Origin of the sequence: Psychrobacillus sp. PGGUH221 (assembly GCF_042055255.1) — a bacterium.
Taxonomy (GTDB): domain Bacteria; phylum Bacillota; class Bacilli; order Bacillales_A; family Planococcaceae; genus Psychrobacillus.
Window position 1 is genome coordinate 461,372 of the sequence record NZ_JAQMHQ010000001.1, and the last position, 57,671, is coordinate 519,042.

The following is a 57,671-nucleotide window of genomic DNA, read 5'->3' on the forward strand; positions in this document are numbered from 1 at the left end:
ATGTTTTTCCTCCTGAAGTAAAAGTATCAATCGCATCAGGCATATATAAACCTAGTAGTGGCAGTCGCTCAATGACTGTTTTTCCATCACGCTTACCATCGAGTTCATTTCCAGTAACAGAATGATCTTTCACTCCAAGTCCTTTCACGTGAAGAATTTTTCCTTCTACTAAGTCTACTGTTGCAATTGCATTATTCTCTTGCATCGAAATATAAGCAAGTTTACTATCTTCAGATACCGTCACATATTCCGGCTCTAACTGTTGCATAGTCGTTCCTTTTGAACTAACTCGCACCTTGTCATCTAGTTGTACGCCTTGGAAAGATAACGTATTTGCCTTAAAATTATCTGCTGTCATCGTCACATCTATTATGGAAACCGTTCCTTCTGGATCCACTTTATAATCTGTACTTGGCTCTCCTTCATTCGCAACAATCGCTTTCGATCCATCAGGTGTGAAAGTCACCATGTCAGGTAAAGAACCAACTTGCACTTTTTTTAAATATTTACCAGCTTTAGTAATAAAAACGATGTACCCTGGATCGGTTTTCGGATTAGCCACAGCTGAAATCGCAACTAAATCTTTCGTAGGATGTGCTGCAATGCTTGTAATATCATCTACATTCTTAATTCCAAAATCTTTTAAAAGAATACGCTTTTCTAATTTTAACTCTGTATACTTTTCTGACTTGAGTGATTTAAAAGAAAGAATATCAATGCCTGATTTTGCACCATTCGTTACGAAAGCCTTTTTCGAGGTTTCATCATAAGCTAGGATTTCCGTACCACCTATTCCAGATTCACTATCATATTGACCAATCTGCGAAATCTTTAAATTATCTGCTCGGTACTCAAAATAAGGACTTTGATCTTTCGCTAATACATTATAAGACTGACTTCCTGCCAATAAAATACTTGCTGCCGTAACTCCAGTAATTAACTTTGTTTTAAAGTTCAACATTCATTCCCCCTAAATAAAATTTTCTATTAGAGATTCATTGTAACCACCTACTATTAACCTAGCGTTAATAAATTGTGTTATTTCTGTATGTCAAAACAATTTCTGGTGCCAGGCACCCGTAATATACCTGTAATACTAGATAACAAAAAGTCTTGAACTTGGTAAGCACATGAAAAAACGCACTTTCATCATAGGATCTCTATGACAATAGTGCGTTCTTGTTCGCTATTTTTTTAATGCCAGAAAAATATATATCTACTAGAACCTTTGCAAGATCCTCTGGGGTACTACGACCAGTTAATATCTCATGGAGAGTTAACCTTTCAATAGATCCTACAAGGCTCTCTGCTACTATGTTCATCGGATAATCTTGAGAAAAATATCCCAGTTTTTTTTCTGCTTCCAAATTTTCCGTCACATGTTTAACCATATTCATTTTCAACTCCCTGGCTGACTCAGCTTCATAAAAACCAATTTGGGTCAACAAAGGATTTTCTGAGAAAAAGGTAAACATTTTGATTAATCCGGACTGTATTTCTTTTTTTAATGAACTATCTTCTATGTTTTCCTCTAAGAGGCTTTCTGATGTTAATATTCTAAGCTGTTTTTGAAAGGATTCTGTAATTTCCTGAAAAATAGCTTCTTTACTTTTAAAATACAAATAAAAAGTAGGCTGTGTGACTTTTGCTTTTTTTACAATTTCACTTATTTTCGTATCATGGTAACCATACTCAGCAAACTGTTCAATTGCTATATCAAGGAGTAGGCGTTTAGTCACTGCCCCATCAGAATCTACTTTTCGACCTCTTGCCATACAAAAACACCTCGACTTACATCTCTTTTTCACATTCTCATCATTTAAGTATATAAGACTCTTACGAAATCGTAAATTCTTTTAATACAATAATTTACGAAATTCGAATTAGTTTTGAATTGTTAAGATATTGTTACTGGTGCCAGGCACCAGTAACAAATTTGTAATAGTTCCTCACTTCCAGATATATTGAAGAAAAGCTCTGGCATTTTATTGACCAGAGCTTTTTCATTTTTGCTTTATTTATTTATATCAGGTCGATCATTTGTTGGTGGAAGATCGTCATAAGGATACAAATCATCGGTAGATGGAATATTATACCCCGTATCTCCAGGCTCCACTCCGTTGTTGTTTGAATTTCCAATCCCGCTATCATTTACTGGATTGACTTCATCTACATGTGGTCTTGTTCCTTTTAGACTCTTTTCAGCCTGTGTACGTCCTTTGAAATTCTCTTTGAATGATTCTTTCATTGTTTCTTTTTGAACTTTATAATTTTCCTTCGTTACTTCAGCGTTTTCTAAACTTCTTTCCATTTTACTTAAGTATCGAGCAGCATGCTCTTTTCCGCCGAGGCCAAAAGCTAGACCAAATGCCAACGCAACGCCACCTAATATTAAGATAAACGCTGAGTTAATAATAGAAGCAGCAATTCCTAATTGATCTAAAGCCATGAAGAATGCAAATGCTAAGATAGCATATTTTGCAACATAGCGTAAGAAATGCGGTGTTCCTGATGCATGTTTCATTAAACTTCCAACAAGTTTTTCAACTAAGTTCGCTAACCAAAATCCTACCGCTAAAATTATAATTGCAGCAATAACGGATGGTAAATAAGCGAAAATGCCAGTAGCTAAAACAACCATAAAGTCTAGCTCTAATAACTGAAGTGCTTCCACAACAAACAATAAGATTATCACTACTTGAACGATTGTTCCAAGCAATGCTGCAAATGAAGGAGCAGCTCCCGATGTCGAATTGAATCCCATTTTACCAAAGATTGAATTTACGCCAAGTTTTTCAAGCAATGAAACGACAATATCCTTTACCCATCTTGCGGCTACAATACCTACTAAGACTAGTAATATTGCAATCGCAATTTTAGGAAGCATTGCCATAATGTCGTTTAACATAGCAACTGCCGGTTCTGAAATTCCGTCTATATCTAAAATATCCAATGCAGAAATAGTAACAGGAATCATAATTAAAACAAATGCAATAATTCCTACAACTTTTGAAACGCTCGTCCCTTCAAAGAATGATGAAAGCTTCAGCTTATGAGCTAAACGATCGGCACCTGCAGATTGTAAAAACTTCTCTATTAAATTACTAACAAGTTTCGCAACAAACCAACCAATCGCAAAAATGATAGCAGCAGATATTAACTTAGGAATAAAGTTAAAAAAACTAGCAACCATTCCTTCAAAAGGTCCGCTTAATCCATCTATTCCAAGAGCACTTAATACAGCAGGAATAAATAGCAAGAAAATTAGATAGTATGCAACATTAGCTGCTGTATCTGTCCATTTTGCTTGGTCTTCCTCTTTCGCTTTTACTCCCGTCTTTTCAACATACTTGTTTAAATTAAGCTTGTTGCCAGCAGCTTGAATAACTTTTTTCACGACTGTTGCTAACACCCAAGCAAATAATAAAATCAATCCAGCTTTCAAAATATTCAAGAAAGCTCCTGTTAAACCTGAATACATCGAAACAAATGGTGTCGCTATAGAATTCAAGTTCAAAATATTAAAGAACAAAACAAATGCTAACAATAAAACGATAATAAAAACTACTTTACTTATTACCTTTTCAACTGTCCACTTGGATTTTGTATTACCGAGTTTTTCATTGACATGAAACTTTCGCAATACTTTATATGTCACATTTTCTAAAAATTTTGCTATAAAAAAACCAATTAGTAATACCAATAAAGCTAATAAAAGCTCAGGTAAAAATGAAAGAGTACTTCTCCAATAAAAATCATCGTCAAATCTCATATAACCTGTCATCTCCTTTTTTATACATCATTCATAATTCATCACAATATTTAGCTACCCTTGTAAATTATTGTTTAAACTTCGGAAAAAAAGGCTAAACACGATGTAATAAATAAAAGGGAGTGTAAACAAGATGGATAATATTCAAGGAAAAGTACAGGAAGAAATTAATAATGCTAACCCTGAAAAGAAAGAAGAAATCTTATCAAGTTTTTCAACCTTTAAATCTTATTTAGGAGACAAAGTGGCAAAAGGAGAAAGCCTTGGTCTTAGTGAAGAACAATTAGCAAAGACAGCCGAAATGGTTGCGAATTACTTAGCCAACAATGAAGAACCAAGAAATAGAGAAGAGAATCTATTAAAAGAATTATGGAAATCTGGAAATCAAGAACAACAACACGGACTAGCTCATATGCTAGTGAATATGGTAAAACAATAATAAAAAATCCAGTCCCTCCTTAAAATGTACCCTTTATAAAGGACATTTATAAAAAAGTCTTTAAGCAATTTGAAGAAGATGCTGTCTGTATTTTGCAGGTGGCATCTTTTTCAAATTCCATTGTCCGCGGTAATGGTTATAGTATGTCATATAACTCTTTACTTCTTGTTTTACCTCTTCTAACGTTTCACAGTTCTTTATACCCGTCTCATCCTTAAAATGTCCAAAAAAGGATTCTTGGGGCGCATTATCCCAACAGTTGCCACGACGTGACATCGACTGACTTAATCCCATCTTCTTCACAAGTTTTTGAAACCGGGGATTCGTATAATGGAATCCTTGATCCGAATGGATAAGGGCACCTTCAGCTATAAATGTATGGTTGCGTTTTAATTTATGTAATGTATTTAGGGCAATGTCTAGCGTAATTTTATCTGATACTTCATAAGCCAGAATTTCATTTGTTTCCGCATCTTTAATCGTAGATAAATAAGCACGTTTACCTTGTTTATACGTTAGATAAGTGATATCTGTTAATAATACTTTACCAGCCACACCTTGTTTAAATTGACGTTGGAGAAGGTTTGGACAAGTACGGTGTTCTTTCGTTGCTTTTGCCATTCGACTATATGGATTAGCTTTTCGAAACGGACAAACAATATCAAATTTCTTCATAATCCGGCGAATTCGTTTAAGGTTGTATGTAATACCATATTGATTTTCCAAAGTCATTTTAATTTGACGAGCACCTTTTTTACGATGGCGGAAATGAAACGCTTTTAAAATGATTGCCTTTACTTCTTCATCTCCTTGATCACGTGCTACACGGTTTTGATTTGCTTTTTCAGCAAAGTAATTGTAATAACCTGAACGTGACACGCCGACTACTTTACAAAGATACTTGACCATTTGCTTTAATTTGTATTTTTTAATAGTTTGATAAATTAGTAGGAATTTCTGTTCCGTTACGAGTTCTATTTTCTCTTCAACATCTGCCTTTCGAGTAGATCGAGCTTTTTTAAGAGTTCATTTTCTGCTTGTAATAATCTATTTTTCGCTTCTAATCGAGCATACTTTTCCTCTAAACTTAATTCACGCTCTGAGGGGCGCCCTGGATTCTCTTTTCGTGTATCTACTAGTCCATTTATTCCTTTTTCTCTATAAGTATTACGCCAACGCTTACCAGAGGAAATCACGCGATCTAAGCCAATTAACTCTATATCCAAACCAGCGGTTTCAAAAATTTCACGAGTGCCTTTTCCTTTTTCATTCTCTGCAATAAAATGTCTTTTAAATTCATCTGTATATGTGATTCCCTTCTCACTAACAGACGCTACATAAGGGTTACGAGCAAGTTGTTTTTGTTCTGCTTTACTTAAGAATCTTTTTGTCATTTTCGTCATCCCCAACACGTTTTTCTTTATTATAAATAAAAGTACCCCATAGAATAGACTTTTTTTAAGTGTCTATCCTATAGGGTACATTTTAAAGAGAGACTGGATTTTTTATTGTCCATTTTTGATACTATCAATTGCATGTTTCACGCTACCGTATGTATGAAAGGAAGTAAAGTCTATACCTCCATGGACAACAGCCATTGATATTTGAGGACACATTCCAGTTAACATTAAATTAATTCCAAGTAAATCTAGTACGTTATGAATAACAAAAATATTCTGAGCAACTTCCTTATCAATTGTAAGAATTCCTGAAAAATCGATAATTAAATGCTCGACGTCTAAACTTGGAATGGTAGGCACAACATGATTTAATAAATGCTGTACCCTCGGGTAATCCAACACTCCAATTAAAGGTAATACGGCAATTCCTTTTTGAATTGGAACAATAGGTGCGGACAGTTTATTTATTTCTTTTTGTCGCTCATGCATTAAATCATCTCGGTATGTCTCATAAGCTAAAAGAGTTTCGGTTAGACTAACATCCATTAAATAACAAATCCGATTATTGATCATCGCCACTTCTTTAGTTGCCAATCCATGATCAATGGATATTTGAGTAATATAGTCTAAATACAATAAACGATTTTTAGCATAAGGCTTAATAAGTGTTGAAAAACGACCAAAAGCAGCTGCTTGTTGTTCTCCTGAGTTTTTACTCCACTTAATTAACTCCTCAGCTGCCTTTTCATCGGTCTCTTTAAAAGATTTTGCTAATAACACTAAAAACTCAACATTTTGTTGTATAGACTGTTCCAGCAGCTCATCTGATATTTCAAATTCGACATTTTTAAGCGCCATATCCGTAATTTCACGAATAATCTTCTCCGCATTATCAATTAAGTATTGTTCTACCTTCAATATGGCTTCCATACTCCTACACTTCCCTAAATAGTTTCCACTGCTTTTGTTAATTCTTTGCTAGTAATTTTGCGATGAGAAGCATGCCAAACCGCTTTCCCATCCCGAATCAAAAATGCTTGAGGAGATTCATGACGAATACCCAAATCACTTTCAATTCCGTTCGACACTTCTCTACTTTCAATCACTTTTACTAAATAAGTATCAATCGGTGAATCAAAAGAATTGAACTCTCCATATGCAAATGCACTTATTGGACAAGTCGTGCTATGCTTAAAAAGCAGAAATGGCTTTTCATTGGAATTCTGCAAAAGCTCCTCCCATTCATTTACCGAAACAACCTCTTTATAAGTCGACATCAAACTCATCCTCCTAAAAAAATTATATTATATTCCCCACTATATATCCTATTATAACGCATTAAGACAAAAACACTCATACAAATCTTACTTACTAAAATTCTACATCGGTTATTTCAAACTTATATTTCCACAATATTTTCTGCTTATTTTCAAGGTTTGTTTCTTCTTTTTTTCTTCTTTGTTTTTCTTTTTTTCTTCTTTTTTTCTTCATTGTTTTTCTATGTTTTTCTTTGTTTCTGGTGCCAGGCACCCGTAACACTTTTGTAACATTGGCTTTTGTCATGATCATACTGTTTATATTCAATTAATATTGGATATTTATTAGTAAGGGCTTTTAAAGTTCTGAGAGGAGAGTTTATTTATCAGATGAAGAAATACTCTTTAACAACAACGACATTTTTGACGGCGACACTTTTACTTGGAGCTTGTGGAACGAACAATAATGAGGAAAGAGTGGAAGAAAAAACACCTAAAGGTACAGTATCCAACCCGCAACAAGATGAAACTGTAAATCAATTACAGACCGATGAGAATTCTCAAAAAGAAATAAGCTTTCAATATTTTAATTTAAATATAGGCACGACTGAAAACGAAAATATTATACATGCAGAAGTTGATATGAAAGATTCGAAAGCAGATGCCATATATAAAAATATACTTGCTTCTACAGATTTAAAAGGTGATGCTGCTTATGCATTGTTAGAGCCTATTTTTGTAGAATTGGAGCTAACAAAAGACATGAGAGAGGAAGAAGTAATCGACCGCGTCACAGAACAATTTGGAATAAACGAATTCACCAATTTTGAATTAGAAATTGAATTTAAAGATGGAGACAATAAAAAGTACTCAAAATCAGTAGAATAACTAAGAATACAAAAAGAGCATGAATCCGTAAAGTTAGGATCATGCTCTTTCTTTGTGACAAAGTGGTTACTGGTGCCAGGCACCCGTAATAATACTGCAACAAAAAACCTCACAATCCTATGACTTATGAGGTCCTTACTTATCGACGTATTCCTTTTCGCTCATCACGTTCATTTTCAAGTTTTGCACAAAGTAATCCATAAGCTGTTCCTAACAGCGCACCGGCTGCAACTTCAACAGGTTGATGCCCAAGTAGTTCATTCAATTCCTCTTCACGTTGAATGTATTCGAAACTTGGAAAGTTCCCCGATAAAGTTGCTATATTATCTTCCAAATCATTTACCAACTGTGCAATTTCTCCGGTATGTCTTCTTATACCTTGTGCATCGTACATTACGATAACACCGAACACAACTGCAAGAGCAGTTTCCGTATGGCGTGTTCCTTTATTCGCAGCAACATAAGCAGCTAGTGCGGATACCCCTGCAGAGTGAGAACTTGGCATTCCACCTGTCGTTAATGCTTGCTTCAAATCCCATTTACCAGTTAGTTTTTTGTGTGTTAATATCTTTAATCCTTGCGCAATTCCTATCGCGGATAACGCAGTAATTATTCCTTTATTCATTTTCGTCATGAGTTACCTCCAACATTGATCGTGATAATATGTATTTTCTTCATTACGATACCCTATTAAGTAAAAAATAATCGAAAAAAGACAAAAAAGATTTTATCCTTTTAATATAACTGGTGAAAATACGTAGTCCCCTTTTTCTACTGTCTTACCTATTTCAATCGGGACCCTCTCTGAAAAAATCGGACCATCCACAACGATCGTATGAAACTCTCCATTTTCTCCACACGAATCAATACCGGCTGCTTCCAACTCTTCCACAATTTCTTTCGTAAAGCGCGATCCGACGAAGTTTGCAGGCATCATCTTCGTATTTACTACCACAATATAAGCCTCGAAGTTAGCATCCAACAATTCTTCCACAATCGATTTACGGGGCTCCTGCCATAAAGGATGTACAGCAACTATATCTGATTTTGCACACGTTTTCTGCACCCATTCCAAATGCCCTTCTAAATCAATGTCACCGAATACTCCATGTGTAATTCCTTCGGATCGACATTCATCCATTGCCTCGATAAAGCGTTCCTCATACGAATTCCAACTCGCCCCTTTTATTAACAAAGGCACACCTAGACGGTCTGCCTGGGCTTGTACTACCTCAGAAGGCAGCGCATGCGATTTAGAAATTTCTCCATCCTCTTCAAACATCGTTAATATCTTTTTCGGAACCATCCCACTTGTTAATGCCCGATAAAAAGCCATCGCAGAATCCTTCCCACCACTCCAAGAAGAAACAAAAGTAACATTTTTCATGTTAATCTCCACCTTTTTTGAATAAATAAGATTCCAACTTCTGAATAATAACCCAACAGATAACGTATAATTCAACACCTATTTCCGCATAATAAAACTGTGGAAATACTTGGCTAAATATGGAAGGAAGAATATAAAGAACTATGAATCAAAAGAATATGTATTATACAAACAATACACTAATCAGAGCGTCCATCTATTTATTAGTATTAGCCATACTTGATTCTATTTTCACCGACTACGGCATTAGAAACAACCATATATCAGAAGCAAATCCACTAATGAAACTCTTATACGATACTAGTATTATTGGATTTTATTTCATAAAAATTTCTCTTCCACTTCTATTAATATACATTATGACTAAAGTGCAACCCAAAAGATATATCCAACTTTTATTAGTCGTAGCTCTTCTCATCTATAGTGGTGTCTTATTCCAACATTTTTTCTGGATATCCCTGCTTGTTTAAATATTACAGAGTTGTTACTGGTGCCAGGCACCAGTAACAACTCTGTAACAGTAATTACTTTCTTTTCTTCGCTTTTCGTTCTTCTTGTTCCCAGCGTTTTAATGAAGGGAAAGGATCATACGCCCATTCAATTCGGCCGTTGAACTTGTAAATACCATAATGTAAATGGGGTGGAAATTTTCCAGACGTCCATTTTTTCCCGTATCCGGTACTTCCAACGTATCCAATTACAGTGCCGGGTTCGAGGATATCGCCTTCCTTAATCCCTTTATTATAATTAGCTAAATGGGCATAATAATGATAGTTGTTGTGCATATCACGAATACCAATTCTCCACCCACCATAATCATTCCAGCCCATCGTTTCCACCATTCCATACGTAGTTGATTTAACTGGAACGCCATGAGATGCAAACAGGTCGGTGCCTTCATGCATTCTTCGACCGCCCCAACCTCGCCTATCCCCCCATGTACTTCGATAGCTATAATTATATTGAAGCGCCAAAGGGAAGGCATTTTTATCTAAATTGATTGTTTCAAACTCTTCATAAATTTTCGCAATTGTAAGAATTTGTCTAACGATTTCATCCTTATGATAATAATCCTTTAATGCTCGTTTAAAATCTTTTTCCGATGGCCCATATTCGCTTAAATGTTCAGACATTGTATACATCACATCATCGTCATTTTTACGATCCGCATACCCGTCTTTATTGCCATCCGCCCCATTTCCTTCAAATAAAACAATAGAGGTCATGTCAATATCGTCTTTTTGAGGATTGAGTATACCTGTCCAATAATTATCCGAAAACTGAATAGCCACAATGCCATCTCGTTCAGGAATATCGTTCCGAACTTGTTGAATGTTTCGTTCATATTGATCGACTGCTGCTAAATAGTACCATGGCAACGTTAAACTCGAGTACTTTATATAGTAATCCATGCGCATTTCTAATATTTGCTCTCGTGTCGGCTCTTCAGCAGCCATAGCAACGGAGGAATTAAGAAAGAAAAATGCACATAAGGAGCTCATGAGAGTAATCAAACGCCACATTTGCAAAAAAACCTCCTTTTTTAATACTCCATCTAGCTTCCCCAATTTGAAAACATTCATGACTAAAAAATATTTCCTTTCCTACAATTAAATAATTATTAACTTTGCGAGCATAATAAAAACGACTGCTCCAAAACAGTCGTTTTTATCGAGAGTTATTTAACACATGCTTCTATAAACGCTCTAAAAATAGAAGCGGATGTCATGTCATTTTTCAATAATAAACATTCAGGATGCCATTGGACCCCAAGGACAAACTGGTGACTTTTACTTTCAAATGCTTCTACAATCCCATCACTTGAAACAGCACTAACCTCAAAACCAGTTGGGACCATGCGGTTTGCCTGATGATGGAAGCTATTTACTTTAAACTCTTCCGATTGTGTAATTTCATGTAATAAGGAATTCTTAGTCACTTGCACATAATGAGAAGCATGCCAACGAGGTGCTTTTTGATTATGCTGCAAAAGCTTACTCTCCGTTTGCGAATAAATATCTTGATACATATCTCCACCAACTGCAATATTTAAAATTTGAGCACCACGGCAAATCCCAAATATCGGCTTATCTAGAGCAAGCATTTTTTCAATAATTGCTATTTCAAAAGTATCTCTTTCCGGAGTGATACTTCCAAGACCTTCAAAAGGCTCTTCCCCAAACAAAGTCGGGTCAATATCTCCTCCTCCCGTCAAAAGTAAACCATCCAACTTTTCAACAATGGAATCAATCCCGTCTCCGATTAGATTCGGTAAAACAAACGGAACTCCACCAAAAGCAACAACCGCTTCAATATTGTCCATAGAAACAGTAAGAGCTTCCTCTTTCAAACTAGAAGAAACACCAATAATCGGTTTCACAAAAATCCCCCTATGCCATTTTTCTCTCATTCACTTAACCCATCGCCCGTTATATGACAGTAGTATTTCTGGTGCCAGGCACCCGTAATAATATTGTCATAATCATTTATCCGTTTGTTTCTCCCATAATGTCATTGGATTTCTAAATTCTTCTGGAAGTGTCATATGTTCCATTACAAAAGTGCGTTCTTTTTCTGTTTTCTGCAAATCCTCATAAATGATTGCTGATTTACCAAGCCCCACAGCTTTAGCCTCTTCAAGCGTTGCACAATAATATGCTTTATCTAAGCCTGCAAAGCTCATTGCTGCAAAACACATAGGACAAGGCATACCACTTGCATACATTGTATATCCAGACAAATCATTTGTTTGTAACTGCTCTTGGGCACGGCGAATTGCAAGTAACTCTGCGTGTCCGCTCACATCATGATTGATATGTAATTCATTTACACCTTCGCTTATTATTTCTCCATCTTTCACAAGTACGGCTCCAAATGGCTGTCCACCGTTTTCCACGTTCTCAACCGCAAGCTCCACTGCTCTCTTCATAAACTGATCCATCCGATTGTCTCCCCCCTTTTGAAGCAATTTTAGCACAATTTAAGGCGCATATGGTATTTAATAAAAAATGGAGATATAACCCCAATATATGGAGTTTCTTTACTAATAATGAAGACCATTTACTCTTAAGCACATGTTAAATCCTAGAAATTCGGTATCCCAAAGCCATAATAAAAAGCCAAGAACTAAACGAATTCTAAAAGATTCGCCGTTCTTGGCTTAGTAATTTATATTATTCTGCGTTACGCATTTCGTCTAATACACGATTTACACGTTTTTCTAACATTTTCATGCCGCTTCCGCCTGCTTGAAAATGACGAAGTTGTCCATCTTTGTCGAAGACGTAATAAGCTGGAACGTATTGATTTTCAAACGTGTCTGTAAGCTTCATTTCGCTATCAACAAAAATAGGTTGTGTAATATTGTGTTCTGCCGCTACTTTTTTAATTTCATCCAAATCCACGTCTTTTTCAGAACGAGGCATGTGTACAGCAACAACGTTTAGTTCGCCTTTATATTGATCACGAAATTCGTTTACATTCGGCATTGCTTCCTTACATAATCCACAACTAATTGACCAGAAGTGAACCAAAGTTGGCTTTTCACCGACTAATTCGCTAGTGGAGACTTCTCCATTTAACCATGTAGTAGCACCTGTAAGTTCAGGCATTGGTGTACGTAATTTCATTTACAGTTCCTCCGTTACATAATTAGTCAAATTCTCCTTTAGGCATCTAAGCTCAGGTACTGTATTGTTCTTGCAAAATACAAAATCTGTGACACCCACCGGAGGCTTTAATCTTTATCAGTAATTACAACTACTTAATAAGATTAAAGTGTTTTTTGACCTGGACGCCAGTTTGCTGGGCAAAGACCGCCAGTTTGAAGAGCTTGTAATACACGAAGTGTTTCATCTACGTCACGGCCAATGTTGTTGTGATTTACTACTTGATATTGAAGTTCACCTTCTGGGTTGATGATGAATAGACCACGAAGTGCTACTCCTTCTTCTTCAATTAGTACGCCATATTCACGAGCAACTTGATGGTTGGGATCTGCTGCAAGTGGATATTTTAAATCACCTAAACCGTTGTCTTCACGAGCTGTGTTGATCCAAGCTAAATGCGTGTGAATTGTATCTGTTGAAACTCCGATAACTTCTGCATCTAAATCTTGGAATTCATCGTAACGATCTGACATTGCTGTAATTTCAGTTGGACAAACAAAAGTAAAGTCCATTGGATAAAAGAATAATACTGTCCATTTATCTTCTTTCATAATCTCTTCTAAGTTTACTTTTCCAAAAGATTTGTCCGCCATTACTGCATCCATTGTAAATTTTGGTGCTTGTTTACCTACCATACGTTCTGCCATGTAAATCCCTCCAAAGTGTTATTTATATAAATTTACTCACGCATTAAAGGATAGCAAAATATCCCTTCCAAATCAATTTTTCGCACTCACAATTTGTCGAAACAAATAATTATTTGTCTTCTATGTGACTATTTATAAAGAGGAAAAATGTTATTCCAACAGTATTTCCTGGGGAATAACATTTTAATTTGTCACAAAATGAAGTTATTAAAAACTACTTAAAAATCGAAATTAATTAAACAAGTGAACCACCATTTTTACTATAATTCACAATTCCTTCTGCACTTCTATAAGCAAGTGCAGCTACGGTTCCTGTAGGATTATAACCACCATTATGAGGAAAGTTTCCTGCCCCGACTACGAATAAATTCTCTGCGTCCCAATGTTGTAGATACGAATTCACTACACTATCCTCTGGGCTACTTCCCATAATTGTTCCACCTGTATTATGAGTAGTTTGGTAACCTACAATATCGTAGTCCGTAATAGGTTTTTTAATATCTACCGTTTTTGCACCCATTTCCTTCATAATATTGGAGCATACATCAGATAAATGTTTATGCAGAGCACGATCTTGATCCGTAAAATTATAGGTCATTTGAAGAAGAGGTACGCCATAAGCATCCTTATAAGTACTATCCAATGAAAGGTAGTTCTCTTTATGAGGCATGGATGCACCCTGTCCCCCAATTCCTAATGTACGTGTGTAATTATAGATAGAATTCTTTTTAAATTCTGCTCCCCATGTTGGTGTATCACTTTGTATCGGGTTTGTTTCAATCGGTCTATATCCCGTTTGCGTGATGGAGATACTACCGCCATGTATAAAGTCTAAATCACTATGGTCAAAGTTGTCCCCGTTGAAATCATCGATTGTCATACCAAGTGCACCTGCACCCATGAAAACATTCATCTGTTCTTCAAAATAACCAGTTGCTCCAGGTAGTATTTGGTAGCAATAGTTTTTCCCAAGTGTTCCTTTTCCTGTATCAGGATTATATTGTTCTCCTATATTAGAAACCATAAGAAGTTTCGCGTTATTCATAACATAACTAGCCAACACAACTACTTCTGCTTCTTGAATAAATTCTTCCCCAGATAGAGTATCAATATATTTAACACCAGTTACTTTATTTCCATTTTTCATAACTTCTACTACATTTGCATGAAATCTCTCTTCAAAATTACCAGTTTTTCTAGCAGTCGGAATAACCGTTATTTCAGGTGACGTCTTAGCACCATACTCACATCCGAATCTTTCACAGAAACCACAATATTGACATGCATTAATAACTTCGCCATCTGGATTGGTATAAGCTTCAGACAAATTTGCAGATGGTAACATAAAAGGAGTATATCCTAGTTTTTTAGTTGCCCCTTCAAACTTTTTCAATATAGGTGTTTTCTTCATAGGTGGAGTTGGGAACTGTTGAGCTCTTTTTCCCCAGAAAGGATTTGTATCTTCTCCGGAAATTCCAGCTGTTTGTTCATATTTATAAAAATAAGGCTCTAAATCGTCATAGGTAACTCCCCAATCTTGCAGGAGATAATCTTTAGACAATTTATTTGGACCATATTTTTGATCTGTCATTGTTTTAATTTGGAAATCATAAGGATAAAATCTCCATGTATGGCCATTCCAGTGCGTTCCAGAACCTCCTAGTCCTTCACCAAGTAAAAAAGAACTTAATTGACGCATTGGCAATGCAGGCATTTTTCGGTTATTCCGAATGGTGATAGTTTCTTTGGATAAGTCTTGCATCAATTCATAGCGAAGGGCATATCGATATTCATCATGAATTCTCAGGTAGTCTTCAGTCCCTCGTGATCGGCCCCTCTCTAAACCAATAACTTTTAATCCGGCTTTAGCACATTCAGCAGCAATGATACCACCAGTCCATCCTAAGCCAACTACAATTACATCTACTTTTGGTAACGTCTTAGCCATAAATAGTACCCCTCTTCTCTCCTACATTTCGCCAAGTGACATTGGCTCAATTTTTTGGAATTTATCACTTTCAATTAATTGAATATAAGCCATCTGATGCCCAGGGAATTGTTTCATTCTCCAACCCTCCATGTTATTATTTCCACCGTACATAGGATCTGCATAAGCACCTTCCAAGGTAGCAGATCTTAGCAAACGAAAGAAAAACGCTGAAGTTGTTCCAGCCATAGGGATTTCATCATTTTGAAAAGCAGTTAAAATTTCATCCATTTGCTCGCCTTCTAAACTAGAAAACCCATTGTCGAATCTTTTATTCGCCTCAGTTTCTAACAATGTAATTCCTTGCCTAAAAATTGCACCTCGTGTTAAACGACTTTGATACCCTTGCGTAGCCGCTCCCACTGCAAATGGGCCGTGCATATATTCCCTTGAATTACTTCCATACTGCCCTGCTAATTGATTGTCAATAAAATAAGGTACACCTAACTCAATGGCCCCTGGTCCTAAATCATCTTTAGGAAAAATACGCTCCGTCGCATTAGACAGCACCTGGAAATCACGAGTATTTTGAAAGAATTGCATTCCTCGCGGTGTTGCCATTACATGATTTTCCTTGCCTGCATTGGAAACATCCTGGTCATTCTTATCCATATTAAAGCCAACTAATCCACCAATGAGCCCCCCACCGATTAAAGCCCCAGTAGCAACACCTGTCGTTTTTAAAAAGTCTCTTCTTGTAATGTTTTTCTTTCCTTCTGACATACTCATAGTCTCCTTAAAAATAATGATTTGGAATTTTTCTTCTATACCAAAGCATTGACAATTCTAACCAAACTCAATCATCCAAGCTAAATTTTTCTTATCTTTTTCTTATCTTTTTCTTATCTTTTTCTTTCTACGCGTAAGAATGAATAGTTACATGGTTGTTACTGGTGCCTGGCACCAGTAACAACCATGTAACAAACAGTAGAAAAAACTCGAATATCTCCATCAAAATTCCCATAGAATAGTAAATCTGCTGTGTTTGGGAGGAAGCTAATGGGATATTACGTGAGAGTGGAAAAAGGTGTGAATGTTTTTGTGGAGGATGTTAACCCGACAGCAAGAAAAACAATTGTGTTCATCCACGGCTGGCCCGCAAATCATCTAATGTTTGAATATCAGTTCAATCAGTTGCCCGCTATGGGGTATCGGTGCATTGGAATCGACTTGAGGGGGTTCGGTAAATCGAGCAAACCATGGGAAAGTTATTCGTACGATCGTATGGCGAATGATATTCGTATCATAATTGATACTTTAGGTTTAGAGGATATCACGCTAGCGGGGCATTCGATGGGAGGTGCCATTTCGATACGATATATGGCTCTTCACGGTGGACATAAAGTGGCAAAGCTTGCTCTTATTGGAGCAGCTGCACCTGTTTTCACAAGACGACTTGATTACCCGTATGGAATATCTGCTGAAGAAGTAAATAAATTAATAGAAGAAACTTACACAGATCGACCGAAAATGTTAAGTGGCTTTGGAGATATCTTTTTTGCCCGTTATTTGACAAAAGACTTTATCGACTGGTTCCATGGACTTGGATTAATGGCAGCCGGATACTCAACCGCAAAATGTTTAGTTTCTCTTCGAGATGAAGACCTACGCAATGATTTATCTTTCATAAAAGTTCCTACCGCCATCTTGCACGGTAAACAAGATAAAGTGTGCCCTTTCGTTTTAGGGGAATTATTGCATCAAGAAATTACCAACTCTATTTTGATTCCTTTTGAATATAGCGGGCACGGATTATTTTATTGCGAGGTTGAGAAGTTTAATCAGGAGTTAACGCGGTTTATTGGATAAAGTTTATAGATCTTATATAACAAAATATTTTCTACTTATTCTGATATGATAAAAAGCATCCCAAAACAATTTAAATGTTTTGAGATGCTTTTCTTAATGCTATATTCATTTTATTACATTGGTGGAGGAATCGGAATCGTTCTAACTGGCACATTAATAGAATCAAACTCAAAAGCCGTTTCGATACTTTCATTATTCGAATAAGCAATAATAGACAAGGCAAAAATTATTATGAGTAAAATAGATTTCTTCATATACTTCATTCCCCTTTAACAATAAATTGTACCGCCTTTTCAAACTTATTTTCTCTTTTATAATAATCAGCTAGCAAATTTGAAAAATGTTCATGTGCGCCTCTTAACTCCACAAGTTTAGCTATATGAGGAATAACCTTTTCTTCCAGAAAGGCCATAGCATCGTTTTCTTTATTGTTTAATAATTTTAAATAAAAAAGTGAGAATAAACGAATATGTATTACCCTCATTTTTGTAGCTTCTTCTTTTAATAATTCAAAGCTGTCTTTGGATTCTTCCCAAAGCTCTAAAGCGTACTCTGTATAAGCAACATTATATAAACAAAATAGATAGCTTTCGTTTTCTTTTGGCATTAAGGAAATACTTTTCTTAAAATAAGCAAGCGCAATAGGAAGATTATCCATTGCCTCATGAAGATTTCCTATATTATTATATATCCGAGGCAGAAGATCCAACTGATTGAACATTTCTGCATTTCTAATTAAATGACTATACATTTCAAGAGCCTCATCATAAAGTTTAGCTTGAGAATAATTAATTGCTAACATCATAAGTACATGAAGAATTCTCTTAAAATTATATTGTTCATTATATGCTTGCAAAGATTTTTTTCCGTAATGGATTGCTTGACTATGCTGATTTAAATGTCCCTTAACAAAACTTAAATGATAGCAAAACTCACCTTCCAATGATCCTAATCTGTGGTCCCTTTGTACTAGGAAAGATAGTAGTACATCACTTTCAAAGTATTTTCCTCTTAATATTAAAAGTAACCCCTCAAAATATGAGAGTAAAAACTGCTCTTGTTGGGAAAAATTCTGCTTCTGTGTCTGCAACCACTTTAACTGTTCCTCTCCCTTATTATAATCGCTAATAAATATATAATATCTTAATCTATACAGTTCATACATATAAGCATGGTCCGTAAAAACAATGATATCTTCATAGTTTTCTAATTGATTAAATGCTTCTGTAATTTTGTCTTTCTCATAAAACTGAATATGATCTAAAAACTCTTTAAGCAAATGTCGAATATTCTGCTCGCTTTTTTCAACATCCTGCAAGTTAATCTCCAAGCGTTCTAGCAACAATCGTAGCGTTTCTTTGTTTGCATCCTTCGCATTATTCTCTATTTTACTGAGATGAGGAATTGAACAAATCCCCATCGCTAGCTCCCTCTGCGTTATTCCCTTTTTCGTTCGGTGATACTTAATCAATGAGCCAATTTGCACAATCTCAACTCCTAAACTTTCAGTCTACTATCATTATATAATAATCGAAATTTTCCCAATAAACAAAAGGTATATTATGTGATAGTTTAAAAGTGTACTAAAAAACAAACCGAAAAGGAGTCAAGAAGAATGAGAAAAGTGAAAATGCTCGTACTAAGTGCACTAATTGTAGGGACTTTATCTGCACCAATTCAAGTCGCAGGCGCTACACCACCTAGTGAAGACAAAAACTCCTCGGAAACATTCCGCGTTTACGTGGAAGCAAACAACAAAACAACGAAATCTACTTTAAAAGGACAGTATGAAGCACGCTGGGAATTGACAGAGAACGGATTCTCTACAGATATGAACCAAAAACAATTTGAAGCATTGCAAAAGAATAAAAATGTGACGGTAACGAAGGTGGATATCGTAACATTGAATACGGATGTACGTGCATCCGAATTTGAAGCACTTGCAGGAGAATACCCAACGCAACAAGTACCATGGGGCATTAAAGCAATTTACAATAATAGCAATCTTACTACCACTTCAGGTGGACAAGGTATCAATATTGCAGTTCTAGACTCGGGAGTAAACACTAGCCATTATGACTTAGTTAACACAGTTGAACAATGTAAAGACTTTACAGGTTCTACCCCTTTAGTAAATGGTAGCTGTACTGATGGAAATGGTCACGGTACCCATGTAGCTGGTACTGCATTAGCAGATGGTGGTAGTGACAAAGCAGGTATTTATGGAGTAGCTCCTGAAGCTGACCTATGGGCATACAAGGTCCTTGGAGCAAATGGTTCTGGTTATTCCGATGATATCGCTGCGGCTATTCAACACACAGCAGATCAAGCAGTGGCAACAGGTACAAAAACTGTTATCAATATGTCTCTGGGCTCTTCAGTAAGCAATAGCTTAATTACTAACGCTGTAAACTATGCATACGGCAAAGGCGTGCTTATCGTTGCGGCAGCTGGAAATTCTGGACCAGCTCAAGGCTCCATTGGTTATCCAGGTGCACTTGTAAATGCAATAGCAGTTGCGGCACTTGAAAATCGTCAGCAAAACGGAACATACCGTGTAGCAGACTTTTCATCTCGTGGATACAGTTCTACTGATGGTGACTATGTCATCCAACAAGGTGATATTGAAATCTCTTCACCAGGGGCTTCCATTTATTCTACTTGGAATAATGGTGGCTATAACACAATTAGTGGTACATCTATGGCAACTCCTCACGTTGCTGGGCTAGCTGCTAAAGTTTGGGCTCAAAATCCAACTTGGTCCAACACACAACTTCGTACAAATCTACAAAACCGTGCAAAAGCAGTTGATATTAAAGGTGGAATCGGCGCAACAACTGGCGATGATTACGCTTCCGGTTTTGGGTTTGCTCGTGTGCAATAAAAGATTTACTTAAATAACCCCCCCTCCCTCCACTAAACCAAGTGGAGGGTTAATTATTTTACCGCCTTCATTAAATCCTCTACTAATTTAGGTAAATATTCTTTCAACTCTCTAAATTCAAATCTTAATTCTTTTGCCTTTTCATTGCTTATTAACCAAGTCTCTGAAATATTGTATGGGGAAATATTATCTTCATTATCAGTAGAAATTATTTTCGCAGAAGCTTTCGCCTTTTCTTCTATTATATAAATCATCTCTTGTAGTTTAACGCTCCCATTGGAAGTTGCATTTATCGGCCCATTGAAATCAGAAAGACCGATCCAAGCTAGAAATTGTCCAGCTTCCTCTTCCGATATAAAATCCATTGCAGCTTCTAAATTCACCAAATGGATTTCCTCTTGATTGACTACTTTTTCCACATAGAATTTAAGTCGTTCCGTATAATCATTCACACCAATAACTATTGGAAATCTAACAGCGACGACGGGGAAAGGAGCCTTTTGAAATAACACAGCTTCCGCCTGGCGTTTTCCTTCATTATAAGTAAAGTCTTCTTTAGGACCAATTACAATAGGATGCTCGGTTGGAATAAAATCCTCTTCTACATATCCAGTTTCTGCATTCCCTACGTCATATACAGATTTAGAAGAAGTAAAAACATATTTCTTCGTATTATCCTTGAAAACTTCTATAGCAGCCAATGCCTCCTGTGAGGAATAACAGATTTGGTCAAAAACTATGTCCCAAGTCTCTTTATCTAGAAGTTGTTTAAATTCCTTCAGGTTCAATCGATCCACAATGATTCTATTCACTCTATTTGAAAATGAATCTTCTGTTTTCCCTCTTGTCGCTATCGTAACCTCAAACCCTTTTTCTAATAATGCTTCTACTAAATGCACTCCAAAAAATCGTGTGCCTCCTAAAACTAAAGCCTTTTTCAAACTTTTCATCCCCTTATCGTATTCTACTATCAATTATATTATACTAATTTGCTTGGTATTACTTTAAACTAAATTGGTCTCGGTTATCTCTAAATTAGTCTCGCTGTCTACCATTTTAATCTTGATTATTACATTTTTGGTCTCAGTTTCAATGTAATTAGTATCGAAGTCACAATATATGTAAATTAATTTCCTGATTTAATTAGATTCTTCCCCCTTGTATTTTCAATTCTATTAAATTATTTTATAAACTAATCATTTAGACTAGCTCTCTTTTTAAATAAACCATAAGTTACTGTATGCCAACTTTGGTAAATCTATTAAAATCTTTCACAACCCATGAACTACCAAAAAGAGCTGTTCCCAGAGTCGATCCGCTAACCGACTCTGGGACAGCCCCTTTTTTATTGCTAGGATCGCTTCCATCTTACCTATGATTTTCTTATGACAACAGATTATGTTACAGGATTGTTACTGGTGCCTGGCACCAGTAACAATCCTTTTATTAAAAGGTGAAATTAAAATAGTTCTGAATACAATTTACGTTCCCATTCATCCACACGATAGAAGTGTTTGTTCCACTCTTCCTCTTTTACTTTGATAAACTCTTGCCAGATCGGTCGTCCAATTCTATCTGCCAATACAGTATCCTTAGACAGATGGTCTAGAGCTTCTTTCAAATTACGCGGAATCCATTCAATGCCTAGCGCTTCAAGTTCCTGGTCGGATAAAGTTCCGGCATCTTTCTCTAATGGAGCACCTGGATCCATTCTTTGTTGAATCCCATGTAAACCTGCAGCGATAAGTGCGGCAGATAATAGGTATGGGTTACATGTGCCATCTGCTCCACGGTATTCAAATCTTCTCTCTCTTCGTGGTTCTAAAACACGAACGAGAACAGAGCGATTTCCAGCACCATAGCATACATGTGCAGGCGCCCATGATCCTGGAACCATACGTTTATAGGAATTCATCGTCGGTGCCCCAATAGCAGCTAACGATTTCCCATGATGCAAAATTCCTCCCATGAAATGATACGCTTTTTCTGAAAGTGCTAATCCTCTTTCGTCATTCAAATCCTTGAATAAATTCTTTGCTCCATCAAACAGACTAATATGTATATGTAGTCCGCTCCCCGCTAAATCGTTAAATGGCTTAGGAGCAAGGGTCCCGACCATACCCATATCTCTTGCCAAATGTTTAAACAATTGCTTAAACGTAACCTGATCATCTGTTGCTTTTAAACACTCGTCATATTTCAAGTTAATTTCCACTTGTCCCGGTCCAAATTCACTAGACATTTGTTCCGTTTCCACTCCCATTTTGGCCATTGTTTCAATAAATTTTTGTGTAAACTCTTCTTGAATATCTAAACCGTCGGAAGAAAAACATGCACTGCTATCAGCAGGGACTAAACTTCCATTTTCTTCTTTTAATAAGTACGCTTCTTGCTCATACACCATAAACAATTTTCCGCCTAATACTTCCTCAGCTTCTTTTAATAATTTTTTCAGAACTCCTCGAGGGCAACCTTCCCATGGATTTCCGTTTTCATCTACTAGATCACAAAACATTCTTGCTGTTTTTCGGCGGTGTGGTAAAACGACGAACGTATCAGGGTCAGGTATTGCAAAAAAGTCGCCATCATTCGGTCCATACAAAGGATTTGGAACATACGTATCAAACATAGTAAAGTCCATGATCGCTGCACTAAAATTCACACCATCTTCCATGGCACTTTTAACGCTTGCTTTATTTATCGTGCGAGCTCTTGTTACGCCAGTATAGTCTAAAAACTCAATGCGAATATATTCAATGCCTTCTTTTTCAATTCTATCAAGTACTTCTTCTCTAGTTGTCACTTTATTCATCACTCCATAAACCAATTTTTCATCTAATATTCTTTAATAATTTTATAGCAAAATTAACATAAAGATTTACCCCTGTAGCTAAAACCTTATCGTCAAAGTGAAATTTAGGATGGTGTAGATCATAGGAAATTTCATCTTCTTTTTTAATTCCTAAACGAAAATACAAACTTGGAACAGACTCAGAGAAATAACCAAAATCATCTGCTCCCATGGAAGGATCTTTTAATTCAAATACATTTTCAACCCCAAGTAATTGGGTTGCCAATTCTTCAAACTCTTTTGTGATAAAACGATCATTTTCAATCGGTGGTGCACCAAAAATAAAATTCACTTCCACTTTTGCATTCCACTGAGCTTCAGCAACTTTACATACTTTCTCTATTTCAGTTCTTAGCTTTTTTCTTACATCTGGTTGTAATGCTCGCACAGTACCTTCTAAAACCACTGTATCTGCTACAACATTACTTGCTTCTCCACCACTTATTTTCCCAACATGTATAACCATAGGTTGTACGGGATTAAAGCTTTTGGCAGTAATAGTCTGGAGATTTTGGATCAATTGGGCAGAAATCGCAATTGCATCCACTGCTTGATGAGGTCTAGCACTATGACCTCCTTGCCCCTTGATAATGATTTTAAAATCATCACAAGAAGCAGTAATACTTCCTTCTTTTATTCCAACTGCTCCAAAAGGAATATACGGCCAAACATGTAATCCTACTACGGCTTCAATAGTAGGATTTGCCAATACTCCTTTTTCAATTAGAGCTAAAGCTGCTCCATCGGCCTCTTCTCCTGGTTGGAAAATACATCGGACCGTGCCATTTAGAAGCTCCTTATGCTTATCCAATTCATAAACTGCTCCTAGTAAAATGGCTGTATGACCGTCATGACCGCAAGCATGCATAATATGATTTTTTTTTGAAATAAAATCTACATCTGATTCTTCGTTAATTGGCAATGCATCAATATCTGCTCTTAACCCAATTGCAGGACCATCACTTAATCCGACAATATCGACATAAATGCCTGTCTCCCCAATTGTTTGATAAGAAATTCCCCAGTCATCTAGCACACTACGAATATATTCCGAGGTTTCAAACTCTTGAAAAGACAATTCTGGATATTGATGCAAATGTCTACGTATTTTAATAATTTCATCACTTATATCAGTTAAAATTGGTTGATTCATTTGAAACTTCCTTTTCTTTCTTATCTTTAAAGGCATTTTTATTAAAAATAATAAATAAAACAAATAATATAGTTAACCAGATTCCACCTCGAACAAGTGTCATCAATGAATTGATGAAAGAACCGTATAGAATCGCCACTATACTTATAAATCCTAGTACAGGAAACAATGGAAATAACGGTTGCTTCCAAGATAATTTACTAATCTCTTCTTTACATTTAATTCGATAAATTACCCCTGCAATCAGTGCAAGCGACCAAGAGAATAACCAAGCAATAACTAACTGATTGGATAACTCAATATAAATAAAGTCTGGATTAATTTGACCTATTAATATTAATACAATAGTAGCTGCCCATATCACAATAATCGCATTGACTGGTGTATAAGTTTTAGGATGAATAGTACCCAAAAATTTTGGAAGCATTCCTTCTCGAGCCTGTTGATAGAAAATACGAGACGTTGCATAAATTGTTCCCATTAAAATAGTTGTTGCAGCAGCAATCCATGCAGCCGTATTCATAATGAATGCACCTGCAACTCCAAATACTTTTCCAGCAGCTATAGTAAATGGAGAACTATCAATTGTCACTTGGTTCCATGGGATGATACCTTGAAGGACAAAATGCGCAAACGAATAGATTGCAATAAAAGTTACACTAGACCAAATTAACCCTCTTGGTAAATCTCTTTCTGGATTAATAGCTTCGGCACCAGCTGTCACTAGCGTCAATGCTCCCAAATAAGCATATGTTCCAAGTGGAATTGCTCCAAAGAATCCTTCTAAACCATGCGGCATAAAAGGAGTAAAATTGTTAAAATCAACATCTTTTAAACCAAGAATTGCGAAAATAACCATTACGCCTACTAATGCAAGAACTAGATATAGCTGAGTACGAGCCGCTATCACTGTACCTAACATATTAATACCAGCAAAAATAGTAATAAATAAAATCGCAAAGAAAGCTGGCCACCACTCACCTGTTAAACTTGGGAAATACCACATAGTTATTTTCCCTAAAGCAAGACCGACACTTCCCCCAGCAATAATCCATCCAATAGCAAACGTAATTCCTGCTAAAAAGCCCCATGATTTTCCCATAAACCTCTCAACCCACATCGACATGGCACCTGCATTTGGCATAGCTACTGCCATTTCAGTTAATGCAATAATAAGAAATAGCTGAGATAAACCTGCTAGCATATAAGATACAATAGAACTTGGTCCTGCAATTGCAATACCTTGCCCCATCAATAAAAAGATTCCATCACCGACAACTGCTCCTACCCCTAATGCCCAAATATGCCAAAACTTTAAAGTTCTCTTAGGCTCTAAGTCTAATGTTAATTTTTGACTCATTTCTTGTCCCCCTAGTAATCTATAATTTTATTTGATATGCTTGTTCAAAATTTTTGTACAAAATCATTTCTCCGATGTATCGAGCCTTTTCGGCACTCATATAATCCTTTTCAACCCAACCACTTAACACACGTTCAAAACATTCGATAAAGAGCTTAACACCCATCCAATTCATTTCTGGAACAGTAAATGCATCGGAACCGTACATCACTTTGTCAAAAGGAGCCAACTCAAGAACTTGTGAGATAATTCGCTCTACCCCATGACCTGTAAAAGGATTTTGTAAGGAGATATCCATATACACATTAGGAAGAATACTAACAATAAAAGCTGCTTCTTCCATCCACGGATACCCTCCATGCACTAAGTGGACCTTCGTACTTTTATATTTTTCTTTTCGAAGTGTGTCCAACAAGAAACTAGGACTAGCTTTCGTCATGACAACTTCACCATCACCGATTCCCGTATGAATATGCATAAACTTATCTGCTTTTGTACACGCTTCCATCGCAATGTGAAAGCAATAATCTCTAAAAGCTTTAGCAGGAGAACGATCATTTAGCAGAAATTCTTGATATGCCTTTTCCGCATCTACCTTGTTCATCTCTTGAACCTCAAGTCCACTACGATAAGCAATGATTGTTTTTAGTCCAACAACTTCTTCCTTGCGTAAATCCTCCTCTAATTGATTTCGATATTTTTCTACAAAATTATCAAAAGATAGATTTTGTTTTCCTATCGAGGTCATTATTGGCTCAATTCGACTTATTTCCCAAACTTGAGCTCCACAAAGTTTTTCAAATTCTTTTCGATCTAATGGTGGTTGAGGATAACCAAAATCCATAATGGCTCCAACTAGGTTCACATCTTCAAATAATTCTTTTGAATACGCACTATAATCCTCTGCTTTTCTATTACGTATCTCTACAATTGACTTTAGATCTTCTTCACAACCGTAATAGTTAGACATAGTTCTTAGTAGTAGTTGAATCCACATATTTGATCCCGGATAAGGTTGGTGCTTCTGAAGCCCTTCAATGCTCGAAAACATTTCGGGAATAACAGATAGAGACAACTTTCTCAAAAAACTAACCGGTGTTTCCATCTCTTTACTAGCTGCAAACGGGTGAGCGTGAACGTCCACTACTTTAATTCCACTTAAACTAACTTCTTTCATCTGTAAACTCCTCCTTAAACTTAACGACAAAAATTTTGCGAAAAATATTTTTCTTCACCTATTAAATATTTGTCGAAATTTCTGTTCAACAAATTTATTAAGTATGATAGACTCGATTATAAGATTTTTCAGAGTTTACAAACAACTGTATGAAAGAAATTTTTCGGAGGTGACAAAAATTGAAACAATCATTAAAGAATATTGATTTTGAGAAAATCGCACCCTTTCTTTTTGAAGGGGTGATCATTGCCGATAAGGAAGGTTTAATAACTGGGGTAAATAAAGCGGTTATTGATTATTTTCCGAAGCTAACTATAAGTGATCTGATTGGAAAGCCTCTTTGCTTCCTCATCCATTCGAAGGATTTGGAATTGTTTATGCTAAATAAACAAGATATGAGGAATATCAACATTTCAATTGGTTTGAATCAACTGCTCGCAAATTTTCGATATATAAACAAAGATAATATTTTAATAGCATTTAAAAATATTACTAGCCTCCAAAACACATTAAATGATTTAAATGAAGCAAATAACCAAATACGACTATTTCATAGTATTTTAGATAAAGTGGAGGAAGGAGTCTGTTTTATTGATAACAATCAAAAAGTAATTTTTTATAACAAAAAGATGGGAGAGCTAGATTCTAGAGAACCTTCGGGGGTAAGAGAAGAACTCTATGGATCGGTGTTTCAAAAGGCAAATTTTAAAGTGGACCCTCTGCTAAACTCTTTAGTGAAAGAAAGAAAAATAATACAAAATGAGTCTTTTTTTTCGAATAGCGGCAAAAAATACACTGTAAACAAAACGAGTGAGCCTCTTTTATTGGGAAACAAAAAAATAGGTGCATTATCCATTGTCCGTGACTTGTCAAAAACAGAAACAATCATTAGTGACATGGTTCAAATGAAATTTGAAGGAAACAATACACTAGCTATAAAAGAAGAAAAGAAAATACTCTCTGCACCTTCACTTACAAGTAAAAATAAAACAATGTTAAAAATTTTTAATGATATAGAAAGCGCTTCCAGTTCTACAACGAATGTACTCATATACGGGGAAAAAGGTGTCGGAAAAAATTTTGTCTCAAGTCACATAACGAATAAAGTTATAACAAAGAATACACCTTTCTTTAACTTGAATTGTGGAGCAATACCTAGTAATTTATTGGAAAAAACATTATTTGGCGATAGTAACTCTAAAGGATTATTAGAACTTGCAAATGGTGGAACTATTTTATTAGATGAGGTAAATACTATCGATGTTTCATTGCAAGAGAAACTATTAAGAGTATTACGTGACAATAAATTAACTTTAGGAAATGGCATTTCCGAGGTACCAATTCAGATTCGTTTTATTTCTTTAATGAACGAAAAACCCGAGGTTGCCCTTAAGAATAATCACTTGTTAGAGGAAATGTTTTATATATTAGCTGGAGTTTCAATGAGAGTTCCTAGCCTTCGTGAAAGAAAAGAGGATATTCCATTACTAATCGAATACTTCCTAAAAAAGCAATTTATGCTCAATGAGAATTTTTCCTATAACATCTCAGAAGAGGCTCTTGAAATCTTATTAAAATATAATTTCCCAGGCAATGTAAGACAGTTAGAATACATCATTGAAGGTGCTATTGCTCTATTAGATAACAGTACAGTCATTTCTACTGATCATTTGCCAAGCTATATATCGAAAGAGCAAGTCACATATAACGAAGTGGATTTCCCTAGAGACTATCTTCCTTCTTCCCTATCTTTAACAGAGCAAGTAGAAGCTTTTGAAAAAGAGATAATAGCTAACACATTAGCAAGTGCTAATTTTAATATTACAAATGCCGCTGAAATGCTGGGTATTACAAGGCAAAGTCTAAACTATAAAATAAAAAAATATGAAATTACCATTACGCGAGGAGAGAGTTAGAATGGATCAAAAAGAGTTACTAAAAAAAGATAAAGAGCTTATCTCAGAAGGTTTAAAGCTTCGTTTCTTTCCTCTTACAGTAAAAGAGGCAAAAGGTTGTTACATAACGGATATTCATGATCAGCGATACCTAGATTTAACAGCTGGCTGGGCAGTAGCAAACGTTGGTTATGGAAGAGAATCTATCGCTAAAATTATTCATGATCAATATATAAAGCTCTCCTTTACGACACAATTAAGTGCGCCAAGCGAAACAATGATTCAATTAGCGGATAAACTTGTCGAGATTGTTCCAGGTAATTTCGAGAAAAAGGTATGGTTCGGACACTCTGGTTCTGATGCAAATGACTTAATTAGTAAATTTCTACCTGTTGCCACTGGTCGAAATAAAATCATTTCGTTTATCGGTTCGTATCACGGCCAAACGATGGGTGCTTCTTCTCTTTCGGGACATAGTGCGCAATCAAAATTTGAAGGTAGAGGAAATGTAGTAAAAATCCCTTATCCAAATGTATATAGACCTTTCAGCGGAATAAGTGAAAATTTAACTGACCAAACAATGCATTTCTTAGAAGAAATATTTACAACTATTTGCCCCGCTGAAGATACTGCAGGTGTAATTATTGAAGCAATCCAAAGTGACGGAGGAATGATTCTTCCACCCGAACAATTTTTGAAAGCACTCCGTAACATCTGTGACCAACATGGAATTTATCTGATAGTGGATGAGGTAAAGGTTGGTATGGGGCGTACAGGAAAATGGTTTTCATTTGAGCACTCTAGTATTGTTCCAGACGCAATCGTATTAGGTAAGTCACTGGGGGCAGGACTTCCGATCAGTGCAGTAGTTGGTCGAAAAGAAATTTTAGACACGGTTGCAGCTGGTCACATGTTTACAACAAGCGGAAATCCGATTTCTACTTCTGCAGCGATTGAAAATATCCGAATCATCGAGGAGGAAAACTTGCTAGAAAACGCAGAAAAACAAGGAGTTCTGTTCTTAAATGGATTAAATAAACTAAAAGAGAAATACGAATGCATTGGAGATGTGCGAGGTAAGGGGCTTTCCATTGGTGTGGAAATTGTAACTGACAGAGACTCTAAAAAAACAGACGCAGTAAAAACTGCAGCTCTTTGTTACCATTGCTATGAAATTGGACTACTAATCTATAATGTAGGAATTTACGGAAATGTGTTAGAAATAACACCTCCACTTACAATAACGACCGCAGAAGTGAAGGAGGCATTAAGATTATTAGATAAAGCGTTCCATAATATCGAAAACGGGAACTTCCAATATGAAAAACTCAAAGAATACGCTGGCTGGGGATAAACAGTAGAATGTATGACAGGAGTGTTACTGGTGCCTGGCACCAGTAACACTCCTGTCACATTTAATCAAACCTTAATAATGTTAGGAAGCTTTTTGAGTGTTGGTGGATACTGATTTTTTCCAGATGAGGTTAGCCCATTCTGGGTGATCGATGAATGGATTACGGTTACCTTGCCATTTTTCAATGACATTGTTTCTATTTCTCTCGAATTCATCTACTGGATCTAACTCATTCCACTCTAATAAAACGGATAGCTTGCCATGAAACGGAATACTTCCATTATCTACCTTATCGTTTAACTCTAGGTCCACTTTATCGCCTTGTTCATAACGTGTCGCCATATAGAATAGAATACGCGCAACGTCACCTTTTACTCGATCTGGTGGTTCGAATGAATTTGAATCCTTATAACATCCATTACAACCACTAACAGGGCTTCCACCATTATCAAAATCTAAGTTTCCTCTAGAACTATTCACTTGTACGTCAGTTGGGCGTAAGTGGTGGATATCCGTTCCTGGACCCATACTTGTTCCAAAACCTCCGTGTGATTGGGCCCAAGTATGTTCTCGGTTCCATTGACCAACGTTACCACCATTACTATTTTTAGAACGTGAGATTCCGGAGTAAAACAAAATGACATTGTTTGAATTTTGAGGATCCTCATCAGTTTCACGAAGTGCTTCCCATGCTTTATCATAAGATATTTGAGTATGATCATCTATAATCTCATGAAGTGCTGCTTTTAAAGATAGCCCTTCTTTACCGAATGCATCTTTATAATATATATCAAGTGGTGTTTCTCCTTGTGAATCCGTTTTAAATGTTACTGTAAAGCTCAATGTAGTAGTATTTTTCCCATCACTTGCAGTAACCCCTACAATGTGACTACCTTCTGCAAGACTTAGTTTTAACGTATTATTGACTATTGTTCCTTTTGTAGAAGTATAAGTTAGAACGTCATTTTCTGGATCCGAGAAATGGTCCGTTAGTAAAATTGATAAAGTTTCTCCCGTTTTAACGTTTGAGTTAGGGATGATTTTTTTTACAATAGGTGCTTTATTCTCACCGGGCAAAGAAGGAACCACAATTGGTTCCCCTTTTATATTTGTAAATAAAACTGTTTCTGCACTCGCTTCGTTTAAATATTCAATTTCTTGAATATTTTCTGCTCCACGGACTTCTTTAACATTTTTACCATCGATAATAACTTTTTGTACTTTCGTCCCTTTAAAATCAATGATAGCTCCAGCTTGAGAAGGCTTTAATGTAACAGTAATATTTTCAAATCCAGCGCCTGTAAATTCTGCATAAGTTGCACCATTAAAAAGTATACCCTCTGTAATTTGTGAATCGCCATCCACTGTAATAGACACACTTGGTTTACCTATAGTTAATTTTTTTGTAATGAGTTTTTTAAAGTTAAACGTTTTTTCCGCTGTAATTGGAGTTACAACTTCGTCATCAGCTAAAAAATCAATTTGTACCATTACTGGATCATGGTCACTTGCACGTCCAGCCATATCAGTAAAGTCTGCATTAATATGAAGAATATCAATTTTAGTTTTATTTTCTAAATTCTTCATAACTAAAATATGATCTAATACTTGTGAGTTACCTTGATACAAATACGTGTAACGATCAGAAGTATCCACTTTATTAATCATATTCGTCATTAATGTACCTTCATGAATTTTAAGGGATTCTGAGAATTGGTAATCATTAAAGTCACCTAGAGAAACAATATTTGCATCAGGATTTTTAGTTTTAATATCTTCTACAAATTTATAAACGACCTTTGCAATTTTATGACGTTGTATTTCACTATCGTAAATTGGCGGTTGAATTGCTCCAAATAAAGGAGTATCGCCAGATTTAGAGTTCCAATGGTTAGCAATAACGATTACGCTCTCATCTTTAAAGTCAAATTGAGCGGCTAAAGGTTTACGACTGCTTGTGAAAGCCTCATTAGTAGGATCAATACGACCTGGATTATACGTTAACTTACCATTTTCGTAACCAACCGCAGTAGTAGCAGTTCCCACAGAAATACCTTCAGTAAGTTTTACACGCTCCGGATTGTAAAGGAACCCAACACGAATATTTGCATTTGGTGCTCCACCGTCTTGATTGTTGACTGGGTCGATGTTTACATACTTGTAATCTACACCGCCAGCAGCTTTAATAGCAGCTATTAATCTTTCATAGCTTTGATTTGCTTTTGAGTCACCAGAACTCTCACCATTATTATCTTGAACTTCCGTTACCCCAATAATATCTGGATTTTTCATATCTTGAGCAAATGCTCTTGCTAGTTTATTAGCTTTGTCGTTCGAAGTTTCGCTCGTGTTATTCGAGAAGTTCTCTAAGTTATAAGAAGCAATCGTTAATTTATCTCCTGTTGCTTCAATAGTAGTTCTCTCTGGCGTAGCAGTTCCTTTTACATGAGCTTTTTTCATTTCGTCTAAAGAGACATAGATTTTAAAGTTTTGGAACGAATAACCAACAATACCCGTAATCGGCCCTTTAAATTTATCTCCAGTTGCTACTTCAAAATCACGACCTGGTCCATTTGGTTCTAATCGGAATTGTACACGATTTGGATTTTGGTTTCCCTCTTCATACAATACCCCGCCATGAAGTGAATTTGTAGGAGCATTTTCCAGTACGGTAATCAAGTCGCCATGCTCTTGAGGTGCAACAGCTTTCACATTACCTACTTCTACTCGCATTCCTTCAATACTTTCCCAAAAATCAATTGCATCATCAGTTGGATTGAAAACGGAAAGATTGTCACTATCAATTTTCTCTAATGACATTTTTGCCTCATCGATAATGATTGGAGCTGGTAATGCTAAACCACTTTGTTTCACTACAACTTTACCACCTTGATCATTACGAACGTTGATTTGCGTAGTTTTCAAATCAGTTTGTTGACGATCGGAATAACCATCATATGCATATTCATCTACTTTACCAGTTACAGATACCAAATCTCCCACTTGAATAGGCCAAGCACTATTTCCACTGAAAAGTATAATTGCTTCAGAAGTATTCGGATTATTATCTGCAAATTCATCAGGGGTTTGAATCGTATAATAATTTGCAGTTCCTAATTTAAATGAATAGGTTACGATTCCCTCAATTCCCTCAACTGTTTGATCATCAAATTGGGAAGTATGCCCTTCTCCTTGAATATCGTGGATTTCCAATTTACCAGTAACTGTGTAGTTAAATGTGGATACCTCACTTAAAGTACCATCTTGCCCTTTCACAATTGCCTTCAGTATTTTGTTTTCTTTAATTTCAATTGGATTAACATATTTAGTACTAGCAACTGTTGGTTCAGTGCCATCCAATGTGTAATAAATTTCTGCATTAGCGGTAGAAGTTGATAAAGTTACAGTAGTTCCACCAATAAATGTCCCACTTCCTGGAGTGGCAATCGCTGGTTTTAATGTGGAACTGTCTACTATAATATCTTGAATCGAACGAGGAATAATTTGATATGCTGTGTCAAATTGCTGCACGATTCCTATAATTGATTCATACGTATTTCCAACTTTTAATCCCAAATCTCCTCTTTCATCACGAATAACAAAATTTACAGTTCCATCGGTAGCAGTATAGTTATTATTAGAATCTACTGCAGTTAATGTAACATTTTTTGCCTGAACTAGAATTGATTCGTTTTCTTCTTTCACATCTGCACCTGTTACAACTTTTGGTGCTGGTACGCCAACATTACCTTTGTTTTCAACTACTGTTGCACTTTCTAATTGCAGCAACCCACGAAATTCTGCTAATGTACCAGAAAGAGTTACTTCTTCACCTGCTTTTATTGTAAGACTTGTAGGACGTACAGCAATTCCTCCTGTAGCATCTTGTACAGAAATAGAATTTTTCAAATTAGCAGCTACAATTCCCTTAATTGATACTTCTGAACCTAATGTAACTGTACGAGCATCTGCAATTGAAAGGATGTTTGATTCGCCAGTCACAGTATAAGTAAATTCTGCTATTGGACTATTTTCAAATCCCTCTTTTATCGCAATAGCTTTAATAGTCATGTTTTTATCGATGACAATTGGATCCTTATATTCTTTACTTGAAGTAGTAGGCTCTGTTCCATCAGTAGTATAGTGGATAACAGCTCCCTCGGTTTTTGTAGATAATGTAATTTCGGTGCCTGTTGCAACACTAGAAGCTGGAATTGATGGTGTAACTGCTTCTACTTTGTCTTCACCAGGAGTTGTTCCACCGTTATCCATTGTGTGAGAACCTAAATTAGAAGAATCATCTTTTGGAAGTGACGCCCATTCAGCCGATGAAGAAAAGGAATCATTTATTATTTTATCGCCATCTGTAATGTTACTATTTCGAACTAATGTAGTATCTGTTCCAAAATTGCTTCTTTGTCCAACTTGACCAAAGGAATCGACTACTTCACCTGATTTTCTTAATACAAGAGCATCATCACCATTAAAATTGATAACGCTAATATTTTCTAAATTTCCTTTGCTTTTAATATCTGTATTTGCATCTTTGTGATATAAAACATATGACTTCTCATTATCCAATGCACCTGATAATTTTAATGTAGCGGTAGCTGCCGTAGCACCATTTGCATAAAGCTCAAGTGAATAATCGTTTAAGTTAATAGATGTCCCTGTGCCATTATAAAGTTCAATAGCTTTATTAAAACCACTTCCCTCAATATACTCTGAAATAATTAAATCTGAAGCATTAGTTGCAGCAATAGTAGTTGATGGAAACGTAGGTAAGACTAGACCTGCTATTAAACTAGCAGATAAAAAAGCATTTAAGGGTTTTTTCCAAGTACTTTTCCTCATCTATATAATTCTCCTTTTATATTAGCAATTTTGGTAATCCATTTGGAAAGCCGAATCTATAGAATCATTTCCCCGTCTACTGTTAAATCTTCTAAGTCAAAGTTTATTCCTTCTATCACTGAGAGGTCTACATTTCCAGTAACCTTTACGTTTGAAATAGATAATGTTTCTTTTGGAGTACCAATTAATATTAAATTGCCATTTATGATTGCATTTTCTAGTTTCTCGGCATCTGTAACAATTACGGTAACGTCACCTTCATAAACCTTTGGTGTTTCTACTGTGCCTGAGAAATCTTCCGCAGCAATAGGTTCTTTCACTCGATCTTTAATATCTACAATTCGTCCTTCAATTTTAGTAGGAATTTTTTCTAAAGATTTTAAATGTTCTCTAAAGTTTTCCCAATCGGAAAGGCCAAGGTCATTTACTTTACCAGCATCGTAGAGTTTCTTGAAAACTGTGTAATTGTCTCCGCCTTGTGCCGTAAAGTAGTTAGTTGCAACTGTGTAAGTCTCATTATCTTGAATTTCAACATATTCGCCTTTACCTTTTTCATAAGAAATTGACACTACGCGTTCCCCTTTTGGCTTAGAGGAATCAAATTCTACTTTTGCTCCAGCAACATGTAAGAAGCCACCATTTTCTAATGGGTATACACCAAAACTAGTTTCAAATGCTTGTTTTAATTCAGCACCCGTAATCTCCATTGTTGATAAAGTATTTCCAAAAGGTAAAACTGTGATTACTTCACCAACAGTTATTGGACCTACTCCAATCTCTGAACGAATCCCCCCACCGTTTTGGAACGCCATGATAACCTTAGGATTAATTGATTTAGCTTTTGCCAACATACCATCTGCAATTAGATTTCCTAATATTGTTTCATTCTTACGCACACTTGGTTTTGTATTGTCACCATTTGTACGAGGATTTTCTAACACTACATCTGTAGACACTCCTATCTCGGTTTTAGCTATCTCATCCACTCTTGGTTTGTATTTGCCAAGAATTGTTTTAGCTTCAGGGTCCTCTGCTAGTTTTCCAACCTCAATCAACTTTCCGTCTTGTCCAACAATTTTTCCCTTTTTATCAAACTCTATATTTAGCGTTCCTAGGTAATCCCCTTGAGAAGATGCTTGAACGATAATTGTTTTGTCCTTCGCTACTCCCTTTTCATCCTTATCTATAATTACAGGAGCATCTAGTTTTGTATGACTATGTCCACCAATAATGACATCAATTCCATCAACATGAGCAGCCAATGATAGATCATTATCCACTTCAGGATTGTCATCATATCCAATGTGAGTCACAGCTACAATTTTGTTCACTCCCATTTTTTCAAATGCTTTAACTGCTTTTTCTGCTTCTTCCATATAGTTTGAAAAAGTTACTTTTCCTGGACTTGAAAGACCTTTTGTTTCAGCAGTGGTTAACCCGAAGAAACCAACTTTTTGCCCATTAATTTCTTTCACAATTCCATTATAAATTTCCCTATCTTTTGGCTTACTTGAGATCAAATCACTGAATAATCCTCGGAATTTATCATCTGCTGAAAAATCTACATTTGCACTAACAAATGAGAACTTAGCTCCTTTAATGAAATCTGCTAATGCTTGATGTCCTTCTGGAGTAGAGCCAAGATCGAACTCATGGTTACCAAATGTCATCAAGTCATAGCCTGCGAGATTCATAAACTCTAAATCTGCTTGACCCTTATACTCGTTAAAATAAAGTGTTCCGGAGAAAACATCTCCTGCATCTATAAGAAGTGCATTCGGTTTCTGCTTACGAAATTCTTTTATCGCTGTAATTCGTTTAGTAGCAGTTTCCACTTTTGCGTGGGTATCGTTCGTATGCATCAATGACAGTTCAAATGTAGTATTGTTACCACCGCCATTATTTCCTCCACCATTGTTATTTCCACCGTTATTACTCCCACCATTGTTATTCCCACCATTATTGCTTCCACCATTGTTATTCCCACCGTTATTGTTTCCGCCATTGTTACTTCCACCATTATTGTTTTTTGCAACTTTCAAGTCTGTTCTTGCCTGGTTCACCAATTCTTCTAACGTGGTATTTGCATAGCCAACGTTTGTAGAAGTTAATAGAGTTGTAGCAAGAACTGTGGCGATTACAGACTTTTTAATCGTATTTTTTTTCATAGTTTCCCTCCTACCGGTATTTGTAAATCTTATTCATAGAAATTTAAAATAGTACAGAACTTCTTAAATGTAATTATATTAAATATTAATTACAATCTGAAAATTATTAAAAGTGAGTAAACTTGTTATTTACAATCGTACAAACTATGAGAATTTTATAATAAAAATAACACAAAAAAGTGCTATTCTATTGGAGTTTTATCCAAAGAATAGCACTTTTCATTATTAATAATTATTTACAAACGCTTCATAACCAAAATAGACAGATAGTAGAGATAACGCAGCAAAAACTAAATACTCTATCTTTCCCCCGGTTCTAGTCGTAAGTGGAAAACGAATTGTTACCTTCAAAGGAAACAATAGTTTGATCCCATTTTTAGTTGCCATATCCAAAATATAATGACTAACCATCCCAACTAATATCCCTGCTGTCACCGACTCGTTTTTCATGAATGTTGTTAATAAAACCCCTATTAGAAATAAAAATAACAAACTATGCGTAAAAGACCGATGCCCAAAGATTGTATTGATAACCTTTGAAACGATTGGAAGCTTCCGACCAATTGTGCTCCCTCCATGGCAAATATCCGGTATCAGTGCGCCAACGACACCAGCCCCCAGCAAAATAACCGGATCATAATGGGAGACTTGTGCAAAAGCAAGACTTGCTGCAATACCGCCTACGATGTGTGTGTTTCCTGTCATGCTAGTAATTCTCCTTTGATTAATTAGTCAATTATCACTTTACACTATGTTTACAAATGAAAAAAGGAGCCATCGAACCTATATTCGCATTATTTTTATAATTCTCCATATGACAAAGATATTACTGGTGCCAGGGATGTTACTGGTGCCTGGCACCAGTAACATCTTTGTCATATAACTCCTATCTCTATCTTTTCTTTTTAATACAAAAAACAAAAAAGCGACCGAAGTGAGTATCTTCTAGTCGCACGTCCTTCTATTTCTTTTCTAATCTCTATCTATAACACTTCAACATTCTCATTTAATATAGGAGACAATTTTTAGTGGTAGATGTTTATGCGAAATGTATCGTGACAATTCTTTTTAATAGGATCATTTCCTATATATTTTTAATCACGATGGATCGTGCGGTAGGTGTCGATCGTGGCGTGAAGCCTCTGCTTTTGTTTTAATAATACATTTTTAGATACATGAACGATATAAGTTTCGCCATTACTAAAGGTCACTTTAGATTTCCCTTTTCCAAGAGACTCAACTTCAAAATGATGATTAAAGATCCAAACACACTCCAGGTTTTTATAAGAAATCGTTGGGAAAGCAGCTATCCCATTCGGATCAATGAGAAGAGGTGTCTTCACAAAATAATTCATCATCCTTTTAATCGCTTGGATTCGCCCTTCTAAAGTAGATGCATATGGAATACAAGCATTTGCCAATAGTTGTTGAACGGACAATGGTGAATAATAGACACCATACGTCTTAATGATTTTAGATTTGTAAACTCCAGTAAACACTGACTTAAGCATTAAAGTGTTTTTATCAATTAAAAAACATTTCTTCAATAATATCCTCCTTTTCCTCCTATAGCATCATCCTACCAAATATCCATATACTTGTATAGTCTAATTATACTGAAAATATGTAATTGTTTGAATCATTAATAGTTATTAGGTATTTTTTCCAATATAAAACAATTCGTTTAAATAAGGAAAACGTATAGTTTATCTTTAACAAACGCCCTAATAAACGATTAGATTAGAATACCATTCACATCTATGCTTAGGCTACCTAGGAATAAACGAATCGTGCACGACTCCAAAGGAAAACCCAGTGAACTCGTTCGAAAAAATATTAACACAATATGAGCCCATGATTTCATCTTGCATCCGAAAATTAAACATTTACAAAAATCATGATCTATACAAACAAGCAGGCAGAATCGCCTTATGGAAAGCTTGGGTAAAATTTGATGAAGCTAAAGGAGAATTTGCACCTTATGCATACCGCTGCATATATGGGACCATCCTGGACGAATTAAAGAAAGAAAAACATGTGGAGGAAACAATAAATCCCTTGGAAGATGAAAAACTTTCCTTTCTCTTAGAACATGTATTAGAAAGAAGTATCCAAAATGAGGATCTAAGTCTTGCACTTGAACAGCTAACAACAAACGAACGCGCATTAATTCTTTGGATCTTCGTCGAAGGTATCTCCCTCCAACAAGCAGCAACAAGAGCTGGAATAACCATTCCTGGTATTAAAAAAAGACGTGAACGGATGCTGAGAAAATTAAGAGAAATGATGCAGAGCAAGAAATAAATGAAGTCTCATTCGTAAGTTTCTTGTGAATTCTGTCAAACTCAAAAACCAGCTATACCCAAAGCACAATAGAACCGCCTTCATATCATTTTGATATGGAGGCGGTTCTTGTATATATTTCTTGTTTAATTCGTAGGTTTAGATGACGTAAGTGGAATCTTCTCATAGTCAGCCGGGTTCAAGTTTTCAACCGTTCCATCTGCAACCCCTCTAATAATTGCGTCAAGGCCACGTTCAACCGATTTCACAAGTTGTCCTTTTTCCTTCTGTCCCATCATTTGTGTTTGCCCTCTCACCTCAAACAGTACCGTTCCACTTCCATTAAGGGCATAACTTCCAAGTGCAGTTCCCGGAAGATCAAGGCCTTGGGAATAGAGTGAAATGTTCTTAAACTTTGAGTTTCCATAGGATTGAAGTTCATTATATGCAGCAACGTTCAATTGTCTTGAAAAGTCATAGTTATAGTTATCGGCAAATTGAGCATATTTCGCCCCTTCTGGTGTATTCGGATCTGGAACAAACTGTGCGGATAACGATAGTGTCACTTCATCGGAAGTACCATCCACAAAATACATGCCTTGATGGTGAAGATCTATGAAGACATCTACGTTTCCATATTCCGATTTCAATGCCTTATATACATCACGTGAAGTTTGCGATTCAGGTGTGATAAACCATCCAGGCTTATTGGATGCCCCAGGGAAATCTTGAGCTGTTGGAACATAATTGAGATCAGGATTGAAATCCCTATTTACATCAAACCCAGGGTTTTCGCCATAGTTATAGCTTTGGCTAATCCCTCGATCTAGGTAGTTCCAAGAAGGTTTTGCGCTCGCTAGCTGTGGAAAATCCTCTACTACCTCCGCCCAGGTCATGCTATTTCGACGCTTATCGGCCTCAGATGCATCTGGGTTCATCATTGGCATAAAAACAAGTGTGACTTCATCTCTTATTTGTTTTGCTTCCTTGGAATTGGCGGAAAGATTTTTGAGTAGATTCAAAATTGCCACAGTTCCAGTTTTCTCGTTTCCATGAATTTCACTTTGAATAAGAATTACCTTATCTCCAGTTCCAACCTTCACAGTGTATATATCTAGTCCTTTATGAGATTGACCAGCAACATCAACCTCTAAAAGCCCTTTACTGGAAGCTTCCATCTGATATAAACTTTTTTTGAGTTCACTGTGACTTATAAAACCAGAAATTGAGTACTCATGATGATGTGTTTCTGAATCCACCTTTTCCGCCGCATAGGTAGGGAGAGCCAAACTTGTACACAAACCTAATATTCCAATTGCACTAACTATTTTCTTCTTCAATCACATTCACTCCTTCTATTTATCTATTTTCGTTTATAGATTATCAAAAGATTATTAAATAGTAAATATATTTTGAATATTTGAATAGTTAGTAATGTAAATAGATTTTCATCCTGTATCTTTAGAGACACGAAGGACTAATTATTTCGTCTATCGAAATGATAAAATTATTAGGTAAAATTAACCATTAGTATTTTATTTAACCATCAACAACAATAACTTCCTAAACAAACAAGCGCCCTTTATAAAAGGACGCTTTGCTTTGTTTTACTTCAAGCAATAAATCACTTATCTCCTATCACTTCACTCGTAGCAATTATTTCAATACCATTCAACGCCTGCGTAGCCAACCGATCGGCTTCTGCATTCGCTTTTCGTTGCACCAATTCATACTCCGGTTGAATACCGAGGTCTTTGATTTTTTTCTCAATTTTGTCTGCCCAACTGGACAAGTCTTTTTCGACAACTGGCCATTCCTCGCTCAGATGATTAATTACTACCTGAGAATCTCCAATGAACCTCACAGGTAAATGGTGAACATTCAAAATCTCTAGCTCCTGTAATCCCAAATGAAGTGCCGCATATTCCGCCTCGTTATTCGAAGTGAGCCCCACAGCAGAAGTATTCCGTCGTAATCTGTACGACTTACCACTCTGCTCATAATAAATAACACAGCCTAACCCAGCCCTACTCGATTCCCGATCATATCCACCGTCGAAATAAACAGTTACATTATGCGGCTCTGTTTCAATTCCCTTTAGATATTTTTTCAATTCTTTGATTGTCCAACTACTATCAAAATTATCTAGAAACACCAAACTTTTCGTACGACCAGTTCGCTCCATATCTTCTGCTAGCATAAGAGCCTGTGCAGCTGGCATTTCATCAGTGCGAAAGATTGTTTCTGCTCCCTTCGGCGTTTTATATGTCCATTCCATTCGAATCTTCATATTCATCCTCCTACCATTAACTATCTTTTAGTTTATATACAAAATTAGTTTACCCAAGGCTCGCTTTAGTAAATCAAATGAAAATATCTAGGAAGTTCATAAGATAAGTTTATTGCTATCTCAGGTATTCTATAATTAACATCTATATTTTCAATTTCCAATACCAGCAACTACTTATGAACACAAACAGTATGAATTAAAGTCTAATCACAAACATTCTACATCTAATAGTAAAACAAAAGAACTTTCCCTTTCACTTCTATTGATGCAATTTTTTTTATGTAATAGCCAACGCTTTACATTTACTCCTTAGCTATATATCTTACACATTATTGAATATGGAAGGGTCTGTCCCAAAAGTCACATAAGTGACATACAGAACAGACCCTTTAACTATTTTTGACTATCAATGGTTGATAAAGATTTCATTGAGAAGAACAAAACAAGATTTCTAACATAGTTATTCTTCGATACTAATTTTTTCTTTTCTAGACTTATGAGGGACTAACTCCTCTTCAAAACTCATAAACCAATAACCTGATTCATCTAATTTGCATATTGCATTTCTTTCTTCTAATAAGCCTTTAGGAGTGAAGTAATATGCTTTTACATATTCTATCTCCAAATCAGCATCGTAAAAACGATAAACCATTAACACATGGGACATTTGAGTTCTATTTCTTTTATCAATTAAGTTGTTTAGATATTCTATCCTATTCTTAGATGCAACAAATTGAATACCAATAACATTATGAGGTATAAAACCTACTTCTGTATCGGAGAAAAGTTTTTCAATTGTTTCTTCATCTTTGATACAAACATTCTCTCTTTCTAAATGAAGTGCCAGGTAATGGAAATTCTCCTCGTCATATCTTTTGTCCCACTTCCACCAAGATAAATCCATTGGTCTTGATCGTCCTTTTAATTTATCAAATTTTGAATCTTCTACAAAAGAATCAAACCCTAGCATTTCACCTAAATTAGCAAAATAATCTACTTCTCTTTTTGTAAACATCGATCGATTATGCAATGAAGATAAATTAAGTCTACGATAATTGCGGACATATCCATCAAAAAACTGCATCAGATTGAAATACTGTTTATCCATAATTGTTTCCTCTCTCTTTAAAAGAACTACTCAACTCTTAGTTAGCAAATCTACCAATTACCATATAAGCACCAATCCCCACAGCAGCCCCTATACTATCAATAAGCACATCTCTTACCTGTGCACCTCTTCCGAGCACAAATATCTGATGCACTTCATCAGATATTGCGTACAAAACAGAAATTAGGAATGCTATAAACATTCCTTTTTATCTTTTTAAACCACTTTTTCTGAAGCTTCGCATCACAAAAAAAACAAGGACCAAAAAGATAAAATGTGCATTTTTCCTTACAAAATGATTCATATTTCCATTGAAAAAATCTGAGTTGGGAGCAACTTTTTCTAATCTCGTTTCAATGGCTTCCGTTATACCTTCGCTCAATTCGTTAGAATCTGAAGCAGGTTGAAGTGAAAAGAAAAGAAGATTAAAGCCATCCAAAAAAGTACGGCTATGTAAGAAATGATTTTTTTCATTTATATAATCCCTTTATCAAAGATTAGCAAAGAGCCCTTATCCATTAAGATAAGAGCCGCATTTTAAAAGATGAAGTTTATTTTTGTGCAGATAAAATTTCTTTAGTTGCTTTATAAAGATTTTCAATGCTGAGTTCATGATTACCTTTTAATAATTTTAATGCTACCTCTTCACACATTTTTTGCAATGCTTCCACATCACATCCAGCAACTGCTAGCGGTAACAATCCTACGTGAGAAATCTCCAAAGGTTTCTTTATCCTTGGAATCACGAATGTACGGTTTTCCCTCTCTGTCGCCAAAACCTTGTAGGCATCATCATGGCCATCAGTAGTAACAATGACTCGGGAAGTCGATTCATACCTATAGCGTCGTTCCATGTAAGCCCGCAATAGTCTATAGGCACTGGGTGGTCCTTTTACAGAACCTGAATTGGATATAACATTAATGTATACGTCTTTGTATGCAATGTACTGGATCAATTGATTTATATAAAGTCCACTCCTATGTTCCCCAGCAAAAATAATCTCTGGAATATTTGCATCCGAGCTGAAATAGGCTTTTAATCCTTCGTAATACATCTTAGTGGCATAATATAATTCTCCAAACCCTGTGACGATTAGAATGGATGAATTATTTCGTATTTCTTCCGCCAACTCATTAATTGATCTTATAATTTGATTATGATTCTCCCAAAAAACTAGATTAGGTGGAATATTAGTTCCATTCATGCAATAACCTCATTTTTGTGGAGTACAAAATACTATATTAAGTATTTGCCTTTATAAAATATAATAGATATATCTTATAAAATCTTCCGGATATGCATAAATGGATATTTTTTTAAACTGTTGCTTTTTGATTGTGACTTAAGACTACTTTTAAAGAAAAAATACCGCTGGTTAAACTTACTTTAAGTACTGCTTTTTATTTTCCTTAATAGCTTTAATATAAAAAGGAAATTCCATAAATTCAAATAAAGACAGAGCTTGCGTGTATACTTCTTTTATTTCTTTAAAGGGAAAATCCATTTTTTCTAAGCATTGCCCTTTATAATATAAGAATTGTCCTGCTAAGGAGATAATACCTGTTTCTTTGGTTTTGCTTATTCCTTGATTAGCAGTATCAAGTGCTTCTTCAATATTATTTATGTCATACAGTACTTTACACTTGTTATATAGTACTGTAATAAGCGTTTCATAAATCTTATAATCATTATAATTTTTATGAATATGTTCCTTAAGGATTTTATTATAGTAATATAAGCTTTTGTTAGCTTCACCGTTTTCTGCATATACGATGGCAATCGTATTATTAATTTTTATATGCAAAAAACGGAACTGGATGGTAGTTTGATTGGATGAAATTAAAATATTCTTCAAATTGGTGATACATTCTTCTGGAGAAATCATTTTTAAATTATAATGAGCTGTTTGTAAAAGATAATCTAAATAAAAATTTAACCAAATATTTTCCGAGGATATTTCATTTTTATTTATAATTGAAATTATCTTTTTATAGTCATGCTCTTTTAAGTGAAACTCAATATCTTTTATTAGTCTTTCACTCTCCAATACGTTCTTATAAAATAGCATTTCAATTAAATATTCAACAGGGACCTGAAGCTTTAATGCAATTTTTAATAAAGTATCTATTGCAGGATAAACTTCACCTGCCTCAATCCGACTAATTGTAGACTGAGTACAAATATCTTTTGCAAGCTCCTTTTGAGACATTCCCAATTCAGCTCTAAGTTTACTGATTTCTAGCCCTAAGTATTTCATTTCCAAACAAATCACCTCATATTTGGATTTTCTAAAATTACTATGTAGATAGCAAATCTTTCTCCATTTAACCCATCCTTATTTGAGCATAGCTTTGATTTTATTAAATTCAAAAAGATACTTTGCAATTGAAGGATACTAAATGATTAGCAGCCGAAAATATTTACTTCGACTGCTTGTTACTTTCTAATTTTCAATATAGAAATCGCCTCTTTGTCATTAGTTAGGATCATTCCAACCTCAAGGCTTTACTAGGGTTAATCCTTGCTGCTTTCAACGCTGGATAAATCCCAAACAAGCTACCTCATCAGAACTTGTGCAATTTTATATTCTTTAATGCAAGATTCGACAAACATCTTCATATACCTTTTAAAATAAACAGCAAAAACACTTGAACACGACAAACAGCAGAATTCTACTAAGTTAGTATTCCTTTGAAACTCTTTGGCTAACTCTCTACTATTAAATATCAATACTTTCTCTCCCCCATTAGACACCCCCTCTGCCATACTTTTTAGTTCCTTTTAATCTATAATTTACCAAAATAGCATGTTATGATAGTTGCTCACTTACTAAACGTAAAGGAGAGATATATAGTGAAAAATATATTAAAAATCGTCGCATTAACAGTCCTATTAGTTTCATTGTCTATTGCATCTGTTGGTTCAGCAAGTGCAGAGACACCTGCAAAAATAATGTGGGGCAAAACAGAATTAAAAATTGGACAAATTGGTAAAGTAACAGTTTTACAAGATACCCCTTTAGTTAAACTTACATCTGATGGTACCCTTACAACTGTTCGTACGTTGAAAAAAGGCGACGAATACCGCGTCTACAGCTACAAATCTAATTTAAATGGATTGTATGGTGTAGGTGCGGGAAGCTTTGTACAAAAAAATGCGAAGATCAAATACGAAACACCTTCTAAGAGAAAGCTTGAAATCTTATCCTTTCAAAAGCTTTTCCAAGAAGCTGCAGCAAAACAAGTAAGCACGACAAGTGGCTACCATACAAAACAAGAGATTCTGACACTTTTCAGCCCTCATTTCGCTGAAGAGTTTACATCACGATTTATTTCTAACAGTATGTTGAAAAAAGAAATTGATGGTGTAACACATTATTACTTCCCACAAAACACGGATAACATTAACTCTAATTACTTTGTAGTGAGTAATTTAACATGGACGGATAAAACATCTATCACCCACTACCAAGCGCCAACTGTAGATAAAAACAACATAAAAGGTGTGTCCAATCTTGTGAAAATCAGTGAGCACCAAAAATATGATGGCCTCGTAGATGATCACACTTACACAATTACATTGCTTAAAACAGACAATGGAAGCTACAAAATTATAGAAGTACAAAAACAATTTTAACTAATAAAAAGTCATTTTCTATTCAAAAAAGAGCCGTCGAAGATACAATTTCGACGGCTTTTAGCTTTCAATCTGTGAACTGGTGCTGCTCCCCCTACTTCCAACAGCAGAATTGACAAGCTTCTCACAAAGAAGGCATTAATAAAAGTTGTTTCCCTGCCTTTAACTCCCCGATAATCATCACAATAACTGGTTCCTTAGCATTCTTGCATCAATCTAGTTAATTTTAGAGATTTCTTCCTCTATAATCAGTATAAGCATCTAGTAATTGCCTCTGCCATTTTCGAAGTAATATTCCTCTCTTAACATCAAAATTATACCAAAAAATAGATTCTTTTTTCACAGAATAAACAATTAGTTATTTGAAACACAACAGAAAAAATCGTTTGAATTTCCAGGTTCTCATTGAATTCTGGCCAAAGATGTCAGTGGAACAGGAGAACCGTCTAAGCGTTTCCCCTAACATTGAATTTAACAATGTTTTGCGGTAAAGTTAGTACCATTGGGAATTCTTTCTATCGGTCATTTTGTATTAATTTAACCAGAGTGGAAACGAATTCCTTTTTACTATAAAAAATATCAACTCTTTTAGACTAGGGTATAAATTATATATAAAGGTTTAAGGAGGAAAACATGAAAACAACGGAACCGAACTACATTACAGAATCTAAGAGAAAGTGTATAGAGGCCGGGATGGATCCGAATGTGGTATCAAGACCAAAGACCTTTTTAAGCGAAGTAGAGTTTGAACAGAAGAGAAAATATTATAGCGAAATACTGTCAGTTGTGAGTTTTTTCTCGAATAAGCTACTGGATTCCTTAAAAGGTACACCGATACTTGTTGTTGTTTCGGATGCAACTGGTTATCTTCTTGAAATTGAAGGAGATGAAACGATAAAGTCTACCATTGAACAATTCGGTATTAAGTCTGGCAGTCTATTCACCCAAGAAGATACAGGTACGAATGTTATTAGTCTGTCGTTGCAACAAAAGCATCCGATCAGTATTATTGGCGAACAACATTATCATACGTTTCTTCATGATATTGCTTGTTACGGGACTGCATTTCACTATACGGATGAAAACAACTTGCTTGGTAGTGTATGTATCATGATGCCTATCCAGTTTCAGAATGAACTTTTCTTAACGATGCTAACTCAGGCAGTTGATTCAATCGAAAGAGAATTATTATTAAGAAAACAAAATAAAAAGCTTAATATTATGAATCAGATTATGTTAAGTAGAACAAGAAACGGAATTGTAATTACAGATGAGAAAGGGATCACTACCGAATTTAATAGCTTTGCCCAAAAAATTTCAAATATTAGTAGAGATTCGGTAGTGGGAAGAAATATTCTTGAATCGGATCTAACGGGCGAGTATTTTAAAGAAGTGCTTGAACAGAAAAAGATATTTAAAAATGAAGAAATAAAATTTAAAGATGACGCGGGCAACCTCATTGTCTGCTTGTTCGATGCACAGCCCATATATGAAGAAGACAATATGATAGGAGCCTTTGGTCAGTTTAGGGACATCTCAGATCGTTACATACTGCAGGAGAAGTATAACTACTTAGCATATCATGATGATTTAACAAATCTACCAAACAGACGATATATTAATAAGGAAATAGAATCCATTATTAAGGAATTAAATGCTGGTCGCAATAGAACTTTAGCCCTTTTATTTATAGACCTGGATCGTTTTAAAATCATTAATGATAACTTTAATCATTCATACGGGGATAAACTCTTAATCGAGGTAAGTAAACGTTTGAGTGGTTGTCTTGGGGAAAAGGATATGCTCGCTCGAATGGGTGGCGATGAATTTATTTTCCTACTGAAAGATTTTGTTGAACCGGATTATGTCACGAAAAAAGCGGAAGAGATACTCCAACTGTTGCTGCAACCTTTTCATGTCAGCGGAAAAGAATTACATACGACAGCGAGTATTGGGGTTGCGATTTATCCCAACCATCCAATTACAATGGAACAGCTCATGGTTTATGCCGATAATGCGATGTACCAGGCAAAATCTCAAGGGAAAAATCGCTATGTCGTTCATACCTCCGAATTATTAGATGCAATGATGGACGAATACATGCTCGAGGTAGATTTAAGAAGAGCATTGGAGAATAATGAGTTTGTTCTCTATTATCAGCCCCAGATTAATAACGACACCGGTAAATTGGTTGGATTTGAAGCGCTAATTCGTTGGCAGCATCCTACGTTAGGTCTGATACCTCCAGGAAAATTTATAAAACTAGCAGAAGAAAACGGATTGATTACTCAAATTGGAGAGTGGGTCATCGATGAGGCCTGTACTCAAAACAAAAAATGGCATGATGCTGGAATGACACCTGTGAAAATGTCCGTTAACCTATCCACGCAGCAATTTCTTACCGGAAATCTGATACCATATATGGAAAATGTATTGAAACGTACAGCTATCGATCCAGCATATGTAGTCGTGGAAATAACCGAATATATGGCGATGGAGTACGACTACTCCATTCAAGTATTGGAACAACTAAAAGCTCTCGGTATTGGCATCAGTATTGATGATTTTGGAACAGGCTATAGCTCGTTCAATTATCTTAAAAATTTTCCAATTGATTATATTAAAATCGACAAATCCTTTGTGAATGAATTAATGAACAACGAGAAGGATGCCATCATTGTAAAAGCAATTATCTCATTAGCACATAACCTTCATAAGGAAGTAATCGCAGAAGGTGTGGAAACAAAGGAACAACTTGATTTCCTGAAAACTCATCAGTGTGATATCTCACAAGGTTATTTCTTTAGCAAACCACTTTCCGCGGATGAAATTGAGAAGATTTATATAGAACAACCATAGGGAGAGAATGACAGCATGAAAACTACTTCATCTGTATTAGTAGCAAATTTTAAACATTGGGGAATACATCATATTTTTGGCATTCCAGGAAAGGCTGTATCCCCTATATTATTCGAGATATTACACCATGAAATGGAATTTGTATTAAGTAAACACGAAGCAGCCGCAGGATTTGAAGCTACCGGCTATGCCTTGATGAATAAGAAAATCGGCGTCGCAGTTGGTACATCTGGACCTGGTGGGACTAACCTACTTACAGCTGCCGGCCAAGCAAAAGCTTCTAATCTACCACTATTAATCATCACTGGACACCCTTCGATGAAAGATACTGGAAAAGCAATGGGACAAGACTCTAGTATATTCGGTGCTGATCTTGTAGATATGTTTAGATCTGTTACGAAGTTTAGTGCACGGGTAGAACGAGGTGATATGCTACAGCCGTTCCTGCAGCATGCACTGGAAAAAGCTCTATCAGGTGTAAAAGGACCTGTGCATCTGTCTATCCCGTTTGATATTTTATTAGAAGAGATTGAACCGTTCCAACTAGAGTTACCAGTATCCTATGAAATGATTTCACCTAAAACGAATGAAGTAATCGATAAACTGAATGTTGCCGAACGTCCCCTTCTATTCCTAGGAAAAGGCGTTCATTCAAGTAAAGCCTACGAAGAAGTACAGCATCTTGCAGAGCATTGGAACATCCCTGTCATTACCACACCAGGAGGAAAAGGAGTTTTTCCTTCCAATCATACGCTTTCATTAGGTGCATTCGGATTGGGTGGTACCGACGAAGCAACCGCATACTTAAAAGAGAATGTTGACCTATTGTTAGTCATCGGATCAAAGCTAAGTGATATGTCCATCGCTGGATTATCGGAAGCGATGTATCCAGAGCATATTATTCACTTCGATTATGACCCGACCTTTATCGGGAAATCAATCCAAGTACCAACTACTCCAGTTCTAGGAGATATAAAAGCAAATCTAACAGCTATTTTAAAAGATATACCGAAAACCGATAGCGAAGCATTTTTGAGACCATTCGAGGAAATTCAGCTTCAGGAAAATAATCCAGGAGAGCGGATGTCTGCAGTCCAAGTATTACGGGCGATGCGTTACTCGCTTCCAGATGAAGCGATTATTTTCGGAGATGATGGAAGCCACTCTTTTTACGGTATCAAATACTTTGATATATACAAGCCTGGGACTTTCTTCTTTGATGACATATTCGGTGCAATGGGCAATGGAATTGGCTATTCCATCGGTGCGAAACTAGCAGCCCCAAATGAAACAATTGTATGCTTAGTTGGGGATGGATGTATGTTCATGCACGGTACAGAGCTTTCCACTGCGTACAATTATAACTCCCCTGTCTTGTTCATCGTTTTGAATAATGGACGACTCGACATGGTGGAAAAAGGGATGCAAAAAATGATTGGCACATCTATCGGTGGTGTTTACGAGACTCCGCTCAATGTCACCCGATTTGCCGAATCGATGGGACTGGAAGCATATACCTGTTATAATCCATATGAATTAACTGATCGAATTAAAGAAGCATTACATAGAATCGAAGAAACAAACAAACCAATCGTGATTGAAGCATTAGTTGATGAAAACGAAATACCACCAACTATGGGGAGGCAGTAAGATGGAAAATAACGAACGATTCGAGTCCGGAAAACAAGCAATGGAAGAATTATTCTCCGAAGAAGTACGTAATGGTATGGCAGGGATGAAAAGTATTTCACCTGACTTTTGGGAAATGATTGTGTCCTTTGGATTTGGAGATCTTTACGGAAGAAATACGCTCTCCCACGCACAACGGGAAGTCATCACACTCACATCACTTATCACACAAGGAGCGTTCGATCAGCTGAAAGTTCACTTACAAGCAGCTCTTAACGTTGGGCTCTCTAAAGAAGAAATTATCGAGCTAATCATGCACTGTGCTGGATACGTCGGTTTTCCAAAAGCCGTACAGGCAATGGGGATTGCTGGGGAGATTTTTAAGGAAACAGAATAAATAAACGTCCCTGCGTAAGAAACAATTCAGAATTGTCTATTATACAGGGACGCATTTTACCGTACTATCTTATACGCTCCAAAGACGTCACCCTCCACCAACATATCACCATTTTCTGCTGAGTAGAAATCCACAATTGTCGAATCAGGAAGTATATCTTGCACCTTCGTTCCGGTAGTAGTTGCAAAAGAGTCTTTATCCGAGTTGTTTAATCCTTGCCAAAAGTTTTCATCCATATAGATATCTACTTGATAAAAAGAACCTGTATAGTCGAATGACATTTCTGTAATGACACCGTTTGAATTGTCGACTATTTCTTGGAGCCTTAAATTTATGTCATCAACCATTTCATCTGTCGCATCTTCATACACAACTGGCATAACTGAAGTAGACCAATTGATAGCATATATAATACCTCCCACAATGGTGATCCAAACGAGGGGTTTTATCAACTTACTTTTCACTGTATTTCCTCCAAAATATTATTAATAGTCTACACTTCTCTTTAATAATACCTTGAAGGAAGCTAGTATTATATATATTATTTTGCTAGAAACAGGTCCAATTTTTGGCATCTTAACATAAGCTCAATCAATCCAACCTATATTAAAGAGTATCGGAATTAAATCTTGAAAAATTTAAGCACGTCACAATTTATTTTTCTCTTTTGATTGGATGATATGCGTTTTTCAGCCACTTACATAGGTTTAGTGTTTCTATGTATTTTATCGCAAAAAATAGTTTTAATAATAAAAAAGTTGTCGAATATTTTTAAACTGCCCCGTAAATGTTAGACACTAAAGAAAAAGTTAAAAGGTTGTTGCGATATTTAGGAGGCAATGAAAGTTGTTAGGAGATAGGAAGGGACTTAAAAGTCAGTAAAGTACAGCAACAAGTGATAATAACATTCTCTTTTTAAGCACCTACTCCTTCAAGATGATAGAAAAAAGCATTACATCTCTCTCTCCCCTTATTTCGGAAATGAAATTTATTCACTAAAATCTTTGAAAACATAAAATAACCCATTCCTATATTAAGGAACGGGAAGAATAAATCTTATGATTTTAATTTCTCTGAGTTTGTTTCATAGTTTTTGGGAATACCGATAAGATGAACAGCTAAAGGAATAATATATTTTTTTGAAATTTACTTGAATCCTTCGTTCCATTTATTGATGATATGTTCTTTTATTTTTCCACTAGAAAGTCCATGTGCTTCTAATAACTCAGCATCTGTCCCACAACCAGAGAACGCATCAGAAACTCCAATTCTGTAGACTTTTTTAGGTAGGTGTTCTGATAAGATTTCCGAAACAATGCTACCTAAACCACCACGTATATAGTGTTCTTCCACCGTGACGACAAGTTGCACATCTTTTGCACCTTCGATTAACAATTCTTTGTCAAATGGCTTTATCGTTGGGAAATGTTGATGCGCAATAGAAACGCCATTGATTTTTTCAATCGCTTTAGACACTCGGTAGGTCGTACTCCCTGTACTTACAACCAAGATGTCCGTCCCCACTCTAAGCGTTTTACCCTTTCCAATCTCAAAATCCAAATCTGTTAAAAAAGCAGGTATCGTTTCATCTCGTGTTAATCTTAAGTAGATTGGGCCTTTTGTTTGATACATGGCATTCATTGCAGCAACTGTTTCATTTGCGTCGCCGGGAGCTAGGACCGTCATGTTCGGGATTGTTGACATCATTGCTAGATCCTCTAAAGCATGATGTGTTTTGCCTGTGTTGCTTGTCAGTAGTCCACTATAACTTCCTACTAATTTCACATCAAAATTTGTTTGAGCAACACTGACCACAATTTGATCGAATGCTCTTTTTGTTAGAAAAGTGGCAAAGCTGCAAACCCATGGCTGAAGTCCAACGGATGCTAACCCTGCGGCAACCCCTACCATATTTTGTTCTGCAATCCCCATCTGTAGAAAAGAATCCTTTGTTTCTTTTTCTACTGTATCAAGACGAGTAGAGTTTCCAAGGTCTCCATCTAATGCTAGAACTTTTGAGTCTTCGTTCGCTAATTTAGCCAAGTGCTTTCCAAATTGATCTCTTACACTTAATAACATACTTAGTCGAATCCTCCCTCTAGTTCGGTTAAAGCCATTCGGTACTCCTCATCATTTGGTGCTTTTGAGTGCCACTGATAATTATGTTCCATGAAACTGACTCCTTTGCCTTTTACCGTATTCGCGATAATTGCTTTAGGAAGTCCATTCGAGCTCTTCTTAGCAACCGTCAAAACTTGCACTAAATCCGCTATAGAATGTCCATCTACTTCCCATGTTTCAAATCCAAAACTATCAAATTTTCTTTTTGCCTTTTGTTCAGGAGGCTTACGATCCGCTTCATTTTTCCACCCATATTGTTGAAGACCGTTTTGATCCAACAGGACAATAAGGTTATCTAAGTTGTACTTTTCAGCAATGTTGGCCGCTTCCCAAATTTGGCCTTCTTGGGACTCACCATCACCGATTAAACAATAGACGTGAAAATCTTTTTTTAATCTTTTAGCGCCTAATGCCATTCCGACTGCAATTGATAACCCTTGACCTAGTGAACCAGTAGACATATCAAGTGCATCTAATCGAGTCATATCCGGATGAGCTTGAAGTCGAGATTCATATTGATCGAAAGTTTTTAATTCCTCTTCTGGAATATAGCCTCTAAGCGAAAGTATTCCGTAAAGACCGAGTGCTGTATGCCCTTTTGATAACACAAATCGATCTCGATCCTCCCATTTAGGATTCGATGGGTCAATAGCTAACTGATTAAAAAACAAAACTGTTAAAATATCAGCACATGAGAGAGACCCACCTACATGCCCCTGTTTTTTATAATGAGCTGTAAATAAAATTCTTTTTCTCAGTTCATTTGCAGTTCTTATTAATTCATCAATCGTTTGGGTAGAATTATTCATTCATTGCCCCCTTCAGGAGTTATGTATTCATTAAGATAAAAGTAGCCCTCTCACTGGATAAAGAAGAAGGCTACCAATAATATTAGCTAAATAGACTTGCAATGAATCCTATGATAATACCAATTACACCAAAGTCCGCATCACCGAATGTTGTATTCGCAAAACCAAGGTCACCCAACACTGGTAATAAGAAGGCTGGTAAGAAACTGATCAAGACCCCATTAACGAAACCTCCAGCAGCAGCTCCAACTCGACCACCCGTCGCATTACCAAATACTCCTGCACCTGCTCCAGTGAAGAAGTGAGGCACAAGGCCCGGAATAATAAGTGGCAAGGACAATACGCCTAAAACTGCCATACTAATAAGCCCACCAGCAAAACTAAAAAGGAAACCAATCATCACTGCAGTTGGTGCATATGGAAAAACAATCGGCACATCCAGAGCTGGTTTTGCACCAGGAACAATCTTATCTGCAATTCCTTTGAATGCAGGAACGATTTCATTTAGAATCATACGTACACCGAGTAAGATAATACTTAAACCAGCCGCAAACGTAATACCTTGCATGATACTGAACATAATGTAGTTTTGATCACCAGCGAAATTAGACACTACATCCGAACCAGCTAATACAGCTAAAATAATAAAAATCGCTACCATTGTTAAAGCAGTGGAAATTAATGAATCTTTTAAGAATGACCATTTCTCGGAGATTTTGATATCTTCCGTGGACTTTTCTTTATTTCCAAACCACTTACCAATTAGAGCAGCAGAAATATATCCAAACGTACCGAAGTGTCCAATTGCAATGTCGTCACTACCTGTCACTTGCTTCATAAATGGTTGCCCTAGTGCTGGCATCAAGACCATGAAAAATCCTAATAGCAAGGAACCGACAATAACTAATGCTGCACCGTTTAGTCCTGCTGTTCCTAAAACTGCAGATAATAATGCCGCCATAAAGAATGTGTGATGACCGGTTAAAAAGATATATTTCCATGGAGTAAAACGAGCAAATAAAATATTAGCAATAAATCCAAAACCCATAATGAGTGCTGTTTCCGCTCCAAACAATTGCTGTGCCAAAGCAACAACTGCTTCGTTATTCGGGATCACTCCCTGAATATTGAATGCTTCTTTAATAATCCCTCCTAACGAATCAAGAGAACCTACAATTACCCCTGCACCTGCTCCTAAAATAAGGAAGCCAATAATACTTTTTAGAGTACCAGACATAACTTTTGTAGAAGCAGCTCGTTGTGAAATAAGACCAATGAAAACAATCAAACCAACTAATACCGCAGGAATGCTTAAAATCTCATTCATTAAGAACTCAAAGAAAGCCATACTTCCATCCTCTCATATGTTTTATAACACAGACTCCAATCCAGCTCTCACTTCATTGGCATCGGCAATGTTTTTAATACTAACGACTTTAACTTTCCCATCATTCAGCTGTCTGGCAAATTCTTCATTTGTAAAAATTATGTCTGCATAGGTACTAGATGCCGTAGTAAAGTCGGCTGTTTCTACATCTGCTTTAATACCTTTTTCCTTTAGAATTTTTTCAATGGTCATTTTCAACATCATACTTGATCCGAATCCCATTCCGCATACAGTTAATATTTTCATGGCTCCAGCTCCTCCTTTCCATTAAATAATGTCAGAACCTCCTGTAGCCCTGTTGCATTTTTTAGTTGCTCTATCGTTTTCTCTTCTGAAATCACCTCCGCAATTTTCCTTAAAATATTTAGATGGGATTCTTTATCTCTAGCGGCTAGACCAATTAATACCTTAAACTCTTTTCCAGGCTCAAAAGCTACTTCATCTTGTAAGTGAACAATACAAATTCCTTCTTCTTTAACACCATCTTCTGGACGAGCATGAGGTAATGCAACACCAGGCGCTATTAATATATAGGGACCATACTCTTTAATATTATTTATCATTGCCTCGACATAAGTCATTTCTACTTTTCCAGTATCCACAAGCACTTCCCCACATATCCTCACTGCTTCTTCCCAGTTTCTTGCCGAGACTTTTAGCCGAATTGAATTTTCTTCTATTATTCTTCGATTCATTTTCATACTCCTTTGACAAATGATTGTATGCGCTTTCATTACTCTTTTCAGTTAAGTTCTTTTTTCTCATATTGTATGTTTAGCTAACTTCAATAATGAGCGCATTGAATAGCCTTGAAAAAGAAAAAATGCTCACTTCATATATACTATTTTCCGTATTGTGGATGATATATTAAGAGGAAAGGACTGTTACTTAATGTCCATTAAAGTCTTAAACAAACTCATCGAAAACTCAGAAAACTAATATTATGAAATAACTTTTATGGTGATGCGGTTTTCTTTAAATGAAAAGTGGGTATTATAATAGAAAACCAAAAAAGGGAGTGTTGGAAATGGAAAGAGGAAGTAAACGTGCTTTTCTATTAGGTGGTATAACTGCCTTTGCGCTTATGTATATAAATAAAGAGAGTTCGAAAACAAAAATGAAAAACACAAAGACTAAAGCAAAATCCTATATAGATTCTCAAAAATTCAAACCAAATCTTGCAACGAAAACAGGCTTCTCCGACCCACAGGATCCAGATGACAATCGAATGGTTGAAGAAGGTGCTATGACAAGCGTTCAATACTTTAACGAAAATGTACAAGACAACAAATCCAAATCAGAATCGAAAAAAGCATATCCTAAATCACACAAGAAAAAATTACCTGAAACAGAAGAGTCATTGCCTGGAGATAATAATGATTCACCAGCTAAACAGGAGAATCATACGCAGCTAGAAGGTACTACGCAGAAATCATAATTGAGAGAGTCCTTTGCTTAGGCGAAGGGCTTTTTTGTGTTTTACAGATTAATTTGGTAGTTAATGGCTGTTCGAGACAGAATGGTCTGTGAGCAAGACAATTTATTGAACGAGCGTGACAAAGATAACCTTGAACACGACAAACTACTGTCTAAAGTTAAAAAAGCTTTTCGTTCCAGGCTAAAATGAATGGTTAGGGCTCTTTGCTGCGCAAGAAGCTATTAATCAACGTGTAGATTCCAGTAAAATGGATATACGAGACAAAGTATGCTGTAAACGCGACAATTTATTGTGCGAGCAAGACAAAGATAGCCTTTAACAAGACAAATCACCGTACCGAGGCGACAAACAAACAGACTTTACAGTTTTATAGTTTTCATTCCATTAGTGGATTCCTACCCACCTTTATGCTAATCTACTGATGAGGTGATCATTATTGATAGCGAAGCAATATGCAAATACACTCCACTCAGATGCACTTGTTGCTTTCTCCAAACGACTACGCAAAACACATCCCAAATACAACTATATTCGTGACGAAATGATGCAAAAAATCGCTGGTAATATCGGTGAAAAAGCTGTCATGAGAGAATTAGAAAAATTGAAATTATCCCATAAGTTTTATATTTTTCACAACCTCCATCTTTACTCAGAAATTAGTTTTCAAGTTGATATCCTTATAATCTCCCCTAACTTTGCACTTATTTTAGAAGTCAAAAATATCTCTGGAGAAATTGAAATTCTTACTAATCCTAGCATACTAG

At 36.0% G+C, this 57,671-nt stretch carries 53 protein-coding genes and 1 pseudogene (2 of these 54 running past the window's edge); 14 read left to right on the forward strand and 40 right to left on the reverse strand.

Translation table 11 applies throughout. The features are described from left to right. The 3 genes from PGC35_RS02110 to PGC35_RS02120 form a co-directional block, all read right to left on the reverse strand. Positions 1–961, reverse strand: partial view of a choice-of-anchor I family protein gene (locus PGC35_RS02110; protein ID WP_375217995.1) — the 5' portion only. It extends 734 nt beyond the left edge of the window; only the first 961 of its 1,695 coding nucleotides appear in the window; it begins with the start codon at positions 959–961; its stop codon lies off the left edge, out of view. Positions 962–1,160: 199 nt separating this feature from the next. After that, positions 1,161–1,775: a TetR/AcrR family transcriptional regulator gene (locus PGC35_RS02115; RefSeq protein WP_375217996.1), complete on the reverse strand. Its 615-nt coding sequence runs from the start codon at positions 1,773–1,775 to the stop codon at positions 1,161–1,163. Positions 1,776–2,014: 239 nt separating this feature from the next. Further along, positions 2,015–3,772 carry a mechanosensitive ion channel gene (locus PGC35_RS02120; protein ID WP_375217997.1) on the reverse strand — a complete coding sequence of 586 codons (1,758 nt, stop codon included), beginning with the start codon at positions 3,770–3,772 and terminating at the stop codon, positions 2,015–2,017. Positions 3,773–3,905: 133 nt separating this feature from the next. Here PGC35_RS02120 and PGC35_RS02125 point away from each other — a divergent pair, with 133 nt between their 5' ends. Next, entirely contained in the window at positions 3,906–4,211 is a 306-nt protein-coding gene (locus PGC35_RS02125; RefSeq protein ID WP_375217998.1) for a DUF3243 domain-containing protein, read from the forward strand. 60 nt (positions 4,212–4,271) lie between these two features. Here PGC35_RS02125 and PGC35_RS02130 read toward each other — a convergent pair. The 4 genes from PGC35_RS02130 to PGC35_RS02145 form a co-directional block, all read right to left on the reverse strand. Further along, positions 4,272–5,605 (reverse strand): IS3 family transposase gene (locus tag PGC35_RS02130; RefSeq protein ID WP_375217999.1). Its coding sequence is split into 2 segments (ribosomal slippage): positions 4,272–5,224 and positions 5,224–5,605, totalling 1,335 coding nucleotides; the frame shifts between segments, so codons are not numbered across the junction. A gap of 111 nt (positions 5,606–5,716) precedes the next feature. Next, positions 5,717–6,541, reverse strand: a complete 825-nt coding sequence (locus PGC35_RS02135; RefSeq protein WP_375218000.1) for an STAS domain-containing protein — start codon at positions 6,539–6,541, stop codon at positions 5,717–5,719. 14 nt (positions 6,542–6,555) lie between these two features. Then, a complete protein-coding gene (gene ytxJ / locus PGC35_RS02140) occupies positions 6,556–6,888 on the reverse strand; it encodes a bacillithiol system redox-active protein YtxJ (RefSeq protein ID WP_056827836.1) in 333 nt (110 codons plus the stop codon). 94 nt (positions 6,889–6,982) lie between these two features. Then, positions 6,983–7,174 carry a hypothetical protein gene (locus PGC35_RS02145; RefSeq protein ID WP_375218001.1) on the reverse strand — a complete coding sequence of 64 codons (192 nt, stop codon included), beginning with the start codon at positions 7,172–7,174 and terminating at the stop codon, positions 6,983–6,985. Between the two features lie 83 nt (positions 7,175–7,257). Here PGC35_RS02145 and PGC35_RS02150 point away from each other — a divergent pair, with 83 nt between their 5' ends. Further along, the gene (locus tag PGC35_RS02150) at positions 7,258–7,755 is read left to right on the forward strand and encodes a YusW family protein (protein ID WP_375218002.1); all 498 of its coding nucleotides are present in this window, start codon (positions 7,258–7,260) and stop codon (positions 7,753–7,755) included. Positions 7,756–7,894: 139 nt separating this feature from the next. Here PGC35_RS02150 and PGC35_RS02155 read toward each other — a convergent pair whose 3' ends face one another. Both PGC35_RS02155 and PGC35_RS02160 read right to left on the reverse strand, forming a co-directional pair. Beyond that, on the reverse strand, positions 7,895–8,389 hold the full coding sequence (locus PGC35_RS02155) for a divergent PAP2 family protein (RefSeq protein WP_056827842.1): 495 nt from the start codon (positions 8,387–8,389) through the stop codon (positions 7,895–7,897). 93 nt (positions 8,390–8,482) lie between these two features. Beyond that, positions 8,483–9,142: a Dph6-related ATP pyrophosphatase gene (locus tag PGC35_RS02160; RefSeq protein ID WP_375218003.1), complete on the reverse strand. Its 660-nt coding sequence runs from the start codon at positions 9,140–9,142 to the stop codon at positions 8,483–8,485. Between the two features lie 143 nt (positions 9,143–9,285). Here PGC35_RS02160 and PGC35_RS02165 point away from each other — a divergent pair, with 143 nt between their 5' ends. Further along, positions 9,286–9,612, forward strand: coding sequence for a DUF5658 family protein (locus PGC35_RS02165; RefSeq protein WP_375218004.1), 327 nt, complete (start codon positions 9,286–9,288; stop codon positions 9,610–9,612). Positions 9,613–9,666: 54 nt separating this feature from the next. On the opposite strand, the gene PGC35_RS02170 is transcribed toward PGC35_RS02165, so the two are convergent. From PGC35_RS02170 to PGC35_RS02200, 7 genes are all read right to left on the reverse strand, one after another. Beyond that, entirely contained in the window at positions 9,667–10,665 is a 999-nt protein-coding gene (locus PGC35_RS02170; RefSeq protein ID WP_375218269.1) for a M23 family metallopeptidase, read from the reverse strand. A 155-nt stretch (positions 10,666–10,820) separates the two neighbouring features. After that, a complete protein-coding gene (locus PGC35_RS02175; protein ID WP_375218005.1) occupies positions 10,821–11,522 on the reverse strand; it encodes a gamma-glutamyl-gamma-aminobutyrate hydrolase family protein in 702 nt (233 codons plus the stop codon). A 102-nt stretch (positions 11,523–11,624) separates the two neighbouring features. Continuing rightward, complete coding sequence (locus tag PGC35_RS02180; RefSeq protein ID WP_375218006.1) at positions 11,625–12,083, reverse strand: nucleoside deaminase; 459 nt, start codon at positions 12,081–12,083, stop codon at positions 11,625–11,627. 232 nt (positions 12,084–12,315) lie between these two features. Further along, on the reverse strand, positions 12,316–12,771 hold the full coding sequence (locus tag PGC35_RS02185) for a TlpA family protein disulfide reductase (RefSeq protein WP_375218007.1): 456 nt from the start codon (positions 12,769–12,771) through the stop codon (positions 12,316–12,318). Between the two features lie 143 nt (positions 12,772–12,914). Continuing rightward, positions 12,915–13,457: a peroxiredoxin gene (locus PGC35_RS02190; RefSeq protein ID WP_053590413.1), complete on the reverse strand. Its 543-nt coding sequence runs from the start codon at positions 13,455–13,457 to the stop codon at positions 12,915–12,917. A 235-nt stretch (positions 13,458–13,692) separates the two neighbouring features. Further along, a complete protein-coding gene (locus tag PGC35_RS02195) occupies positions 13,693–15,405 on the reverse strand; it encodes a GMC family oxidoreductase (protein ID WP_375218008.1) in 1,713 nt (570 codons plus the stop codon). A gap of 21 nt (positions 15,406–15,426) precedes the next feature. Next, on the reverse strand, positions 15,427–16,167 hold the full coding sequence (locus PGC35_RS02200) for a gluconate 2-dehydrogenase subunit 3 family protein (protein WP_375218009.1): 741 nt from the start codon (positions 16,165–16,167) through the stop codon (positions 15,427–15,429). A gap of 276 nt (positions 16,168–16,443) precedes the next feature. Here PGC35_RS02200 and PGC35_RS02205 point away from each other — a divergent pair, with 276 nt between their 5' ends. Then, positions 16,444–17,253: an alpha/beta fold hydrolase gene (locus PGC35_RS02205; RefSeq protein ID WP_375218010.1), complete on the forward strand. Its 810-nt coding sequence runs from the start codon at positions 16,444–16,446 to the stop codon at positions 17,251–17,253. 113 nt (positions 17,254–17,366) lie between these two features. On the opposite strand, the gene PGC35_RS02210 is transcribed toward PGC35_RS02205, so the two are convergent. Both PGC35_RS02210 and PGC35_RS02215 read right to left on the reverse strand, forming a co-directional pair. Then, positions 17,367–17,507, reverse strand: coding sequence for a hypothetical protein (locus PGC35_RS02210; RefSeq protein WP_375218011.1), 141 nt, complete (start codon positions 17,505–17,507; stop codon positions 17,367–17,369). 5 nt (positions 17,508–17,512) lie between these two features. After that, positions 17,513–18,739 (reverse strand): helix-turn-helix domain-containing protein, encoded by a 1,227-nt coding sequence (locus tag PGC35_RS02215; RefSeq protein WP_375218012.1) that lies wholly within the window; start codon positions 18,737–18,739, stop codon positions 17,513–17,515. 129 nt (positions 18,740–18,868) lie between these two features. Here PGC35_RS02215 and PGC35_RS02220 point away from each other — a divergent pair, with 129 nt between their 5' ends. Beyond that, positions 18,869–20,137: a S8 family peptidase gene (locus PGC35_RS02220; RefSeq protein ID WP_375218013.1), complete on the forward strand. Its 1,269-nt coding sequence runs from the start codon at positions 18,869–18,871 to the stop codon at positions 20,135–20,137. A gap of 53 nt (positions 20,138–20,190) precedes the next feature. On the opposite strand, the gene PGC35_RS02225 is transcribed toward PGC35_RS02220, so the two are convergent. The 5 genes from PGC35_RS02225 to PGC35_RS02245 form a co-directional block, all read right to left on the reverse strand. After that, a complete protein-coding gene (locus PGC35_RS02225; protein ID WP_375218014.1) occupies positions 20,191–21,087 on the reverse strand; it encodes an NAD-dependent epimerase/dehydratase family protein in 897 nt (298 codons plus the stop codon). 509 nt (positions 21,088–21,596) lie between these two features. Beyond that, a complete protein-coding gene (locus PGC35_RS02230; RefSeq protein ID WP_375218015.1) occupies positions 21,597–22,949 on the reverse strand; it encodes a glutamine synthetase family protein in 1,353 nt (450 codons plus the stop codon). Between the two features lie 19 nt (positions 22,950–22,968). After that, complete coding sequence (locus PGC35_RS02235) at positions 22,969–24,141, reverse strand: M20 metallopeptidase family protein (protein ID WP_375218016.1); 1,173 nt, start codon at positions 24,139–24,141, stop codon at positions 22,969–22,971. After that, a complete protein-coding gene (locus tag PGC35_RS02240; RefSeq protein WP_275789462.1) occupies positions 24,119–25,501 on the reverse strand; it encodes an APC family permease in 1,383 nt (460 codons plus the stop codon). The genes PGC35_RS02235 and PGC35_RS02240 overlap by 23 nt, the downstream gene beginning before the upstream one ends. A gap of 19 nt (positions 25,502–25,520) precedes the next feature. Continuing rightward, on the reverse strand, positions 25,521–26,678 hold the full coding sequence (locus PGC35_RS02245) for an amidohydrolase family protein (protein ID WP_375218017.1): 1,158 nt from the start codon (positions 26,676–26,678) through the stop codon (positions 25,521–25,523). Positions 26,679–26,857: 179 nt separating this feature from the next. On the opposite strand from PGC35_RS02245, the gene PGC35_RS02250 reads away from it, so the two are divergent. Continuing rightward, on the forward strand, positions 26,858–28,594 hold the full coding sequence (locus tag PGC35_RS02250; protein ID WP_375218018.1) for a sigma 54-interacting transcriptional regulator: 1,737 nt from the start codon (positions 26,858–26,860) through the stop codon (positions 28,592–28,594). A 1-nt stretch (position 28,595) separates the two neighbouring features. After that, positions 28,596–29,927, forward strand: a complete 1,332-nt coding sequence (locus tag PGC35_RS02255) for an aspartate aminotransferase family protein (RefSeq protein WP_375218019.1) — start codon at positions 28,596–28,598, stop codon at positions 29,925–29,927. A gap of 81 nt (positions 29,928–30,008) precedes the next feature. Here the strand turns inward: PGC35_RS02255 and PGC35_RS02260 are convergent, their stop codons facing one another. The 4 genes from PGC35_RS02260 to PGC35_RS02275 all read right to left on the reverse strand — a co-directional run bounded on the left by PGC35_RS02260 (position 30,009) and on the right by PGC35_RS02275 (position 38,496). Beyond that, complete coding sequence (locus tag PGC35_RS02260) at positions 30,009–34,781, reverse strand: endonuclease (RefSeq protein ID WP_375218020.1); 4,773 nt, start codon at positions 34,779–34,781, stop codon at positions 30,009–30,011. 56 nt (positions 34,782–34,837) lie between these two features. Continuing rightward, the gene (locus tag PGC35_RS02265) at positions 34,838–36,949 is read right to left on the reverse strand and encodes a bifunctional metallophosphatase/5'-nucleotidase (protein WP_375218021.1); all 2,112 of its coding nucleotides are present in this window, start codon (positions 36,947–36,949) and stop codon (positions 34,838–34,840) included. Between the two features lie 225 nt (positions 36,950–37,174). Further along, the gene (locus PGC35_RS02270) at positions 37,175–37,654 is read right to left on the reverse strand and encodes a metal-dependent hydrolase (RefSeq protein ID WP_375218022.1); all 480 of its coding nucleotides are present in this window, start codon (positions 37,652–37,654) and stop codon (positions 37,175–37,177) included. A 389-nt stretch (positions 37,655–38,043) separates the two neighbouring features. Beyond that, positions 38,044–38,496 carry a competence protein ComK gene (locus tag PGC35_RS02275; protein WP_375218023.1) on the reverse strand — a complete coding sequence of 151 codons (453 nt, stop codon included), beginning with the start codon at positions 38,494–38,496 and terminating at the stop codon, positions 38,044–38,046. 268 nt (positions 38,497–38,764) lie between these two features. Between PGC35_RS02275 and PGC35_RS02280 the strand changes: the two genes are divergently transcribed. Further along, the gene (locus PGC35_RS02280; protein WP_375218024.1) at positions 38,765–39,253 is read left to right on the forward strand and encodes a sigma-70 family RNA polymerase sigma factor; all 489 of its coding nucleotides are present in this window, start codon (positions 38,765–38,767) and stop codon (positions 39,251–39,253) included. Between the two features lie 125 nt (positions 39,254–39,378). Here PGC35_RS02280 and PGC35_RS02285 read toward each other — a convergent pair whose 3' ends face one another. The 7 genes and pseudogenes from PGC35_RS02285 to PGC35_RS02315 form a co-directional block, all read right to left on the reverse strand. Beyond that, positions 39,379–40,572, reverse strand: coding sequence for a M14 family zinc carboxypeptidase (locus PGC35_RS02285; protein ID WP_375218025.1), 1,194 nt, complete (start codon positions 40,570–40,572; stop codon positions 39,379–39,381). A gap of 284 nt (positions 40,573–40,856) precedes the next feature. Further along, a complete protein-coding gene (locus tag PGC35_RS02290; RefSeq protein WP_375218026.1) occupies positions 40,857–41,522 on the reverse strand; it encodes a ribonuclease H family protein in 666 nt (221 codons plus the stop codon). 460 nt (positions 41,523–41,982) lie between these two features. Continuing rightward, entirely contained in the window at positions 41,983–42,630 is a 648-nt protein-coding gene (locus tag PGC35_RS02295; RefSeq protein WP_375218027.1) for a hypothetical protein, read from the reverse strand. A gap of 37 nt (positions 42,631–42,667) precedes the next feature. Then, positions 42,668–42,784 (reverse strand): VanZ family protein, encoded by a 117-nt coding sequence (locus PGC35_RS02300; RefSeq protein WP_375218270.1) that lies wholly within the window; start codon positions 42,782–42,784, stop codon positions 42,668–42,670. Then, positions 42,776–43,069 (reverse strand): annotated as a pseudogene (locus PGC35_RS02305) (VanZ family protein); the annotation flags it as partial. The gene PGC35_RS02300 and the pseudogene PGC35_RS02305, both read right to left, overlap by 9 nt. A gap of 112 nt (positions 43,070–43,181) precedes the next feature. Next, the gene (locus PGC35_RS02310) at positions 43,182–43,835 is read right to left on the reverse strand and encodes a glucose-6-phosphate isomerase (RefSeq protein WP_375218028.1); all 654 of its coding nucleotides are present in this window, start codon (positions 43,833–43,835) and stop codon (positions 43,182–43,184) included. 177 nt (positions 43,836–44,012) lie between these two features. Continuing rightward, positions 44,013–44,888: a helix-turn-helix domain-containing protein gene (locus PGC35_RS02315; RefSeq protein ID WP_375218271.1), complete on the reverse strand. Its 876-nt coding sequence runs from the start codon at positions 44,886–44,888 to the stop codon at positions 44,013–44,015. A 596-nt stretch (positions 44,889–45,484) separates the two neighbouring features. On the opposite strand from PGC35_RS02315, the gene PGC35_RS02320 reads away from it, so the two are divergent. The 4 genes from PGC35_RS02320 to PGC35_RS02335 all read left to right on the forward strand — a co-directional run bounded on the left by PGC35_RS02320 (position 45,485) and on the right by PGC35_RS02335 (position 51,152). Continuing rightward, positions 45,485–46,267 (forward strand): hypothetical protein, encoded by a 783-nt coding sequence (locus PGC35_RS02320; RefSeq protein ID WP_375218029.1) that lies wholly within the window; start codon positions 45,485–45,487, stop codon positions 46,265–46,267. A gap of 633 nt (positions 46,268–46,900) precedes the next feature. Then, positions 46,901–49,126 carry an EAL domain-containing protein gene (locus PGC35_RS02325; protein ID WP_375218030.1) on the forward strand — a complete coding sequence of 742 codons (2,226 nt, stop codon included), beginning with the start codon at positions 46,901–46,903 and terminating at the stop codon, positions 49,124–49,126. A 15-nt stretch (positions 49,127–49,141) separates the two neighbouring features. Then, positions 49,142–50,776 (forward strand): thiamine pyrophosphate-binding protein, encoded by a 1,635-nt coding sequence (locus PGC35_RS02330; protein ID WP_375218031.1) that lies wholly within the window; start codon positions 49,142–49,144, stop codon positions 50,774–50,776. 1 nt (position 50,777) lies between these two features. Next, positions 50,778–51,152 carry a carboxymuconolactone decarboxylase family protein gene (locus PGC35_RS02335; RefSeq protein WP_375218032.1) on the forward strand — a complete coding sequence of 125 codons (375 nt, stop codon included), beginning with the start codon at positions 50,778–50,780 and terminating at the stop codon, positions 51,150–51,152. Between the two features lie 56 nt (positions 51,153–51,208). Here the strand turns inward: PGC35_RS02335 and PGC35_RS02340 are convergent, their stop codons facing one another. The 6 genes from PGC35_RS02340 to PGC35_RS02365 form a co-directional block, all read right to left on the reverse strand. Beyond that, positions 51,209–51,616 carry a hypothetical protein gene (locus tag PGC35_RS02340; RefSeq protein ID WP_375218033.1) on the reverse strand — a complete coding sequence of 136 codons (408 nt, stop codon included), beginning with the start codon at positions 51,614–51,616 and terminating at the stop codon, positions 51,209–51,211. Between the two features lie 682 nt (positions 51,617–52,298). Beyond that, positions 52,299–53,231 carry a transketolase family protein gene (locus PGC35_RS02345; protein WP_375218034.1) on the reverse strand — a complete coding sequence of 311 codons (933 nt, stop codon included), beginning with the start codon at positions 53,229–53,231 and terminating at the stop codon, positions 52,299–52,301. Positions 53,232–53,233: 2 nt separating this feature from the next. Next, positions 53,234–54,082 (reverse strand): transketolase, encoded by an 849-nt coding sequence (locus PGC35_RS02350; protein ID WP_375218035.1) that lies wholly within the window; start codon positions 54,080–54,082, stop codon positions 53,234–53,236. Positions 54,083–54,164: 82 nt separating this feature from the next. Beyond that, positions 54,165–55,430, reverse strand: coding sequence for a PTS ascorbate transporter subunit IIC (locus PGC35_RS02355; protein WP_375218036.1), 1,266 nt, complete (start codon positions 55,428–55,430; stop codon positions 54,165–54,167). 21 nt (positions 55,431–55,451) lie between these two features. Next, on the reverse strand, positions 55,452–55,715 hold the full coding sequence (locus tag PGC35_RS02360; RefSeq protein ID WP_375218037.1) for a PTS sugar transporter subunit IIB: 264 nt from the start codon (positions 55,713–55,715) through the stop codon (positions 55,452–55,454). Next, positions 55,712–56,164, reverse strand: a complete 453-nt coding sequence (locus PGC35_RS02365; protein WP_375218038.1) for a PTS mannitol transporter subunit IIA — start codon at positions 56,162–56,164, stop codon at positions 55,712–55,714. Before PGC35_RS02365 ends, PGC35_RS02360 begins: the two co-directional genes overlap by 4 nt. A 332-nt stretch (positions 56,165–56,496) precedes the next feature. Here PGC35_RS02365 and PGC35_RS02370 point away from each other — a divergent pair, with 332 nt between their 5' ends. Both PGC35_RS02370 and PGC35_RS02375 read left to right on the forward strand, forming a co-directional pair. Further along, complete coding sequence (locus PGC35_RS02370; RefSeq protein WP_375218039.1) at positions 56,497–56,907, forward strand: hypothetical protein; 411 nt, start codon at positions 56,497–56,499, stop codon at positions 56,905–56,907. A 436-nt stretch (positions 56,908–57,343) separates the two neighbouring features. Further along, a protein-coding gene (locus PGC35_RS02375) for a nuclease-related domain-containing protein (RefSeq protein WP_375218040.1) crosses the window boundary here: on the forward strand, positions 57,344–57,671 show its 5' portion. Its footprint extends 626 nt past the window's final position; only the first 328 of its 954 coding nucleotides appear in the window; it begins with the start codon at positions 57,344–57,346; its stop codon lies beyond the right edge, outside the window.

Bases quoted from the DNA above. Each gene is read 5' to 3' on its own strand.
- PGC35_RS02165 (WP_375218004.1), top strand. From the start codon at position 9,286: ATGAATCAAAAGAATATGTATTATACAAACAATACACTAATCAGAGCG.
- PGC35_RS02230 (WP_375218015.1), bottom strand. From the start codon at position 22,949: ATGAATAAAGTGACAACTAGAGAAGAAGTACTTGATAGAATTGAAAAA.
- PGC35_RS02335 (WP_375218032.1), top strand. From the start codon at position 50,778: ATGGAAAATAACGAACGATTCGAGTCCGGAAAACAAGCAATGGAAGAA.
- PGC35_RS02205 (WP_375218010.1), top strand. From the start codon at position 16,444: ATGGGATATTACGTGAGAGTGGAAAAAGGTGTGAATGTTTTTGTGGAG.
- PGC35_RS02370 (WP_375218039.1), top strand. From the start codon at position 56,497: ATGGAAAGAGGAAGTAAACGTGCTTTTCTATTAGGTGGTATAACTGCC.
- PGC35_RS02150 (WP_375218002.1), top strand. From the start codon at position 7,258: ATGAAGAAATACTCTTTAACAACAACGACATTTTTGACGGCGACACTT.
- PGC35_RS02270 (WP_375218022.1), bottom strand. From the start codon at position 37,654: ATGACAGGAAACACACACATCGTAGGCGGTATTGCAGCAAGTCTTGCT.
- PGC35_RS02125 (WP_375217998.1), top strand. From the start codon at position 3,906: ATGGATAATATTCAAGGAAAAGTACAGGAAGAAATTAATAATGCTAAC.
- ytxJ (WP_056827836.1), bottom strand. From the start codon at position 6,888: ATGTCGACTTATAAAGAGGTTGTTTCGGTAAATGAATGGGAGGAGCTT.
- PGC35_RS02225 (WP_375218014.1), bottom strand. From the start codon at position 21,087: ATGAAAAGTTTGAAAAAGGCTTTAGTTTTAGGAGGCACACGATTTTTT.
- PGC35_RS02290 (WP_375218026.1), bottom strand. From the start codon at position 41,522: ATGAAGATTCGAATGGAATGGACATATAAAACGCCGAAGGGAGCAGAA.
- PGC35_RS02295 (WP_375218027.1), bottom strand. From the start codon at position 42,630: ATGGATAAACAGTATTTCAATCTGATGCAGTTTTTTGATGGATATGTC.
- PGC35_RS02145 (WP_375218001.1), bottom strand. From the start codon at position 7,174: ATGACAAAAGCCAATGTTACAAAAGTGTTACGGGTGCCTGGCACCAGA.
- PGC35_RS02365 (WP_375218038.1), bottom strand. From the start codon at position 56,164: ATGAATCGAAGAATAATAGAAGAAAATTCAATTCGGCTAAAAGTCTCG.
- PGC35_RS02360 (WP_375218037.1), bottom strand. From the start codon at position 55,715: ATGAAAATATTAACTGTATGCGGAATGGGATTCGGATCAAGTATGATG.
- PGC35_RS02185 (WP_375218007.1), bottom strand. From the start codon at position 12,771: ATGAAATTACGTACACCAATGCCTGAACTTACAGGTGCTACTACATGG.
- PGC35_RS02330 (WP_375218031.1), top strand. From the start codon at position 49,142: ATGAAAACTACTTCATCTGTATTAGTAGCAAATTTTAAACATTGGGGA.
- PGC35_RS02355 (WP_375218036.1), bottom strand. From the start codon at position 55,430: ATGGCTTTCTTTGAGTTCTTAATGAATGAGATTTTAAGCATTCCTGCG.
- PGC35_RS02200 (WP_375218009.1), bottom strand. From the start codon at position 16,167: ATGTCAGAAGGAAAGAAAAACATTACAAGAAGAGACTTTTTAAAAACG.
- PGC35_RS02235 (WP_375218016.1), bottom strand. From the start codon at position 24,141: ATGAATCAACCAATTTTAACTGATATAAGTGATGAAATTATTAAAATA.
- PGC35_RS02220 (WP_375218013.1), top strand. From the start codon at position 18,869: ATGAGAAAAGTGAAAATGCTCGTACTAAGTGCACTAATTGTAGGGACT.
- PGC35_RS02240 (WP_275789462.1), bottom strand. From the start codon at position 25,501: ATGAGTCAAAAATTAACATTAGACTTAGAGCCTAAGAGAACTTTAAAG.
- PGC35_RS02155 (WP_056827842.1), bottom strand. From the start codon at position 8,389: ATGACGAAAATGAATAAAGGAATAATTACTGCGTTATCCGCGATAGGA.
- PGC35_RS02160 (WP_375218003.1), bottom strand. From the start codon at position 9,142: ATGAAAAATGTTACTTTTGTTTCTTCTTGGAGTGGTGGGAAGGATTCT.
- PGC35_RS02350 (WP_375218035.1), bottom strand. From the start codon at position 54,082: ATGAATAATTCTACCCAAACGATTGATGAATTAATAAGAACTGCAAAT.
- PGC35_RS02135 (WP_375218000.1), bottom strand. From the start codon at position 6,541: ATGGAAGCCATATTGAAGGTAGAACAATACTTAATTGATAATGCGGAG.
- PGC35_RS02265 (WP_375218021.1), bottom strand. From the start codon at position 36,949: ATGAAAAAAAATACGATTAAAAAGTCTGTAATCGCCACAGTTCTTGCT.
- PGC35_RS02315 (WP_375218271.1), bottom strand. From the start codon at position 44,888: ATGAAATACTTAGGGCTAGAAATCAGTAAACTTAGAGCTGAATTGGGA.
- PGC35_RS02190 (WP_053590413.1), bottom strand. From the start codon at position 13,457: ATGGCAGAACGTATGGTAGGTAAACAAGCACCAAAATTTACAATGGAT.
- PGC35_RS02120 (WP_375217997.1), bottom strand. From the start codon at position 3,772: ATGAGATTTGACGATGATTTTTATTGGAGAAGTACTCTTTCATTTTTA.
- PGC35_RS02255 (WP_375218019.1), top strand. From the start codon at position 28,596: ATGGATCAAAAAGAGTTACTAAAAAAAGATAAAGAGCTTATCTCAGAA.
- PGC35_RS02245 (WP_375218017.1), bottom strand. From the start codon at position 26,678: ATGAAAGAAGTTAGTTTAAGTGGAATTAAAGTAGTGGACGTTCACGCT.
- PGC35_RS02170 (WP_375218269.1), bottom strand. From the start codon at position 10,665: ATGTGGCGTTTGATTACTCTCATGAGCTCCTTATGTGCATTTTTCTTT.
- PGC35_RS02195 (WP_375218008.1), bottom strand. From the start codon at position 15,405: ATGGCTAAGACGTTACCAAAAGTAGATGTAATTGTAGTTGGCTTAGGA.
- PGC35_RS02180 (WP_375218006.1), bottom strand. From the start codon at position 12,083: ATGGATCAGTTTATGAAGAGAGCAGTGGAGCTTGCGGTTGAGAACGTG.
- PGC35_RS02115 (WP_375217996.1), bottom strand. From the start codon at position 1,775: ATGGCAAGAGGTCGAAAAGTAGATTCTGATGGGGCAGTGACTAAACGC.
- PGC35_RS02345 (WP_375218034.1), bottom strand. From the start codon at position 53,231: ATGTTATTAAGTGTAAGAGATCAATTTGGAAAGCACTTGGCTAAATTA.
- PGC35_RS02210 (WP_375218011.1), bottom strand. From the start codon at position 17,507: ATGAAGAAATCTATTTTACTCATAATAATTTTTGCCTTGTCTATTATT.
- PGC35_RS02325 (WP_375218030.1), top strand. From the start codon at position 46,901: ATGAAAACAACGGAACCGAACTACATTACAGAATCTAAGAGAAAGTGT.
- PGC35_RS02310 (WP_375218028.1), bottom strand. From the start codon at position 43,835: ATGAATGGAACTAATATTCCACCTAATCTAGTTTTTTGGGAGAATCAT.
- PGC35_RS02260 (WP_375218020.1), bottom strand. From the start codon at position 34,781: ATGAGGAAAAGTACTTGGAAAAAACCCTTAAATGCTTTTTTATCTGCT.